The organism is Thiomonas delicata (assembly GCF_900088825.1).
GTDB classification, from domain to species: domain Bacteria; phylum Pseudomonadota; class Gammaproteobacteria; order Burkholderiales; family Burkholderiaceae_C; genus Thiomonas_A; species Thiomonas_A delicata.
Genome location: NZ_LT592171.1, coordinates 395,922 through 452,190, shown reverse-complemented (window position 1 = coordinate 452,190; position 56,269 = coordinate 395,922). Strand labels below are relative to the sequence as shown.

At 65.8% G+C, this 56,269-nt stretch carries 54 protein-coding genes, 1 tRNA gene and 2 pseudogenes (2 of these 57 only partly in view); 27 read left to right on the top strand and 30 right to left on the bottom strand.

Annotation, left to right across the window (positions count from 1 at the left end; all coding sequences use genetic code 11):
• The 3 genes in view from THIARS_RS11660 to THIARS_RS11650 are tightly spaced (each overlapping or abutting the next) and all read left to right on the top strand, a layout consistent with a single transcriptional unit that may run on beyond the window.
• Positions 1–306, top strand: the 3' end of a protein-coding gene (locus tag THIARS_RS11660) for a cysteine hydrolase family protein (protein ID WP_094161084.1). 366 nt of this gene lie to the left of the window's left edge; only the last 306 of its 672 coding nucleotides appear in the window; the start codon falls outside the window, past its left edge; the stop codon is at positions 304–306.
• A complete protein-coding gene (locus THIARS_RS11655; RefSeq protein ID WP_094161083.1) occupies positions 303–1,085 on the top strand; it encodes an N-acyl homoserine lactonase family protein in 783 nt (260 codons plus the stop codon). Before THIARS_RS11660 ends, THIARS_RS11655 begins: the two co-directional genes overlap by 4 nt.
• Positions 1,085–1,774: a hypothetical protein gene (locus THIARS_RS11650; protein ID WP_094161082.1), complete on the top strand. Its 690-nt coding sequence runs from the start codon at positions 1,085–1,087 to the stop codon at positions 1,772–1,774. The genes THIARS_RS11655 and THIARS_RS11650 overlap by 1 nt, the downstream gene beginning before the upstream one ends.
• A gap of 335 nt (positions 1,775–2,109) precedes the next feature.
• Here THIARS_RS11650 and THIARS_RS11640 read toward each other — a convergent pair whose 3' ends face one another.
• Both THIARS_RS11640 and THIARS_RS11635 read right to left on the bottom strand, forming a co-directional pair.
• On the bottom strand, positions 2,110–3,252 hold the full coding sequence (locus THIARS_RS11640) for a DUF4124 domain-containing protein (RefSeq protein WP_094161080.1): 1,143 nt from the start codon (positions 3,250–3,252) through the stop codon (positions 2,110–2,112).
• Between the two features lie 368 nt (positions 3,253–3,620).
• A pseudogene (locus tag THIARS_RS11635) lies at positions 3,621–3,824 on the bottom strand (WecB/TagA/CpsF family glycosyltransferase); the annotation flags it as partial.
• 327 nt (positions 3,825–4,151) lie between these two features.
• Between THIARS_RS11635 and THIARS_RS11630 the strand changes: the two are divergent.
• Together THIARS_RS11630 and THIARS_RS11625 are read left to right on the top strand one after the other, a co-directional pair.
• The gene (locus THIARS_RS11630; protein ID WP_186436668.1) at positions 4,152–4,919 is read left to right on the top strand and encodes a phytanoyl-CoA dioxygenase family protein; all 768 of its coding nucleotides are present in this window, start codon (positions 4,152–4,154) and stop codon (positions 4,917–4,919) included.
• Between the two features lie 356 nt (positions 4,920–5,275).
• Positions 5,276–5,599: a CzcE family metal-binding protein gene (locus tag THIARS_RS11625; RefSeq protein ID WP_094161077.1), complete on the top strand. Its 324-nt coding sequence runs from the start codon at positions 5,276–5,278 to the stop codon at positions 5,597–5,599.
• 500 nt (positions 5,600–6,099) lie between these two features.
• On the opposite strand, the pseudogene THIARS_RS11620 reads toward THIARS_RS11625, so the two are convergent.
• Positions 6,100–6,267, bottom strand: a pseudogene (locus tag THIARS_RS11620) (helix-turn-helix transcriptional regulator); the annotation flags it as partial.
• 102 nt (positions 6,268–6,369) lie between these two features.
• Here THIARS_RS11620 and THIARS_RS11615 point away from each other — a divergent pair.
• From THIARS_RS11615 to ftsB, 9 genes are all read left to right on the top strand, one after another.
• Positions 6,370–6,597 carry a DUF4224 domain-containing protein gene (locus THIARS_RS11615; protein WP_094161076.1) on the top strand — a complete coding sequence of 76 codons (228 nt, stop codon included), beginning with the start codon at positions 6,370–6,372 and terminating at the stop codon, positions 6,595–6,597.
• 795 nt (positions 6,598–7,392) lie between these two features.
• Positions 7,393–7,629 carry a site-specific integrase gene (locus THIARS_RS19285; RefSeq protein ID WP_222423069.1) on the top strand — a complete coding sequence of 79 codons (237 nt, stop codon included), beginning with the start codon at positions 7,393–7,395 and terminating at the stop codon, positions 7,627–7,629.
• Positions 7,622–10,231: a DNA mismatch repair protein MutS gene (gene mutS, locus THIARS_RS11605; protein WP_245845899.1), complete on the top strand. Its 2,610-nt coding sequence runs from the start codon at positions 7,622–7,624 to the stop codon at positions 10,229–10,231. Before THIARS_RS19285 ends, mutS begins: the two co-directional genes overlap by 8 nt.
• A 22-nt stretch (positions 10,232–10,253) precedes the next feature.
• Positions 10,254–11,117, top strand: coding sequence for an alpha/beta fold hydrolase (locus tag THIARS_RS11600; RefSeq protein WP_094161074.1), 864 nt, complete (start codon positions 10,254–10,256; stop codon positions 11,115–11,117).
• 80 nt (positions 11,118–11,197) lie between these two features.
• Positions 11,198–12,880, top strand: coding sequence for a CTP synthase (locus THIARS_RS11595; protein WP_094161073.1), 1,683 nt, complete (start codon positions 11,198–11,200; stop codon positions 12,878–12,880).
• A 9-nt stretch (positions 12,881–12,889) separates the two neighbouring features.
• Positions 12,890–13,726, top strand: a complete 837-nt coding sequence (gene kdsA / locus THIARS_RS11590; protein WP_094161072.1) for a 3-deoxy-8-phosphooctulonate synthase — start codon at positions 12,890–12,892, stop codon at positions 13,724–13,726.
• Between the two features lie 13 nt (positions 13,727–13,739).
• Positions 13,740–14,027 carry a DUF1330 domain-containing protein gene (locus THIARS_RS11585; protein ID WP_094161071.1) on the top strand — a complete coding sequence of 96 codons (288 nt, stop codon included), beginning with the start codon at positions 13,740–13,742 and terminating at the stop codon, positions 14,025–14,027.
• 39 nt (positions 14,028–14,066) lie between these two features.
• Positions 14,067–15,350 carry a phosphopyruvate hydratase gene (eno, locus tag THIARS_RS11580; protein WP_094161070.1) on the top strand — a complete coding sequence of 428 codons (1,284 nt, stop codon included), beginning with the start codon at positions 14,067–14,069 and terminating at the stop codon, positions 15,348–15,350.
• 44 nt (positions 15,351–15,394) lie between these two features.
• Positions 15,395–15,742, top strand: a complete 348-nt coding sequence (gene ftsB, locus THIARS_RS11575; RefSeq protein ID WP_094161069.1) for a cell division protein FtsB — start codon at positions 15,395–15,397, stop codon at positions 15,740–15,742.
• 18 nt (positions 15,743–15,760) lie between these two features.
• Here the strand turns inward: ftsB and hslO are convergent, their stop codons facing one another.
• From hslO to THIARS_RS11560, 3 genes are read right to left on the bottom strand one after another with little or no spacing between them, the layout of a single operon-like run.
• Positions 15,761–16,699, bottom strand: a complete 939-nt coding sequence (gene hslO / locus THIARS_RS11570) for an Hsp33 family molecular chaperone HslO (protein WP_094161068.1) — start codon at positions 16,697–16,699, stop codon at positions 15,761–15,763.
• Entirely contained in the window at positions 16,696–17,091 is a 396-nt protein-coding gene (locus THIARS_RS11565) for a hypothetical protein (RefSeq protein WP_141202395.1), read from the bottom strand. The genes hslO and THIARS_RS11565 overlap by 4 nt, the downstream gene beginning before the upstream one ends.
• Positions 17,088–17,615, bottom strand: a complete 528-nt coding sequence (locus THIARS_RS11560) for a gamma carbonic anhydrase family protein (protein WP_094161066.1) — start codon at positions 17,613–17,615, stop codon at positions 17,088–17,090. Before THIARS_RS11560 ends, THIARS_RS11565 begins: the two co-directional genes overlap by 4 nt.
• Before the next feature lie 137 nt (positions 17,616–17,752).
• On the opposite strand from THIARS_RS11560, the gene aat reads away from it, so the two are divergent.
• Genes aat through pagP form a run of 3 tightly spaced genes read left to right on the top strand, consistent with a single transcriptional unit; the run spans position 17,753 to position 19,842 of the window.
• Positions 17,753–18,499 carry a leucyl/phenylalanyl-tRNA--protein transferase gene (gene aat, locus THIARS_RS11555; RefSeq protein ID WP_094161065.1) on the top strand — a complete coding sequence of 249 codons (747 nt, stop codon included), beginning with the start codon at positions 17,753–17,755 and terminating at the stop codon, positions 18,497–18,499.
• The gene (locus tag THIARS_RS11550) at positions 18,496–19,248 is read left to right on the top strand and encodes an arginyltransferase (protein WP_094162103.1); all 753 of its coding nucleotides are present in this window, start codon (positions 18,496–18,498) and stop codon (positions 19,246–19,248) included. Before aat ends, THIARS_RS11550 begins: the two co-directional genes overlap by 4 nt.
• Positions 19,249–19,272: 24 nt before the next feature.
• Positions 19,273–19,842, top strand: coding sequence for a lipid IV(A) palmitoyltransferase PagP (gene pagP, locus THIARS_RS11545; RefSeq protein ID WP_094161064.1), 570 nt, complete (start codon positions 19,273–19,275; stop codon positions 19,840–19,842).
• 34 nt (positions 19,843–19,876) lie between these two features.
• Here the strand turns inward: pagP and THIARS_RS11540 are convergent, their stop codons facing one another.
• Positions 19,877–21,286 (bottom strand): LutB/LldF family L-lactate oxidation iron-sulfur protein, encoded by a 1,410-nt coding sequence (locus THIARS_RS11540; protein ID WP_094161063.1) that lies wholly within the window; start codon positions 21,284–21,286, stop codon positions 19,877–19,879.
• Positions 21,286–22,029 carry a (Fe-S)-binding protein gene (locus THIARS_RS11535; protein ID WP_094162102.1) on the bottom strand — a complete coding sequence of 248 codons (744 nt, stop codon included), beginning with the start codon at positions 22,027–22,029 and terminating at the stop codon, positions 21,286–21,288. Before THIARS_RS11535 ends, THIARS_RS11540 begins: the two co-directional genes overlap by 1 nt.
• 120 nt (positions 22,030–22,149) lie before the next feature.
• On the opposite strand from THIARS_RS11535, the gene THIARS_RS11530 reads away from it, so the two are divergent.
• A complete protein-coding gene (locus THIARS_RS11530; protein ID WP_094161062.1) occupies positions 22,150–22,956 on the top strand; it encodes an IclR family transcriptional regulator in 807 nt (268 codons plus the stop codon).
• Positions 22,957–23,069: 113 nt separating this feature from the next.
• Here THIARS_RS11530 and pbpG read toward each other — a convergent pair whose 3' ends face one another.
• From pbpG to THIARS_RS11505, 5 genes are all read right to left on the bottom strand, one after another.
• Positions 23,070–24,182, bottom strand: a complete 1,113-nt coding sequence (gene pbpG / locus THIARS_RS11525) for a D-alanyl-D-alanine endopeptidase (RefSeq protein ID WP_094161061.1) — start codon at positions 24,180–24,182, stop codon at positions 23,070–23,072.
• 278 nt (positions 24,183–24,460) lie between these two features.
• Positions 24,461–24,535 (bottom strand) — tRNA-Val (locus tag THIARS_RS11520).
• Between the two features lie 64 nt (positions 24,536–24,599).
• Positions 24,600–25,310, bottom strand: a complete 711-nt coding sequence (gene dnaQ, locus THIARS_RS11515) for a DNA polymerase III subunit epsilon (RefSeq protein ID WP_094161060.1) — start codon at positions 25,308–25,310, stop codon at positions 24,600–24,602.
• A gap of 42 nt (positions 25,311–25,352) precedes the next feature.
• Positions 25,353–25,811 (bottom strand): ribonuclease HI, encoded by a 459-nt coding sequence (rnhA, locus tag THIARS_RS11510; protein ID WP_186436667.1) that lies wholly within the window; start codon positions 25,809–25,811, stop codon positions 25,353–25,355.
• Between the two features lie 28 nt (positions 25,812–25,839).
• Positions 25,840–26,721, bottom strand: a complete 882-nt coding sequence (locus THIARS_RS11505) for a class I SAM-dependent methyltransferase (RefSeq protein WP_094162100.1) — start codon at positions 26,719–26,721, stop codon at positions 25,840–25,842.
• Positions 26,722–26,745: 24 nt separating this feature from the next.
• Between THIARS_RS11505 and gloB the strand changes: the two genes are divergently transcribed.
• Both gloB and THIARS_RS11495 read left to right on the top strand, forming a co-directional pair.
• Positions 26,746–27,522, top strand: coding sequence for a hydroxyacylglutathione hydrolase (gloB, locus tag THIARS_RS11500; protein WP_094161059.1), 777 nt, complete (start codon positions 26,746–26,748; stop codon positions 27,520–27,522).
• A gap of 10 nt (positions 27,523–27,532) precedes the next feature.
• Positions 27,533–29,149: a transglycosylase SLT domain-containing protein gene (locus tag THIARS_RS11495; RefSeq protein ID WP_245845898.1), complete on the top strand. Its 1,617-nt coding sequence runs from the start codon at positions 27,533–27,535 to the stop codon at positions 29,147–29,149.
• Positions 29,150–29,192: 43 nt separating this feature from the next.
• On the opposite strand, the gene THIARS_RS11490 is transcribed toward THIARS_RS11495, so the two are convergent.
• Positions 29,193–32,834, bottom strand: a complete 3,642-nt coding sequence (locus THIARS_RS11490) for a hydantoinase B/oxoprolinase family protein (protein ID WP_094162098.1) — start codon at positions 32,832–32,834, stop codon at positions 29,193–29,195.
• A 495-nt stretch (positions 32,835–33,329) separates the two neighbouring features.
• Between THIARS_RS11490 and hemF the strand changes: the two genes are divergently transcribed.
• Genes hemF through rlmH form a run of 4 tightly spaced genes read left to right on the top strand, consistent with a single transcriptional unit; the run spans position 33,330 to position 36,119 of the window.
• Complete coding sequence (gene hemF, locus THIARS_RS11485) at positions 33,330–34,244, top strand: oxygen-dependent coproporphyrinogen oxidase (RefSeq protein WP_094162097.1); 915 nt, start codon at positions 33,330–33,332, stop codon at positions 34,242–34,244.
• Positions 34,241–34,885, top strand: coding sequence for a nicotinate-nucleotide adenylyltransferase (gene nadD, locus THIARS_RS11480; protein ID WP_245845897.1), 645 nt, complete (start codon positions 34,241–34,243; stop codon positions 34,883–34,885). Before hemF ends, nadD begins: the two co-directional genes overlap by 4 nt.
• Positions 34,872–35,588: a ribosome silencing factor gene (rsfS, locus tag THIARS_RS11475; protein ID WP_094161057.1), complete on the top strand. Its 717-nt coding sequence runs from the start codon at positions 34,872–34,874 to the stop codon at positions 35,586–35,588. The genes nadD and rsfS overlap by 14 nt, the downstream gene beginning before the upstream one ends.
• A 60-nt stretch (positions 35,589–35,648) precedes the next feature.
• Entirely contained in the window at positions 35,649–36,119 is a 471-nt protein-coding gene (gene rlmH, locus THIARS_RS11470) for a 23S rRNA (pseudouridine(1915)-N(3))-methyltransferase RlmH (RefSeq protein WP_094161056.1), read from the top strand.
• A gap of 45 nt (positions 36,120–36,164) precedes the next feature.
• Here the strand turns inward: rlmH and THIARS_RS11465 are convergent, their stop codons facing one another.
• Together THIARS_RS11465 and THIARS_RS11460 are read right to left on the bottom strand one after the other, a co-directional pair.
• Entirely contained in the window at positions 36,165–36,605 is a 441-nt protein-coding gene (locus THIARS_RS11465; protein ID WP_094161055.1) for a PGDYG domain-containing protein, read from the bottom strand.
• A gap of 49 nt (positions 36,606–36,654) precedes the next feature.
• Complete coding sequence (locus THIARS_RS11460; RefSeq protein ID WP_094161054.1) at positions 36,655–38,568, bottom strand: ATP-binding cassette domain-containing protein; 1,914 nt, start codon at positions 38,566–38,568, stop codon at positions 36,655–36,657.
• A 105-nt stretch (positions 38,569–38,673) separates the two neighbouring features.
• Between THIARS_RS11460 and THIARS_RS11455 the strand changes: the two genes are divergently transcribed.
• Both THIARS_RS11455 and rng read left to right on the top strand, forming a co-directional pair.
• A complete protein-coding gene (locus THIARS_RS11455) occupies positions 38,674–39,294 on the top strand; it encodes a Maf family protein (protein ID WP_094161053.1) in 621 nt (206 codons plus the stop codon).
• 11 nt (positions 39,295–39,305) lie between these two features.
• Entirely contained in the window at positions 39,306–40,787 is a 1,482-nt protein-coding gene (rng, locus tag THIARS_RS11450) for a ribonuclease G (RefSeq protein ID WP_094162096.1), read from the top strand.
• Between the two features lie 15 nt (positions 40,788–40,802).
• Here the strand turns inward: rng and THIARS_RS11445 are convergent, their stop codons facing one another.
• The 4 genes from THIARS_RS11445 to THIARS_RS11430 form a co-directional block, all read right to left on the bottom strand.
• A complete protein-coding gene (locus THIARS_RS11445) occupies positions 40,803–41,384 on the bottom strand; it encodes a peroxidase-related enzyme (RefSeq protein WP_094161052.1) in 582 nt (193 codons plus the stop codon).
• A 147-nt stretch (positions 41,385–41,531) separates the two neighbouring features.
• Positions 41,532–41,945 carry an ArsR/SmtB family transcription factor gene (locus tag THIARS_RS11440; protein WP_094161051.1) on the bottom strand — a complete coding sequence of 138 codons (414 nt, stop codon included), beginning with the start codon at positions 41,943–41,945 and terminating at the stop codon, positions 41,532–41,534.
• A gap of 709 nt (positions 41,946–42,654) precedes the next feature.
• A complete protein-coding gene (locus THIARS_RS11435) occupies positions 42,655–43,065 on the bottom strand; it encodes a DoxX family protein (protein ID WP_094161050.1) in 411 nt (136 codons plus the stop codon).
• A 49-nt stretch (positions 43,066–43,114) separates the two neighbouring features.
• Complete coding sequence (locus THIARS_RS11430) at positions 43,115–43,738, bottom strand: NADPH-dependent F420 reductase (protein WP_094162095.1); 624 nt, start codon at positions 43,736–43,738, stop codon at positions 43,115–43,117.
• A gap of 159 nt (positions 43,739–43,897) precedes the next feature.
• Between THIARS_RS11430 and THIARS_RS11425 the strand changes: the two genes are divergently transcribed.
• Positions 43,898–44,803 (top strand): LysR family transcriptional regulator, encoded by a 906-nt coding sequence (locus THIARS_RS11425; RefSeq protein ID WP_222423068.1) that lies wholly within the window; start codon positions 43,898–43,900, stop codon positions 44,801–44,803.
• A gap of 141 nt (positions 44,804–44,944) precedes the next feature.
• Here THIARS_RS11425 and THIARS_RS11420 read toward each other — a convergent pair whose 3' ends face one another.
• The 10 genes from THIARS_RS11420 to rlmD form a co-directional block, all read right to left on the bottom strand.
• Positions 44,945–45,508, bottom strand: a complete 564-nt coding sequence (locus tag THIARS_RS11420; protein ID WP_094161049.1) for an SCP2 sterol-binding domain-containing protein — start codon at positions 45,506–45,508, stop codon at positions 44,945–44,947.
• 85 nt (positions 45,509–45,593) lie between these two features.
• A complete protein-coding gene (locus tag THIARS_RS11415; protein ID WP_141202394.1) occupies positions 45,594–46,172 on the bottom strand; it encodes a hypothetical protein in 579 nt (192 codons plus the stop codon).
• Between the two features lie 29 nt (positions 46,173–46,201).
• On the bottom strand, positions 46,202–46,504 hold the full coding sequence (locus THIARS_RS11410; protein ID WP_094161047.1) for a hypothetical protein: 303 nt from the start codon (positions 46,502–46,504) through the stop codon (positions 46,202–46,204).
• 181 nt (positions 46,505–46,685) lie between these two features.
• Positions 46,686–48,329 carry a glycerol-3-phosphate dehydrogenase gene (gene glpD, locus THIARS_RS11405; protein WP_094161046.1) on the bottom strand — a complete coding sequence of 548 codons (1,644 nt, stop codon included), beginning with the start codon at positions 48,327–48,329 and terminating at the stop codon, positions 46,686–46,688.
• A 190-nt stretch (positions 48,330–48,519) separates the two neighbouring features.
• Positions 48,520–49,440: an RNA polymerase sigma factor RpoH gene (gene rpoH / locus THIARS_RS11400; RefSeq protein ID WP_094162093.1), complete on the bottom strand. Its 921-nt coding sequence runs from the start codon at positions 49,438–49,440 to the stop codon at positions 48,520–48,522.
• A 261-nt stretch (positions 49,441–49,701) separates the two neighbouring features.
• Positions 49,702–50,370, bottom strand: coding sequence for a molecular chaperone TorD family protein (locus tag THIARS_RS11395; protein ID WP_094161045.1), 669 nt, complete (start codon positions 50,368–50,370; stop codon positions 49,702–49,704).
• Positions 50,363–53,437, bottom strand: a complete 3,075-nt coding sequence (locus THIARS_RS11390; protein ID WP_094161044.1) for a molybdopterin dinucleotide binding domain-containing protein — start codon at positions 53,435–53,437, stop codon at positions 50,363–50,365. The genes THIARS_RS11395 and THIARS_RS11390 overlap by 8 nt, the downstream gene beginning before the upstream one ends.
• Positions 53,438–53,441: 4 nt before the next feature.
• A complete protein-coding gene (locus THIARS_RS11385) occupies positions 53,442–54,620 on the bottom strand; it encodes a polysulfide reductase NrfD family protein (RefSeq protein WP_141202393.1) in 1,179 nt (392 codons plus the stop codon).
• Positions 54,613–55,539, bottom strand: a complete 927-nt coding sequence (locus THIARS_RS11380) for a 4Fe-4S dicluster domain-containing protein (protein ID WP_222423067.1) — start codon at positions 55,537–55,539, stop codon at positions 54,613–54,615. Before THIARS_RS11380 ends, THIARS_RS11385 begins: the two co-directional genes overlap by 8 nt.
• Before the next feature lie 134 nt (positions 55,540–55,673).
• Positions 55,674–56,269: the 3' end of a 23S rRNA (uracil(1939)-C(5))-methyltransferase RlmD gene (gene rlmD, locus THIARS_RS11375; protein WP_094161042.1), read on the bottom strand. Its footprint extends 742 nt past the window's final position; 596 of the gene's 1,338 nt are visible here — the last part of the coding sequence; its start codon lies beyond the right edge, outside the window; it ends in the stop codon at positions 55,674–55,676.

Here is a 56,269-nt window from a genome sequence, read left to right as displayed (position 1 = left end):
GTGGACAAACCCGGTTACAGCGCGTTTCACCAAACCGATCTGCAGCAGATCCTCGCCGCGCAGGGAATCCACGAACTGGTGCTGTGCGGCGTGACCACCGAGGTTTGCGTGCACTCGACGTTGCGCGCCGCGACGGACCTCGGCTACCGCTGCCGCCTCGCCGGCGACGCCTGCGCCTCGGCTTTCCCCGCCTTGCACCAGGCCGCGCTGGACATGGTGACGGTGGAAGGCGGCATCTTCGGCAGCGTGCATACCAGCGCGGAGCTCGCCGGGGCCATCGACACCCTGCCCCAGGAATCCCCATGACCCAGGTTTTGCGCATGTGGCCGCTGCTCACCGCCACGCACCGCTACGACAAGTCCATCTCCACCCGCCATCGCGGGCAAGGCGAAATCATCGAAGCCCCCATCCTGGCCTACCTCATCGAGACCACGCAGGGACGCATCCTCTACGACGTCGGCTGCGACTACGGCAAGATCGTCGACCCCACGCAGCGCGCGCGCCACTACGACCCGCAGACCTTCGCCTTCGGCGCCCCCGACATGCGCGAGGACCAGCGCCTGCCCAGCCATCTGGCGCGCCTCGGTCTGAGCCCGGCGGACATCGACGTGGTCTTCCTCGGCCATCTGCACTTCGACCACGCCGGCGGCCTGTGCGAGGTGTGCGGCGCCGAGGTGCACGTGCAGCACGACGAAATGCAAGCCGCGCGCAGCGGGCTGGACCCCGCCTATTTCGCCGACGACTTCGCCGGTGATCACCGCTGGAAAACCATGCGCGGCGAATACGATCTTCTTCCCGGCGTGCGCGCCATCTCCAGCCCGGGGCACACCGCCGGCCATATGTCGCTATGGGTCGAACTGCCACGCGGCGCCCCCGTGATCCTCTGCGGCGACGCCGCCGATCTGGAGGAAAACCTGCGCGACGAAGTCGCCCCCGGCATCTGCTGGCAGGACCGCGAGGACCAGGCCATCGCCAGCATCCGCAAACTCAAGGCCCTGGCCGCACGCGAGCAGGCCATGCTGTGGCCCAATCACGATCTGGCGTTCTGGAAAAGCCTGCGCCACTTCCCCGAATTCCACGACTGATGTCGTACACCGTCCCTCCGCACTACCAGGGCCTGTGGCGCCGCACCCTGCTGACCGCGCCGGGTCTGCGCGACGACACCACCCTCGTGCTGTGGATGCAGACCGCGCAGTGGCACGCCGACCTGCGCATTCCGGCCGATCGGCCGCCATGCGAGGGACGTAGATCCGTGCACGATTGCAGCCACGACGAACTGCTCGGCCTGCTGCGCCAGGAGGGCTTCGCCGGCATTACCCAGGTGCAGGGGGACACGTGCGAATGGCTGCGCCAACTCGACTACCATCCCAGCGGCCGGCGCGACCTGGGCTGCATGGCCTTCGCGTCCACCTTGGACGCCATCGACGAATACGGCGTCGAGGCGGATTACGCCGAGCGCTGGGAACGCGAGCCGGCCAGCGATCAGACGGGTTGGGTTGCCCGAAGTCGCAGTGCGGAAGGCCCAGTACTCTGGCTGCGCTCAGGCAGGCGTTTCATGCTGATCCGACCTCGCGCAATGGACGCCACGCAAAGCCGGGAGCTCTGGGCGAGTCTGGCCACTGGCCGGGCAACCGTTGAGGAATTGAGGCGGCTCGCCGACTTCGAGATCTCCTATGGAGTGATCGCAGAGGACGACGGCCGCATCCTGCATAGCACCCTGCCGTGGCGCGAGAGGCAAACCATCGCGCTGCCCGAAGCGTGGGCTTTCGACTAAACGCGCTTGCTGCCCCTGGTCGACGAACGCCTCGCAGCAGGTCAGCACATGCGTGTCTCCTAACGGTTCGTGGACGGTGGTCGCGCAATCTTCAAGCATCCTCCGTAGGCTGCAGCAATTGCAGGAGGATGCAAACCCCATCCCATGCAAGCAATCTTGGTCAGCGCCACAAGGACCATATCTGCGGCGAGCAAGCCCCCCAGAGCAGAGCTGAGCCGCCAGGCGCTCGGACTGATCCAGGCCAGGATGACCAAGGCAAGCGGCAACAGCACGGCGCTGTCGCCCAGATTGGTCGCCGGAACCCAAAGGCGCTCACCGGCCATGGGGCAAGGCGCTCAGGGTTTGGCGTAATTGTTGGGCATCACCTGCAGCTTGTTCCAGGGAAAATTCTGCAGAACCTGATAGGACGGCAGGCCGCCGAACAACGCAGGATAGGGGTCGGTCATTCCAGCGGGCTTGTAGCTGGCAGGGTTGACCATACGCAGTGATAGTGCGCCGGCCTTGTCCCAGACCACGAAGCCGTAGGTCTGCGCCGCCTTGGCGATCATGCGGCCGACCGGAGTGAGGTTCAGCGCGTCAACGTTCACACTCGGGTCCAGCCGCAAACGCGTGCCTTCGGGAATCAGGTTCGGTACGTTGGTCGGGTTATGGCCATCCGAGCGGGTGGCTGGCCAAGAGAAAATGTTCCAGTTCTCCACGTTGACGAGCGAGATGCCCATGGCGTGGTTGATCGACCCACCGGCCAGATCCTCGGCCGAGATCTCGCCGCCGATGAAGGGCAGCCCGGTTGCGGTGGTCCCGTAAGGGTTGGGGAAGGCCCCGATGTTCTGATCCGTGTTCTGCAGCCGCCCGCCCCAGCAGGCCTGCCACTGACCGTTGACCTGGCGTGTAACCCAGAATTCCCACAGCGTGTGCGTGCTGAGGTCGTAGATGGACATTTCGCTGTCGGTTCCTCCCGCAGGCGTCGCACCCGCCGGAATCGGTACCCCTTGCCACTGCGCCACCAGGTTCGGATCGGTCCAACCCTTATTCTGGCAATCCCAGAATCCGACGTTCACCCGTTTGCTGACCGGATAGACAGGCGTGCCATTGACCCAAGTCACCGAGGACGAGCCACCGACGGTCTGGACGAAGTAGATCGGGCTGGCGTAATTGGTGGTGTTGAGGTTGACGTTGCCGTAGTAGGTCTGGACCTGACTCACCAGGTTCTGGACGTAGGCTGCCGAATTGGGATTCAGTGGCGCATTGGCCGGAATGGGTTGATACCAAAAACTCTGCGGTGAGAACACACGGTAGAGTGATGACGCCGGAGCTGCCGCTGCTGGAGTTCCGCTGCCAGCGCTCGCCGCGCTCGTTACGGTGGCGGCGTAAGCATCGTTGCCGCTTAGGGCAGCGGCAGTCGTGTTGGTGCCACCCCCGCCACAAGAACTCGTAGCTGATACCAGAAAAAAAACAGAAACACGCAAGAAATGGCGCATGAGAAATCCTTGGAGACGCGCACTGAATAGCTGTCTCGCCAAATCGGTCAACGCGATCATCGACCTAAGTGCGTCAACAGGGCGAGTTGGAACAGAAACTCAGAAGTATCGAATCGTACGAGTAGGAATGATCATGCTTGGGTAGGTAGATGATGGATTTCTTCTAGGAAATTTCCTACATCATTTGGCAAATATCCAGGAAATTTCTCGACAATTACACAAATTCGACATGTCTGGCGTAGACGTCCCCCAACGAATCGCCCGGACGTACCGCACGATCAGCCCGAGAGTGGACCTTGGGTCAAGGCCATGCGACTCCGCATGCGTCGCCACATGACACGGGCGAGGAATTGTGGGTTACCCAGTACCTACCGCCTGAACAGGCGGCGCGGCTCCATCATCAGACCGTAAGCTCCCCCAGCCTGCGCACAAGCCATGGCGCCCGCAGCATCGAGCCGGAAAAAATCGAACAAGGCTCCGACGCCAGGGCGCACCGTGGCGCCCAATTCATCGCCATGCTTGTGGATGAACTGCTCCTGCCGGGGCACGCCCATGGCCACGAAAACCAATCGCGCCTGCGACTGCGCTCATGCCGCAAGACAGCGTCCGTCTGTGCGGCAGAGAAGTATCCGTCCTGAACATAGGTCACACCTTCAGACCTGTGTGCGCAGCGATCATGTCGCGCGCGCAGTCCTGCACAACGCCTGGCTTGCGCCGATGAACGCCAGCGCTGCTTCGCACAATACCCGTGCTGACCGCACCAAGTTTGATACGCTAAGACAGCGAACCAGACACGAAGATCTTCTAAACCCCACATGAAAAGGCCGCCGCTTGGTCCAGTTATTGCGACGCATCACGCTCGCACCCCGAGACGCAAAGCCGACCCAAACAGAAATCTCATGAGGATTACCGTGCCTACGTCATTACCTCTACCGACCAGCGATGACCGAACGGCCTGGAAGCAGCTTGGCTATCTCGCCGTGCCTGGTCTTTTTCGCCGGGAGGCGATCGCGGAAGTTGAGCGTCTTCTTGATGCGTTATTGATGGAAAAAATCGCGTCAGGCCCCGACGATTGGACTCAGCTGCGGGACGATGATCGTGCGACGTCGGTCGAAATCCTCGGAACCGCGCAGCTTGAACCTCGCCTCATGGCAAGCGAAGTCTTCCAGCTGTGTGAGATTTATGCCGCCAATCTCCTTGGCATGCCGATGGAATTCGTTTTCGACCACGTCATTCGCAAGACTGCAGGCATCGGCGCGGGCACGCGCTGGCACCAGGACACCTATTACGAAAAGGGAGAGCCCTACCGCAACACCCACCGCGTCCATTTCTGGATTCCAATGGCTGACGTGCCACTCATGGGTGGCGCCATGCGTTACATCCCGGGGACCCATGGCGGCAAGAATTTCGAGCACCAGATCATTCCTGGCAAGGCCGACACCCACTACGTCATGGCTACCGGCTTCGATGAATCGGCCGCGATGGACGTGCCCATCGCCTGCGGTGGTGCCATCCTCCACCATCCGCGGCTTCTGCATGGCAGCGGTCCGAACACCTCCGATCAGCAACGCACCGCATGGATCCTGCAATTTGCCACACCACGAACTTTGACGCAAAAGCTGCGCTACAGGTCGAAAGGTTGGATCAAAGCGATATCACGTGCTTGAGCGTCGAGTCAGCTTGAGCCGCTTCGGTCTGTAGATCAGCCGTGTTGACACGCCTCCTCGCCTGGTAGCGCGCTCTTGACGGTTCTGCGCATGACGATGAACTGCGCATGCTGGTCATCCGGTTAGCTCCCGACACCGCGCTGACGCGCAATGCGTCGCGCCCCCACAAAATCAAGGGGCGTAGCGCGTTTTGCAGCCTTCGGCAAACCATTGCATGCATACCCATGACAGCATCCGGCGCAATACTCCCCTAAGTTTGATTTAAGGCACCAGGCGAACACTGCATTCGTCCGCGATGCTTTCGATACCGCGGTGTTCAGCAACCGGGGCCTGGCCCCACTTTCCTGGAGTTGATCATGAACAAATTCTCAGCCCTTCTCGCCATTGCCGGCTTCGCCACTGCCGTGAGCGCGCAAGCCGCCATACCCGCTCGGCTACTTGGCACCCCGGTGCCCGATTCCGTCGCCAGCCGCGTCGTCACGATCACCCCGAACACCGACTCCATCAACGCGAAATGGGGTCACAGCATCGAGTTCAAGGATCACGGCAAAAGCTTCGCCTACGAGTTCGACGGCCCGCATGCCGATGACGCCCGCGTCAATCTCGAGCGCCTAGCCCCTGCCGGCATGATCAACCATCCCGTGTATGCCTACGTGGCAGGTTCCCCGGTCAATGGGTAAGTCATTGAGTCTCTGCACCGAGCGATGGCCGGCCACGACCATCGCCATGCTGACCGGATCCGCTAAGGTGCCATTCCAGCCGCCCAGTGTGGGAAGCCGTCGGGTATCGGGCCGGCATACACCCCAAGTTTGGCCCACTGCATTCTGATACAACCAAGTCGGTAAGTAGGGTAAGTAGCGCTCACAGTCAACCCGCCGCCACCCTTCATCAGCAAGTTGGCAGCGCCGTGCCCGGCGCCGCGCGATGCGAACTTCCCGACGGAAAACTCCACGCGGCACGACCTGGGATTACCAAATGCATACTTCCGTGACCCACTTGCCTAACACAATGACTCAGGTTCGGAGTTTCGAGACAGGTCCTTCGCTCCATCTCATTTGGGACCCGACCACCAGGGTCACTTCCATTCATCCAAACCAGAGTTGGCAGGATCGCGCTGCCTTGTCGGCCATGACGACGTGCCCGTAGGCGTCTCGACCTCGGCATCAACCACCCAATGCCCGCTGCTGGCCAGCGCTGCAGCCGCGGCACGGGTTTCCACACCAAGCTTTTTGAATACATGCTCAAGGTGCTTATTCACAGTGCGCGGGCTCATGCCAAGGATGTCGCCGATATCGCGGTTAGTCTTCCCCTTGGAAAGCCAGGACAGCACCTCCGTTTCCCGTGGCGTCGTAAGTGGGCATCGGGCAGGCTGGGGGCTTTGAAAGTAGGGGGCTGACTGTGGTGTAGGTCGCACCCGCGGTGGTGCTCCCTTTCGACACGTTTCAGCAGCATGTCAACCCTACCGCTACTGTCGCGCGAAGACCTGTGCGCCCTCACAGGGCTGAAGCGCCCGGACGCCATCGCGCGCTGGCTGAAGTCGCAGGGCATCCCGCACATCGTCGCGCGTGACGCGTGGCCTCGCGTGCACGCCGTTGTCATCGAGTCGCTGCTTGGCGCCAACGGCGCGGCCGTGGCCAAGGCGCTCCGGCCCAAGAAAGAACCGACTCTCCACCTATGATGCGAGCTATGGCAAAACCCCGAAAAAAGCAGTCGATGCTGCCCCCGTGCATGTATCTCAAGCATGGGGCGTACTGGTACGTGAAAGGCAACAAGTGGACACGCCTTAGCGACGACCTGCACAAAGCCCTCGTGATGCACGCCGACCTGGTCGCCTCCAGGACAAAAACGAGCGGATCTGGGAGGATGATCGAGCTCATCAATGCGGCGATGCCTCACGCATCCTGCACGGCAAGTCTGCGAACACGGTCGAGCAGTACACGATCGTCAAGAACAAGCTGCTCGAGGTGTTCCGCGATGCGGACCCTCGCGACATCACGCCCGCGCACATCAAGCAGGCTCAGATCGCTTGGGCGAAAACCCCCAATATGTGTAACCGCAGAATCGCGGTGCTTTGCCAGATTTTCGAATACGGACTACCTCATGGCTACGTCGACTCGAACCCTTGCGTGGGCATTCCCCGGCTGGCCGAGGCGAGGCGTGGCAGGTACGTGTCGGACGCAGAGTACCGAGCGATCTGGGAGTGCGGTAGCCCCGATCTGCGGGTCATGCTCGACCTGATGTATCTCACCGGCCAGCGCATCGAGGACGTGCTGTCGATGACGCACGCAGACGTGTCCGATGAAGGTGTGTTCGTGCAGCAAGACAAGACCGACAAGAAGGTCCTGATCGCGATGACTCCCGACCTTCGCGAGGCGCTGGACGCGGCTGCAGCGCTGCCTCGAAAGATACGTGGGGAGACGATCCTGTGCACCGTGCGCGGGGGAAAAAGTACGCCTACAAGACGGCGTACGACATGTACAAGCTGGCGGCTGAAAAAGCCGGAGTCAATGACACGACGCCGCACGACATCCGCGCCAAATGCCTCACGGACGCCAAGAAGCAGGGGCTGGACCCACAGGCGCTCGGCGGCCACAGCACGATGGCGATGACCCTGCGGTACCTGCGACAGTTCGAGACTACAGTGGCCCAGCCGCCTCAGCGTATTAGACAAACTCCGAAAATATTAGACAATTTATCATCAAATGCCTGAAAACCCAAGCACTTTCGAACACACTCCCATGATGCAGCAGTACCTGCGCATCAAGGCCGAGCACCCGGACGTGCTGGTGCTCTACCGCATGGGCGATTTCTACGAGTTGTTCTACGCCGACGCCGAGAAGGCGGCGCGGCTGCTCGACCTCACGCTCACGCGGCGCGGCCAGTCGGCCGGGCAGCCCATCGTCATGGCGGGAGTGCCGGTGCAGGCGCTGGACACTTATCTGGCCAAGCTGGTGCGCCTGGGCGAGTCGGTGGCGATTTGCGAGCAAGTCGGGGACCCGGCCACCAGCAAGGGGCCGGTGGAACGGCGGGTGGAGCGCATCGTCACCCCCGGCACGCGCCTCGACGACGGGCTGCTCGACGACAAGACCGATTGCGCCCTGCTGGCCATCGCACCGCCAGCATCCAAACGCGAGCCCAGGCTCGGACTCGCGTGGCTGGTGCTGGCCAGCGGCGCGCTGCGCGTGGCCGAATGCACGCCGGACGCGTTGGACACCTGGATCGCGCGCATCCAGCCCGCCGAGGTGCTGTGGCCGCAAGACCAGGCCGTGCCCGATGGATTGCAGGGCCTGCCGCTGTGTCCACGCGCGCCCTGGCAGTTCGACCCAGCCGCGGGCAGCGACAAGCTGTGCCGCCAATTGGGCGTGCAGGCGCTCGATGCCTTCGGCGCCCAGGGCTTGGCGCGCGCCCATGCCGCCGCTGGCGCGCTGCTGAGCTACGCCGAGCAGACGCAGGGACGCCTGCTCGGCCATGTCACCCAATTGCAGGTGGAGCAGTCCGACGACACGCTGCTGCTCGACGCGGCGGCGCGGCGCAACCTGGAACTCACGCAGACCCTGCGCGGCGAGCCGGCGCCCACGCTCATCTCGCTGCTCGACGTGTGCCAGGGCGCGGCCGGCAGCCGCCTGCTGCGCCAATGGCTGGCCGCGCCGCCGCGCGCCCAGGCCGTGGCGCGCCAGCGCCATGCGGCCATTGCCGCGTTGCTGCGTGGCCCCTGGCAAGCGCTGCGCGACGCGCTGCGCGGCCTGGCGGACCTGGAGCGCATCGCCTCGCGTCTGGCGCTGCAGCAGGTGCGCCCGCGCGAGTTGGCCGCGGCGCGCGACACGCTGCGCAAGCTGCCGGAGATCATCGCCCAGGCCGGCGCCTTCGACGACCCGCTGCTGGCCGCGCAGCGCGCGTTGCTGGAGCTTCCCTCCGCGCCGCTCGATCTGCTGCAGGCGGCGCTGGCGGACCCGCCCGCGCTGAATATCCGCGACGGCGGGGTGATCGCCACCGGCTTCGACGCCGAGCTCGACGAGCTGCGCGCCATCGGCCAGGACTGCAGCGCTTTCCTGCTCGAGATGGAGGCGCGCGAGCGCGCGCGCACCGGCATCGCCAACCTGCGCGTGCTCTACAACCGGGTGCACGGCTTCGCCATCGAGGTCACCCATGGACAGGCCGACAAGGTGCCGGCAGACTACCGCCGCCGCCAGACCCTGAAGGGCTCGGAGCGCTACATCACCCCGGAACTGAAGGCCTTCGAGGACAAGGCGCTGTCGGCGCAGGATCGCGGCCTGGCGCGCGAGCGCGTCCTGTATGCCCAGTTGATCGCGGATCTGCAGCCGGCCGTGGCGCACTGGCAGCGCGCCGCGCGGGCATTGGCCACGCTGGACGTGCTGACCGCGTTGGCCGAGCGGGCGCAGACCTGGAACTGGGTCTGCCCGGAGCTCTCGCCGCTGCCAGGCATCGACATCCGCGCCGGGCGCCACCCGGTGGTGCAGGCCCAGGTGGAACGCTTCGTGCCCAACGACTGCGTGCTGTTGCCGTCCTCGCGCACGCAGATCATCACCGGCCCGAATATGGGCGGCAAGTCCACCTATATGCGGCAGACGGCCATCATCGCGCTGCTGGCGTACATGGGCAGCTTCGTGCCGGCGCGGTTGGCGCGCATCGGCCCGCTCGACGCCATCCACACCCGCATCGGCGCAGCCGACGACGTGGCCGGCGGACGCTCCACCTTCATGGTGGAAATGACCGAGGCCGCCGCCATCCTGCGCGGCGCCACGGCGCAAAGCCTGGTGCTGATGGACGAGGTCGGCCGCGGCACCTCGACCTTCGACGGCCTGGCGCTGGCGCTGGCGATTGCCGCGCACCTGCACGAGCGCTGCCGCGCCTACACGCTGTTCGCCACGCATTACTTCGAGCTCACCGACTTTCCCGCGCACCACGCCGACAGCGTGAACCTGCACGTCAGCGCGGCCGAGCACGGCGACGGCATCGTGTTCCTGCACGAGGTCCAGTCGGGCCCGGCCAGCCGCAGCTACGGCGTGCAGGTGGCGCAGCTGGCCGGCATGCCGCAGGCCGTGATCCGCGACGCGCGCAAGCGCCTAGAGACTTTGCAGCAAGCACAGGCCGCGCAGTTGTCCCAGCTCGACCTGTTCGCGCTGGCCGCCGACTCCGGCCCCGCGGCGAACGGCCATGCCGCGGAGTCCATCGCGCCCGACCCGCTGCGCGAACGGCTCGCCGACATCGATCCCGACGCCCTCAGTCCGCGCCAGGCGCTGGACCTGCTCTACGAACTGCGGCGTTCGGCGCGCGGCGAGCTGGACGGCTGACAGCCTCCCATCCGGACCTTCGATGCAGGCTGACACGACGCCCTCGCCTGAAGCGCAGAGTCAGACCCTCGGGCATGACGCCCCAGGCAAGCCCCTGCTCGTCTTCGCCCATGCCAACGGTTTTCCCGCCGGCAGCTACCGCAAGCTGTTCGAACTGCTCGGCGCCGCGTTCGAGGTCGCCGCGCCCGAGCGCTTCGGCCATGATCCCCAGCATCCGGTGGGAGACGGCTGGCTCGCGCTGCGGCGCGAGCTGCTGCAGTTCGTGCAGGAACGCGGCCAAGGCCGGCCCGTCATCCTGGTGGGGCATTCCCTCGGTGGCTACCTCGGCCTGATGGTGGCCCGTCACGCGCCCCGTGCCATACGCTGCGTGATCCTGCTCGATTCCCCCGTGGTGGCCGGCTGGCGGGCCACGGTACTGTGGCTGGGCAAGCGCAGCGGACTGGCCAGCCGCCTGCCGCCCGCCGCCCCGGCCTGGCGGCGCCGCACCACATGGGACGACGTGGAAGCCGTGCGCGCGCATTTCGCGGCGAAAGCGCCTTTCGCCCGCTGGGACCCGGACATGCTCGCCGATTACGCCCGCTGCGGCACGCGCGAGCAAGGCGGCAAGCGCGTGCTCGCCTTCGACCGCGAGGTCGAAGCGCGCATCTACCAGACGCTGCCGCACCGCATGGGCCGCATCGCCCGCCCGCCCTTTCCGGTGCCGGTGGGGTTCATCGGCGGCACCGAATCGCGGGAAATCCGCCAGGCCGGCATGGCCGCCACGCACAGGCTGGTCGGCCCGCACCTGCAGTGGATCCAGGGAGGCAGCCACCTCTACCCCTTCGAGCAGCCGCAAGCCACGGCAGCGGCCATCGGCGCCATGGTGCGCGGGCTTGTCCCGGGCTGAAATCGCCAGGCCCGGCGCCGGACGTTCGGGCGTCACGATCGGATTCCTATAATGCGCGTTTACCGGCCTTACATGGCGTCATGACCCAATACGTTTTCGTCACCGGCGGTGTGGTGTCCAGCCTCGGCAAGGGCATCGCAGCCGCATCCCTGGCCGCGATTCTCGAGTCGCGCGGCATCAACGTCACCCTCATCAAGCTCGACCCCTACATCAACGTCGACCCCGGCACCATGTCGCCGTTCCAGCACGGCGAGGTGTTCGTCACCGACGACGGCGCCGAGACCGACCTCGACCTCGGCCACTACGAGCGCTTCATCCGGCGCTCGATGCACCGGACCAACAACTTCACCACCGGCCAGATCTACGACAGCGTCATCCGCAAGGAGCGCCGCGGCGAATACCTCGGCAAGACGGTGCAGGTCATTCCGCACATCACCAACGAAATCCAGGAATACATCCGGCGCGGCGCGGGCGAAGGCTCGCCCGACGAGGCCGACGTGGCCATCGTCGAGATCGGCGGCACCGTGGGCGACATCGAGTCCCTGCCCTTCCTCGAGGCCGTGCGGCAGATGAGCCTGCGCATGCCGCGCCACCACAGCGCCTTCGTACACCTCACCCTGGTGCCCTTCATTCCCGCCGCCGGCGAGCTCAAGACCAAGCCCACCCAGCACAGCGTGCAGAAGCTGCGCGAGATCGGCATCACCGCCGACGCCCTGCTGTGCCGCGCCGACCGCCCGATTCCGGACGACGAGCGCGAGAAGATCTCCCTGTTCGCCAACCTGCCGCAAGACGCCGTGATCTCGGTCTGGGACGCCGACAGCATCTACAAGATCCCGCGCATGCTGCACGAACAGGGGCTGGACACGCTGATCTGCGACAAACTCAAGCTCGTGGGCGGCCCGGCCGACCTGTCGGCCTGGGACGCGCTGGTGGCCTCCGAGGCGCACCCGCGCCACACGCTGCGCATCGCGATGGTGGGCAAGTACACCGATCTGTCGGACTCCTACAAATCGCTCAACGAGGCGCTGCGCCACGCCGGCATCAAGAATGCCGCCAAGGTGCGCATCACCTACCTCGATTCCGAAACCCTGGAGCCGGGCAACATCGACCAGCTCGGCGCCTTCGACGCCATCCTGGTGCCCGGCGGCTTCGGCAAGCGCGGCGTGGAAGGCAAGATCCTCGCCGCGCAGTACGCCCGCGAGCAGCGCATTCCTTACCTGGGCATCTGCCTGGGCATGCAGGTGGCGACGATCGAGTACGCGCGTCACAAGGCCGGGCTGGCAGGAGCCAACAGCACCGAGTTCGAGCCGACCACGCCGCATCCGGTCATCGCGCTGATCACCGAATGGCAGGGCCGCGACGGCGCCGTGCACCAGCGCACCGACCAGTCCGACCTCGGCGGCACCATGCGCCTGGGCGCGCAGGAAGCGCGGGTGCAGCCCGGCACGCTGGCCCATGCCATTTATGGCGACACGGTCAACGAACGCCACCGCCACCGCTACGAAGCCAACGTGCAGTATCTCGAGGCGCTGCAAAAGGCCGGCCTGGTGATTTCCGCCACGACCACGCGCGAACAGCTGACCGAAATCGTCGAGCTGCCGCAAGCGGTGCACCCCTGGTTCATGGGCGTGCAGTTCCACCCCGAATTCAAGTCCACCCCGCGCGACGGACACCCCCTGTTCACAGCCTTCGTGCAGGCCGCGCTGGCGCAGCAGCGCGCCGGGGGTGTGCCGACGGGCAGCGCCGCTGCGGTCAACGCCTGAGGCATGGCCATGCAACTGTGCGGATTCGAAGTCGGCCCCGACAAGCCGCTGTTCCTCATCGCCGGCCCCTGCGTCATCGAAAGCGAGCAGCTCGCCATCGACACCGCGGGGGAGCTCAAGGCCATCTGCCAGGATCTGGGCATTCCATTCATCTTCAAGTCGTCCTTCGACAAGGCCAACCGCTCGTCGGCCCAGTCCTTCCGCGGGCTGGGCATGGATGAGGGCCTGCGCATCCTGTCGGAGGTGAAGCGGCAGCTCGGCGTACCCGTCATCACCGACGTGCACGAGGACACGCCGCTGGCCGAGGTGGCTGCGGTGGTGGACGTGCTGCAGACCCCGGCCTTCCTCTGCCGGCAGACCAATTTCATCCAGAACGTGGCCCGTATGGGCCTGCCGGTCAACATCAAGAAAGGCCAGTTCCTCGCGCCCTGGGACATGAAGAACGTGGTCGACAAGGCGCGCGCGGTGGGCAACCAGCGCATCATGGCCTGCGAACGCGGCGTGAGCTTCGGCTACAACACCCTGGTGTCGGACATGCGCGCCCTGGCCATCATGCGCGACACCGGCTGCCCCGTGGTGTTCGACGCCACCCACTCGGTGCAGCAACCCGGCGGCATGGGCGACAAGTCCGGCGGGCAGCGCGAATTCGTCCCGGTCCTGGCGCGCGCGGCGGTGGCCGCTGGCATCGCCGGGCTGTTCGCCGAGACCCATCCGGACCCGGAGAAAGCTCTGTCCGACGGGCCCAATGCCATGCCGCTGCGGCATATGCGCGCCATGCTGGAGGATCTGAAGGACATCGATGCGGTGGTCAAGCGCCGTGGCTATCTCGAAAACCTGCTGCACTGATTCAAACCCGCTCATGGCCGCCTACATCATCGCCGACGTCGACGTCACCGACCCAATCCAATACGCGCAGTACCGCACCCTGTCGTCCATCGCCATGCAGGCCTATGGCGCCAAACCCATCGTGCGCGGCGGTGCGGTCGAGACCCTGGAAGGTCCTTGGCAACCCGGACGCGTGGTGGTGCTCGAATTTCCCGACCTGGACACGGCGCGCCGCTTTTACGATTCCCCCGAATACGGCGCAGCGCGCCAGGCCCGCGAAGGCGCCGCGCTGATGCGCATGATCCTGGTGCAAGGCGCCTGAACCCTTTTCCCTGAAAACCGCACAACCCCTGGAGAATCCATGAGTGCAATCGTCGATCTCAACGCGCGCGAAATCCTCGACAGCCGCGGCAACCCAACGGTGGAATGCGACGTGGTGCTGGAAACAGGCTTTCTGGGCCGCGCCGCGGTTCCTTCGGGCGCCTCCACTGGCACCCGCGAGGCCGTGGAACTGCGCGACGGCAACGCCCAGCGCTACGGCGGCAAGGGGGTGCTGCGCGCGGTCGAGCATGTCAACACCGAAATCACCGAGGCCGTGATGGGCCTGGACGCCTCCGAGCAGGCTTTTCTCGACCGTACGCTCATCGAACTGGACGGCAGCCCGAACAAGTCGCGCCTGGGCGCCAACGCGCTGCTGGCCGTGAGCATGGCCGTGGCCAAGGCCGCGGCCGAAGAGGCCGGCGTTCCGCTGTACCAGTATCTGGGCGGATTCGCCGCCTGCGAGCTGCCGGTGCCGATGATGAACGTCATCAACGGCGGCGCGCATGCCAACAACAGCCTGGACATGCAGGAATTCATGATCATGCCGGTGGGCGCGGGCAACTTCCGCGAGGCGCTGCGCTACGGCGCCGAGGTGTTCCACGCGCTCAAGGGCATTCTGCACGACCGCGGCATGCCCACCACAGTCGGCGACGAGGGAGGTTTCGCGCCCAACGTGGCCAGCCACGAGGCGGCGCTGCAACTCATCAGTGAGGCCATCGAGAAAGCCGGCTACAGGCCCGGCGAGCAGATCGCCATCGCCCTGGACCCGGCTTCCAGCGAGTTCTACAAGGACGGCAAGTACCACCTCGCCGGGGAGGGCCTGGTGCTTGGCTCGGAAGAACTGGTGGCGCTTTACGAGAGCTGGATCGGCAAGTACCCCATCGTCTCCATCGAGGATGGCCTGGCCGAGCAGGACTGGGACGGCTGGAAACACCTCACCACCACACTGGGCAAGAAGGTGCAGCTGGTCGGCGACGACATCTTCGTCACCAACGCCGAAATCCTCAAGCGCGGCATCGAACAGGGCATCGCCAACTCCATCCTGATCAAGGTCAACCAGATCGGGACCCTGACCGAGACCTTCGCCGCCATCGAAATGGCCAAACGCGCAGGCTACACCGCCGTGGTGTCGCATCGTTCGGGGGAAACCGAGGACACCACCATCGCCGATATCGCCGTGGCCACCAACGCCGGCCAGATCAAGACCGGCTCGCTGTCGCGCTCGGACCGCATCGCCAAGTACAACCAGCTGCTGCGCATCGAGGAGAACCTCGGCGACGTGGCACGGTTTGCCGGCCGCGCCACGTTCTACAACCTGCGCTGAACGCGGCATCGACCGTCGTGCCTGTGCTCTCGCAAGCTTGGGCGATGCGCTGGGTCACTCTGGTTCTCCTGGCCGTGCTGCTGCTGCTGCAGTGGCCGCTCTGGTTTGGCGAACGCAGCTGGCCGCAGGTGCGCCAGCTGCGCGCCAACCTGGACGCCCAATACCAGGCCAACGAACAGGCGCGGGAACAGAACCAACGGCTGGAAGACGAAGCCCGCGACCTGCGCCACGGCATGCAGGCGGTGCAGGACCGCGCACGGCGCGAGATGGGGATGGTCAAACCCGACGAGATCTTCGTGCAGATCCTGCCGGCATCGAGTCCGATGCCGCCGCCGGCGCCGATCGCATCCCAACCCATGCCTGGCGCCGCCAAGCCCGCCCCACGGCGTTGACGCCGCGGGGACGGCGAACTACTGCCGCTGGGTCGGCACGGGCGGCTGGTTGATCTCCGGACGGAACAGCTGGGCCGCATCCACGAGATCGAAACCATAGCGTGCGCCGCAGAACTCACAGGTCACGTCCACCTCGCCCTGCTCCTTGAGCACGGACTCGACTTCATCGCGCCCCAGCATGCGCAGCATGTCGGCCACGCGCAGCTTGGAACAGGTGCAGTGGAAATGCGGCGACTGCGGATTGAAAATGCGCGGCTCTTCCTGCCAGAACAATTTGCGCAGCAGGTCCTCGGGGCTGTCGCGCAGCAGTTCCTCGCGCCCCAGGGTCGAGGCCAGATGCATGGCGCGCGAGAAATCCTCGTCCGCCTCGGCCTGGTTGGCGGCGGCGCCAGCGCTTCCGCCCGTATCCGGCATGCGCTGCAGAAGCAAGCCGCACGATGCCTGCTCGTCCGACGCGAGCATGAGCCAGGAGGGAATCTGCTCGGATCGGGCCAGGTACTGCTCCAGCACTTGGGTCAGGCTGTCGAGCCCCCGGCCTTCGGCATCGGCCAGCGACACGATGCCCTGATAGGGCTGCTGACCGGGGAGTTGCTTGCGCGGATCGAGCGTGATGACGCAGCGCCCCATGCCGTGCGCGTTCGCCAGTTCCCGCAAGCTCGCCTCCTGCTCGATCAGGCCCTCGATTTTCATCGTTGCGCGCAGGCCGAAATCGGGCTGGCATTCCGCCACCGCAAGCCGCAGCGGGCCGTCGCCCTGGATTTGAAGAATCAGGGTGCCATCGAATTTCAGGCTGCCGGCGAGCAGCGCGGAGGCCGCCGTCAACTCCCCGAGCAGGCCCTGCACCACGGCGGCATGCCGGCGTCGTCTGCGCATCTCTGCCCAGCTGGACTGCAGGCGCACGATCACGCCGCGCACATGACCCGCGCCGAGCATGAACTTGAGCAAGGTATCGTTCATCTGGAGAGCACCCCCGCGCTGCGCGCGACCCCGCCAAGCGGGGCTGCGCCCATCTTCGGGCGGCCGGGCGATGGGCTCATGGAGAGCACCCCTGCGCTGCGCGCGACCCCGCCAAGCGGGGCTGCGCCCATCTTCGGGCGGCCGGGCGATGGGCTCATGGAGAGCACCCCCGCGCTGCGCGCGACCCCGCCAAGCGGGGCTGCGCCCATCTTCGGGCGGCCGGGCGATGGACTCATGGAGAGCACCCCCGCGCTGCGCGCGACCCCGCCAAGCGGGGCTTCGCCCATCTTCGGGCGGCCGGGCGATGGGCTCATGGAGAGCACCCCCGCGCTGCGCGCGACCCCGCCAAGCGGGGCTTTGCCCATCTTCGGGCGGCATGGCGATGGGCTCATGGGCGCACCGGCTCCAATTCGGCACGGTAGCGGGCCGCCTTGTTCACATAGGACAGCGCGTTGCGATGCATCTGTTCAATCTGTTCCGGCGTGAGTTCGCGCACGACGCGCGCGGGTGAACCGATGATGAGCGAACCATCGGGGAAAGTCTTGCCCTCGGTGACCAGGGCGCCGGCCCCAACAAGGCAGTTGCGGCCGATGCGCGCGCCATTCAGGATCACGGCATGGATACCGATCAGGCTGCCATCGCCCACCGTGCAACCATGCAGCATGGCCTGGTGGCCGATCGAAACCCCCGCGCCGACCGTCAGCGGGAAACCAGGGTCGGTATGGAGCACCGCCGCGTCCTGGACATTGCTGTTTTCGCCGATGTCGATGGGTTCATTGTCCCCACGCAAGACGGCGCTGAACCACACGCTCGCCCCGGCCGCCAGGCGCACGCGGCCGACGACACACGCGGAATCGGCGACGAACACGCCAGAGGCGACCTCGGGGCCGAGCGCGCCAAGTTGGAAAAGAGACATGCGAACTTTCGTCTGGGGTCAAATTGAAGCGGGCAACCCTTGTGCTGCCCTGCCAAGGCGAGAATACCGCATGACCGGCGACTCAATACCGGTCCCCGCAATTCGTCCGCCTTCACGTCGAGGCCTTCACCACCACCATGACTTGGACCCTTGCCCGCCTGCGTCCCGGGGATCGCTTTCCGCCGCCCGAGCAGGCGCTTCCGAACGATGCTCCTTACCCGGGCCTGCTCGCCGTGGGCGGGCGGGTGGATGCGAAAACCCTGCAGGCCGCATATGCCCAGGGCGTTTTCCCCTGGTTCGGCGCCGACGAGCCCCCGCTATGGTGGACGCCGGACCCGCGCATGGTGCTGGTGCCGGCCGAACTCAAGGTGCGCCGCTCGTTACGGCAGTCGGCGCGGCGGCATTTGCGCGAGGCGCGCCTGGCATTGCGCACGGACAGCGACTTTCGCGCCGTCATGCAGGCCTGCGCCGCGCCCAGGCGCGACACCGAGCAGACCTGGATCGTGCCGGCCATCGTCGACGCCTACTGCACCCTGCACACCCAGGGCCTGGCCCACAGCTTCGAACTGTGGCGCGACGACGAACTGGTCGCCGGCCTGTATTGCGTCTCGCTTGGCGGCATGGTGTTCGGCGAGTCGATGTTCACGCGGGTGGACGACGGCTCCAAGCTCCTGCTGATGGCGCTCTGCGGCTTTTGCCTGCGGCACGGCATCGGCCCCATCGACTGCCAGCAACAAACCGCCCACCTCGCCAACATGGGTGCGCGCCCCTGGCCGCGGGATGCGTTCATGCGCGCGCTGGAGCAGTCCAGCCAGGCGCAAGGCCCTGCCTCGTGGCGGTATGATTGGTCGCAGTTTCAACGCGATTGCGCTCCCTGGCTGTGACCCATCCGAAAGAACTCCCGTTCACCGCGCTGCAGTTCTATTCGACTGCCGGTTACCCCTGCAGCTACTTGCCCGGGCGTCAGGCGCGCTCCCAGGTGGCCACGCCCAGCCACCTCATCCATGCCGAGGTCTACACCAGCCTGGTGCAAGCGGGTTTCCGCCGCAGCGGACTGTTCACCTACCGGCCGCAATGCGACGACTGCAAAGCCTGCATCCCCCTACGTGTGCTGGCCCTGCGCTTCGCCCCCAACCGCGCACAGCGCCGGGCCTGGGTACGGCACGCCGATCTGCAGGCCAGCGTGCTCAAGCTGGGTTTCGTACCCGAGCATTACCAGCTCTACCTGCGCTACCAGGCCCGCCGGCACGCGGGCGGCGGCATGGACCAGGACAGCATCGACCAATACACCCAGTTCCTGCTGCAAAGCCGGGTCAATACCCGGCTGGTGGAGTTCCGGGCCCCACCCGACAGAGACGGCGAACGCGGCCCGCTCAAAATGGTGTCGATCGTCGACCTGCTGTCCGACGGCCTGTCGGCCGTCTACACCTTCTACGAACCCGATGACGCGGGTGCCAGCTACGGCACTTACAGCGTGTTGTGGCAGATCATGCAAGCCCGCGCCATGCAGCTGCCTCATGCCTATCTGGGCTACTGGATCGCCGCGAGCGAGAAAATGGCCTACAAGTCGCGCTTCCGTCCGAACCAGATTTTTAGCCATGGGCAGTGGATAGAATCCGCCACCTCACAATAAATAAGCTTCGCCGCACCGACTCCCATGCGCTCCACGCTTCTCGCCGTTTTACTCGCAGCCATCTCGATGCTGGCCCCCGTCAGCCAGGCGTCCGTCCTGGGGTCCGCGCAGAACTGGGCGGACGGCGTCGGCCAGAACCTCACCAACATCTACGACCACGGCAACTCCGACCTGTTCGTCTCCGGCTACACCTGGCACGACCCCAGCACCTACACCGCCGCCAAGCGCGCCACCCTCAACAGCCATGCCTGGGGCCTGGGCTGGGGCAAGCACCTGGTGGACGCCAACGGCAACGACCAAATGGTCTACGCCATGGTCTTCTCGGACTCGCACCGCAACGCCGAACCGGTGGTGGGGTACACCAAGCAGTGGTTGTGGAACCCCGTGGGCAAGCTCAAGTTCGGCGCCGGCTACACCGCCGGCATCACCTCGCGCGCCGACATCTTCAACAACATCCCCTTCCCGATCGCCCTACCCCTGCTGTCGGTAAGCTACGGCCGCTTCACGCTCTACGGAACCTTCCTGCCCAAGGTCAGCAACACCCTGAACAACGGCAACGTGGCCTTCTTTTTCGCCCGCTACGCCTTCCACTGAACATTGCCGAGGCGGCCGTCGCGACGCGACGGGGTCAACGAGGCCCGCGCCGCGCGAATTGACTGCGGAACAAGCCTCCCGGGGGTGCCGGCATGTCACGGTAGCGGCTCCAGCCCGAAGCCATCGGCACATGCTCGATGCGCCCGCCCGAACCACCCAGGCGCGCCAGCAACCACGCGATGGTTGCGCTCGCGGGCCGATAGAGCCGCGGATGCAGCGCGGCATAAGCCCAGGCACGCAGCATCAGCCGCTCGGCCCAGGGCCGCAGGTTCCGCTCGAACTGCTTCTCGCGCAACTTGCGCAACAAGTCCGGCAGCGGAATGCTCATCGGGCACACCACCTGGCACTGGCCGCACAAGGTCGCGGCATGCGGAAGATCCAGCGCGTTCTCCAGGCCGACATAATTGGGGGTGAGCACCGACCCCATCGGCCCCGGGTACACCCAGCCATAGGCATGGCCGCCAACCTTCTGGTAGACCGGGCAATGGTTCATGCAGGCGCCGCAACGGATGCAACGCAGCATGTCCTGAAATTCCCCGCCCAACAATTCGCTGCGGCCGCCGTCGAGCAGGACGAAGTACATATGCTCGGGACCATCCGGCTCGGTCGCGCCACGCACCCCTGTGAGTAGCGAAACGTAGTTGCTGATGGCCTGGCCTGTCGCCGAGCGCGGCAGCAGGCGCAGCACGGCGGCGAAGTCCTCCAGCGTGGGCAGGACCTTCTCGATCCCGGTGATGGCCACATGCACGCGCGGCAGAATGGTGCACATGCCCTCGTTGCCTTCGTTCGTGACAACCGCCACCGAACCCGTCTCGGCAATGAGAAAATTACCGCCGCTCATCCCCATGTCGGCCTGCATGAATTTTTCGCGCAGCACTTCGCGCGCCTCGCGGGTCATGTCCGGGATTTCCGTTTTTCTCGGCTTGTGATGCACGCGCTCGAACAAATCGGCGATCTGCTCCTTGTCCTTGTGCACCACAGGGGCGATGATGTGAGATGGCGGCTCGTTGTCGTTGATCTGCAGGATGTACTCCCCCAGATCGGTTTCCGTGACGGCCACGCCAGCCTGATGCAGGGCGGCGTTCAACCCCATCTCCTCGGTCACCATGGACTTCGATTTGATGGCCGATTTGCAGCCGTGCCTGCGCGCGATGTCCACCACGAGTTGCGCAGCCTCGGCAGGGGTCTGGGCCCAGAGCACGGTGGCGCCGCGGCGCCTGGCCTCGGCTTCGAACCGCTCCAGCCAGACGTCCAGTTCGGCCAGCGCATGATTGCGCCGGGCCACGGCCGCCGCACGAATGTCGTCGAACTCGGGCAAGGCAGCCACCGCAGCGGCGCGCCCGGAAACGAATTTGGTCGAAAGCTTCTTCAGATTTTGCTGCAGGCGTTGGTCGGCCAGCTTCTCGCCGGCCCTGGCCTTGAAATGCATGCTCTGTACTTGCATCAGACATCCTCCTCGGATGTGCCGGCGAGCACTTCGGCGATATGCAGAACGCGGGTGTGCAAGTCGCCTGTGCGGCGCAGCCTGCCCTCGATATGCAGCATGCAGCCCAGATCGCCCATGACGACGGCCTCCGCCCCGCTGGCGTGGATATGCGCGCACTTCTCATCGGCGATGGCCGCCGAGATATTGCCGTATTTCACCGCGAAGGTTCCGCCGAAACCGCAACATTGCTGGCATTGATCCATCTCCACCAGCTCGACGCCAGGTTGCAGCGCCAGCAGGGCGCGCGGCTGTTGCTGGACGCCGAGTTCGCGCAAGCCGGCGCAGCTGTCGTGATAGGTCATGCGGCCCTTGCTGCTACCGGGCAGATTGCGCAATCGTGCGACATTGACGAGGAAATCGGTGAGCTCGTACAGGCGCGGCTGCAAGCGCTCGTAGCGGCGCAACAAGTCGGCGTGCCCGTTGAACAAGTCGGCGTCATGCGTCTTGAGCGTGCCCATGCAGGAGCCCGATGGGGCGACGACGTAATCGAAGCCCTCGAACTCGTCGAGGAATTTCTGCGCCAGCAGCCTGGCGTTGCGCGCGTCCCCCGCGTTGTAGGCCGGTTGCCCGCAACAGGTTTGCGCCATCGGCACCTCGACGTCGTAACCCGCATGTTCCAGCAGCCGTACCGCAGCCCAGGGAATCGAGGGCCGCATGCTGTCAGCCAGGCAGGTGATGAACAAGCCCACTTTTGGTTTCATCGAAGCATTATCGGCGCGCGCTTTGCTGCAGGGCAAGACTTGGCCTTGAATCGAGGTTCGCGCACCCATGGCGAGATTCCGGATGACAGCCCTGGTTTTCGCCATCTAAAATGCAGCACCATGAGCGCCGTTCAGAAAACAACTCGCGATCAACCCGCCATCCAGGTGATCGAGCGCATGTTTGCCATTCTCGATGTACTGGCCGCCCATTCGGAGCCCATGCCGCTGAAGACCATCGCCGAGCGCACCGGCCTGCATCCATCCACCGCGCACCGCATTCTGAACGACCTGGCCACCGGGCGGCTGATCGACCGCTGCGAGCCGGGCATCTACCAACTCGGCATGCGTCTGCTGGAATTGGGCAACCTGGTGAAAGCGCGCCTGAATGTCCGCGATGTGGCACTGGGCCCGATGCGCGAATTGCACAGGCTCACGCACCAGCCGGTCAATCTCAGCATGCGCCAGGGCGACGAGATCGTCTATATCGAACGGACCTACAGCGAACGATCGGGCATGCAGGTGGTGCGCACCGTCGGCGGTCACGCCCCGCTCCATCTCACCTCGGTGGGCAAGCTGTTTCTCGCCGCAGAAGACCCGCAGCGCGTGAAAGCCTATGCCATGCGCACCGGACTGGTCGGCCATACGCGCAACAGCATCACCAATGCGGCGCAGCTCGAAGCCGAACTGGCACGCGTGCGGCAAATGGGCTACGCGCGCGACAACGAGGAACTCGAACTCGGCGTGCGCTGCATGGCCGCCGGGATCTATGACGACTCCGGGCAGTTGGTGGCCGGATTGTCGCTGTCCGCGCCGGCGGATCGCCTGCAGGAGGACTGGCTCGGCAAGGTTATCGACACTGCGGTCACGATCTCGGCTGCCCTGGGTTACCGCCCGAGAAACAGCGCATCCGTTTCGCGGCGGCTGTAATCCGTTCCTTGTCGGCAGGACAGTGCAGACCGGGGCGCGTGGGCTATCCGCGTGTCCGCGGGCTGCGCTTCGGCCCTGGTTTGCGTGCGCCGGGCCTGGGCTCGCAGCCCGCCTTATTCGCTGACCGAGCTATGCACCAGGCGCGCCGGGGAATCGGCATCGACCGAGCTTGATTCGGTGCGGGTGAGCACCGTACGCCCCGACCGCTCGATCCAGCTTCGAATGCGCTCCGCATCGCCGAAGTGCGAGTACTTGCCCCAGGCGTCAAGCAAGACCACGATCACCTTGCGGCCCTGAACCACGGTATTGAGCACGAGGCAATGGCCGGCTTCGTTGATATAGCCCGTCTTCTGCAACAGGATGTCCCAGCCGCTGTTGAAGATCAGGTGATCGGTGTTGCGGTATTTCAACTCGCGATTGCCGACATCCACGGTGCTCTTCGGGTGCGTCGAGAATTCGCGGATCAGCGGGTAGGCATAGACCGCCTTCACCAGGATGGCCAGATCATGCGCGGTCGACTCGTTCTGCGGCGACAGCCCCGTTGGATCGAGGTAGTGCGTGTGCGTCATGCCCAATTCGGCGGCCTTGCGATTCATCGCCTGCATGAACGCGTCCATGCCGCCGGGGTAGGTGCGCGCCAGGGCGTGCGCGGCCCGGTTCTCTGAGGACATCAGGGCCAGTTTGAGCAGCTCCTCGCGGCTGAGCTTCATGCCGGGGCGCAACCTTGAACTGCTCCACTTGAGTGTGTCGATGTCGTCGTCCGTGATCTCGATGATCTGATCCATCGGCAAATGCGCATCGAGAATGACCGCCGCCGTCATCAGTTTCGTGAGCGACGCAATCGGCCTGACATCGTCAGCGTTCTTGCTCAACAAGACCTGGTTGCTCTGCTCGTCCACCACCAGTGCGGAACCGGAGCGAAGCGCGATCGGGTCCATCGACATATTGCCTTCTCGCGCAACCCGTTGAGTTTCCGGCAAGCGGGCGGCCTTGACAGGCAGATGCCGCGACGTGCGCCGCGACACCGAGGCCACGCGCACCTTGTGCCGCCTCGTCACAATCTTTGGGTGGGGCGCCGCACGCCTTTTCAAGACATGCTTCCTCACGACGACCCGCTTCGCGGAGTCGTGGCGCAGCGTGGCGCCGGAATCCGTCGCGGACTGCTCGCGGCTTGCCGCGAGCGCTTCACACGCGCCGAGCAAGAACAGGGCACAGGCCACCATCATGGTCAAAAGCCCCTTTTGCGGCCAACTGGATCGTGAAGTCTGGGGCATGATGGTGTTCTTGCAGAATGGCTCACAGCCTAACAAAGGCTAAAAATACACGCAAGATCAAAAATTTGCGCACCCAAGTTCATGTCGCTTCAGAATCAAAACCGTCGCGGGGTCAAACAAGGATGTGTGAAGGTTTGACGACCCAATTCCCGAGATCTTGATAGGCGAGCCGCAAAAGAAAACGGCCTCGCTGCGAGGCCGTTTTCTTGCAACGTTTTTCTGGGATCGTCTGGTGGGTGGTACAGGGATCGAACCTGTGGCCCCTGCCGTGTGAAGGCAGTGCTCTACCGCTGAGCTAACCACCCAAACCGCTAATTATGCCATAGGCAAAAAAATCTGAGCCTCAAAACCCGAAGCGGGATTCGTGCATTACAAGTCCGAAATGCCGGCTCTCCAGACTGCGCCTTTGCTGCAGGCCTTGTCCAGCGCCGAGAGAATCGCGTCATGGGCGGCCAACTCCTGCGCATTTGCCGCGAGGACGGGCAGATCGAGACCAGACAGGTCCATCGGCTGGGCGTCCAACTCCCGTTCGGCGTCATCGAGATCAATGACCAGGCTGTCCTGTCCACGGGTCAGCCAGACATAGACCTCGGCCAGCAGTTCTGCGTCCAGAAGCGCGCCGTGCAGGGTGCGACGGGTATTGTCCACGCCGAACCGTTTGCAAAGCGCATCAAGGCTGTTGAATTTGCCGGGAAACTGTGCGCGCGCCAAGGCCAGCGAGTCGGTGATTCCGGCGCAATGTCCCGAGAAAGGCGGCAGCCCCAGGCGGTCCAGTTCGGCATCGAGAAACGCGATATCGAAGGCCGCGTTGTGGATGATGACCTCGGCGTCGCGCACGAACTCGAGCAGGTCCCCGACAATCTGGCCGAACAAGGGCTTATCGGACAAGAATTCTTCGGTCAGGCCATGCACGCGCAAGGCGTCCGGATGGCTGGGACGTTGCGGGTTGACGTAGCGTTGGAAATGCGCGCCCGTGGGCCTGCGCTTGACCAATTCGACGGCGGCCACTTCGATGATGCGATCGCCGGCAGCGGGGTTGAGACCCGTGGTTTCGGTGTCGAGAATGATCTGGCGTGTCATGGGATGGCAGGCGGCTGGGTTTGTCGGAGAAGGGCGCGCGGCTCAAGCGGCGCTGAGCACGCTGTCCACGCCGCGGTTGGCCAGCGCGTCCGCGGCTTCGTTGCCGGGGTCGCCATTGTGGCCGCGCACCCACACCCATGTCACCTTGTGCCGCGCAAGGGCCTTTTCCAGGCGCATCCAGAGATCGACATTCTTCACCGGCTTGCGATCCGCCGTTTTCCAGCCGCGCGCCTTCCAGCCGGGCAGCCACTCGGTCATGCCCTTGAGCACATACTGGGAATCGGTAAACAACTGCACGTCACAAGGTTTGCGCAGGGCTTCGAGCGCCATGATGGCCGCCGTCAGTTCCATGCGGTTGTTGGTGGTTTGCGCTTCACCGCCGAAAAGCTCCTTGCGCGAACTTCCGGCTTGCAACAGGACGCCCCAGCCCCCCGGCCCCGGGTTGCCCTTGCAGGCGCCATCCGTGTAGGCATGCACATGGCTGATGGTGTGGGAATTCATGACGGTGGGTGGGTGATGAAAAGAAATATCAGGGCAGACGACGGCTGTGGGCCACCGGCCGCGCGACGCTGGCCTTCTTGTGCTGGCCCTGCCACAGCTTGCCGACCAAGCGCATGGAGCGCACCCGCTTGGTCGCCACCAGCACATACGCCGCGCCCAGCATGGGCCACCAACGGTCACCGGCCTTTTCCATGAAACGCCAGCGATCCAGCCAGACCTGGGTGCAGGCGGCGGGCCGGTAGCAGCCGTAGCGCCCCGCGGTGACCTCGAAGCTCAGCAGACGCAACCAGTCCCGTACGCGACGGGGCGAGATGAACTCGCCGCGCTGCGGCAGAAACAACGGCCCGCCCAAACGTCCCAGGGCCTGCCTTGCACCCCATAGGCTGACGACATTGAACCCCGCGATGACGACCTGCCCTCCCGCGACGAGCACGCGATCGACCTCGCGCAGGCAGGCATGCGGATCGGAAACCTCCTCGAGCGTGTGCGGAAGCACGACGAGATCCAGACTCTGGGTGGCGAACGGCAAATCCGTGAAATCGCAGACCAGCGCCTCGGTCTCGCCGCCCACGGCTCCATGCCCTTGCACCTCGCCGGACGATGCGGCGCCCTCGTCGCGCGTGGCCGCCGCGGTGAGAATTTGCGGATCGCTATAAATCGGCGAGGGCTCGGACGGTGCGATGGGCTGGCACAGCAGGCGCCGGCCATGGCCGGCGTCGGACTGCATCGGCGCTCCCTGCGCCAGCCAGCGATGCGGCATGCGATTGTGGGCGAGGGCAGACAGCGGCGCCAGCCCGAGTTGGACGGCATGAAAGCCGAAAATGTCCGCCACGATGCGGTCCATCTGCGCCTGCTCCCAGTTCAGCACATAGCGCCCGCTCGGGGTTTTCAGCCAATGGTCGAGACTTATACTCGCGCTGACTTCGGGACTCACATGCATATCGTCGCGCTGCACGCCTTTCGGGATAACTACATCTGGATGATCCACAACGCGCATCACGCGCTGGTGGTGGACCCGGGTGACGCCGGCCCGGTGCTCGCGGCCTGCCAGGCGCAAGGGCTGGAACTCGCAGGCATTCTAGTCACGCACCATCATGCCGATCACACCGGCGGCATCGTCGAACTTCTGGCCGACGCGCGCGTCCCGGTCTGGGGTCCGGCCAGCGAGGCGATTCCCGGCATATCCCATCCGCTGCGCGACGGCGATCGCGTCGCCGTGCCGGAACTCGGACTCGACTTCGAAGTCCTGCACGTCCCCGGCCACACCTTGGGGCATATCGCCTACTACGCCGGAGGCGGGCCGGGCGAGCCCTTGCTGTTCTGCGGCGATACGCTGTTCTCCGCCGGCTGCGGCCGCCTGTTCGAAGGCACGCCCGCGCAAATGCTGGCCTCGCTCGACCGCTTGAGCCGCCTGCCGGCCGCTACCCGGGTGTACTGCACGCATGAGTACACCCTCGGCAACCTACAATTCGCGCGGCGGGTGGAACCCGGCAACCCGTCCGTGCAGGCCTATGCGCAATGGTGCTCGCGCCAGCGTGCCGAGCAGTTGCCGACCCTGCCGAGCACCTTGGGTCAGGAACTGCGCGTAAATCCCTTCCTGCGCGTGGGCGAGCCCGAGGTTCTCGCCAGTCTTGCCGCGCACGCGGGACATGCGCCGGCAGACCGGGTCGAGGCGTTCACCTTGCTGCGCCAGTGGAAAAACGATTTTTGAGGACGACAGGATGCATCGATTGCGACGTTTGAAACTCTTCCTGCTGGTTGCCGCGGTCATGTCCGCAGCCGGTTGTGCCGCAGTCCCTCCATCCTCTCCCAGCGCCTCGGTCGCATCCCCCGCCGTCAACCCTGTCGCGACGGCGGCGCAAGAATCCGCCGCGGCGCAAGCCCCCGTCGCCACCCCACCGAGTCCCGAGCAAATCGCCCGCGACGACGCAATGGAAATGCAGGCCGCGCAACAGGCGGCCGACCATGCCGAAGTCCTCTATGCCAACATCTGGCAGCGCATCCGCGCAGGCTTTGCCATCCCCAATATGGATGGCCCGGCCATGCAGCCCTATGTGCAGCAGGCCGTGCAGTGGTACACAACGCGGCCTGACTACGTGGCCCGCATGACCGAGCGCTCGCGCAAATACCTGTACTACATCGTGCAGGAAGTGCAGCGGCGGCATCTGCCCACCGAGCTGGCGTTGCTGCCGTTCGTGGAAAGCGCGTTCAACCCCGACGCGCTGTCGTCGGCCAGGGCCTCGGGCATGTGGCAGTTCATTCCGTCCACCGGCAAGCACTTCAACCTGCAGCAGAACATGTTCCAGGACGACCGGCGCGACATCATGGCCTCCACCAAGGCCGCGCTGGATTACCTGACCAAGCTGCACGACATGTTCGGCGACTGGAGGCTGGCGCTGGCCGCCTACAACTGGGGCGAAGGCGGCGTGCAACGCGCCATCGCCGCCAACCAGGCCAGGGCCCTGCCCATCAGCTACGGCGCCTTGAACATGCCGGCCGAAACGCGCAACTACTACCCCAAGCTGCAGGCGATCAAGGACATCATCGCCGACCCGGCGAAATACGGCATCACCCTGCCCGACGTGCCGGATCACCCCTATTTCAAGCCGGTGACCATCACCCAGGACATCGACGTCGCGCTCGCGGCCAAGCTCGCGGGGATCACGGTCAAGGAGTTCCGCTCGCTCAACCCGGCGTACAAGAAGCCCGTGATTCTGGCCGCCACGAAGCCCAGGATCCTGCTGCCCTACGACAACGCCAATGCTTTCGAGCAGGCCGTGGCCGACTACACCGGCCAGCTCTCGACGTGGACCACCTATGTCGTGCATGCCACGTCGACGCCCTACCAAATCGCCCGCAGGCTTCACCTGACCGAAGCCACGCTGCGCGACGTGAACGACATCCCGCCGCGCAAACTGGTTCGTGCGGGCTCCACACTGCTCATTCCCCGACCGCCGCAAGACGACCGCGACGTCAGCAAGCACACGGTCGAGAACGCCGTGCTGGCCCTCGCGCCCGACATCCCGCCGGGCCGGCGACAGCGCCTCATCGCCGGCGCGTACGACACGCCGCGCACCGTCGCGCGCCGCTACGGGCTGAGTGCGCTGGAAGTCGCGCGCTGGAACCACATTGCGGAAGACGGACGTTTCCGCCCACGTTCGGTCATCGTCGTCTATTCAAGACGCCCTGTGTTCAAGCAGCATGAGCAGCTTGTCGCCGAGCGCGACAGGCGACGCAAGCCCGGTGTCGCCAAACGGCGGATCGACAAGCGCCCGCTGCACTACGCCGCCAGAAACTCCTACAGGCGCGACGTGAAGGTCGCCCAGGCCCAGCGCTGAACCCACCAGCAGCCGGCTCGGATTGCCCCGGGGCCTGCTGGGTTCAGTTGCCGGGATCGCCGAATCCGCCTCCCCCCGGGGTCTCGATGACCAACACATCGCCCGGCTGCATCGCGACGCTGGCAATCGGGCCCAGCATCTCGACCTCACCGCCGACGCGCTCGACGCGATTGATCCCCAGGGCGCCGGGCTGTCCGCCGGCCATGCCGAAGGCCGGCACCCGGCGTCCGTTGGACAGGATGGACGCCGTCATGGCCTCGAGAAAACGCATGCGCCGCACGCCGCCGTCGCCGCCCTTCCAGCGCCCTGCGCCGCCCGATCCGGCGCGGATGGCGTAGCTCTCCAGCCGCACCGGATAGCGGAACTCCAGCACCTCCGGATCGGTCAGGCGCGAGTTGGTCATATGCGTCTGCACCACGGAGGTTCCGTCGAAGCCCTCCGTGACGCGCCCTTGCGCGTCCAGCGCGACCCCGGCCCCCGATCCGCCCGCGATGGTTTCGTAGTACTGGTGACGTTCGTTGCCGAAGGTGAAGTTGTTCATGGTGCACTGACTGGCGGCCTGCATGCCCAGGGCGCCGAACAGGGCATTGGTGATGCACATCGAGGTTTCCACATTGCCGGCCACCACCGAAGCCGGAGGCGCGGGATCCAGCATCGAGCCGGGCGGCACGATGACCCGCAGCGGCTTGAGGCAGCCTGCGTTGAGCGGGATGTCGTCGCCCACCAGGCTGCGGAACACATAGAGCACGGCCGCCATCGTGACCGCCTTGGGCGCGTTGAAGTTGTTGCGCTGCTGCGGCGACGTGCCGCTGAAATCGATCACGGCGCTGCCGGCCTCGCGGTCCACGCGCAAAGCCACCCGGATACGCGCGCCGTTGTCGAGCTCGAGCGTGTAGGCGCCGTCGCGCAAGGCGCCGATGACCCGGCGCACCGAGCGCTCGGCGTTGTCCTGCACGTGGCCCATATAAGCCTGCACCACCGCCAAACCATGCTCGGCCACCAGCTGCCGCAGCTCCTGGGCGCCCTTGGCGTTGGCCGCGATCTGGGCTTTGAGGTCAGCCAGATTCTGCTGCGGATTGCGCGCCGGCCAAGGCCCGCTGCGCAGCAGGGCCAGGGTTTCGTCCTCGCGCAGGCGTCCGCCCTCGACGAGCTTGAAGTTGTCGATCACCACGCCTTCCTCGTCGATGCGGGTCGAGAACGGCGGCATCGAACCCGGCGTGACGCCGCCGATGTCAGCATGATGCCCGCGCGAGGCGACGAAGAACAGCAGCCGCTCGCCCGCATCGTCGAAGACGGGGGTGACCACGGTGACGTCGGGAAGGTGGGTGCCGCCGTGGTAGGGGTCGTTGAGCATGTACACGTCGCCGGCACGCAAGCGGCCGGCGTTTTCCCGGATCACGGTGTGGATGCTCTCGCCCATCGACCCCAGGTGCACCGGCATGTGCGGCGCATTGGCGATGAGCTGGCCCTGCGCGTCGAACAGCGCGCAGGAAAAGTCCAGGCGCTCCTTGATGTTGACGGAGACGGCCGTGTTCTGCAGTTGCGCCCCCATCTGCTCGGCGATGTTCATGAACAGGTTGTTGAACACCTCGAGCATCACCGGATCGGCCTCGGTGGCCAGGCGCCGCGCGCCGGTGCGTGGTGCCTGGCGCCGCATCTCGATGTGGTTTGCCGCCGTGATGCGGGCACACCAGCCGGGCTCGACCACGATGGTGGTGTTGGCCTCGGCGAGGATGGCCGGGCCGTCCACATGCTGGCCGGGCCGGCAGGCATCGCGCAGGACCAGTGCGCCATCGTGCCAGACCCCGCCGCCGTAAAGGCGAACGCGGCGGTGTATCGGGGCCGGGCCCGGCGTTTCGTCCGCGGGCGCGAGTGCGCCCACCACATCGCCCCTTCCAGCGACTTCCACCGAAACCGCCTCGATCACCAGCGGTCGTTGCGGCATTCGATGGGCGAAGCGCCGGAGGTAGGCCTGCTCGAACGCCGCACGCATGGCGGCGGCCGTGGAGGCCTCGACCTGCAAGGCCGAGTCCGTGCCTTCGTAGCGCAGATGCACGCGCTCGACCACGGCGATGCGCTCGGGCGCCACCCCCTGATCCGTCAATTGCGCACGAGCCGACGCCGCCAATTCGGCCAGCAGCGGCCAGATGCGCTGGACCGCCTCCGCATCGAGCACCGCCTCCACGCTGCGCTCCAGCATCACGGTCTGGTCGGCCAGCCCCATGCCGTAGGCCGACAGCACGCCGGCCAGCGGATGGATCAACACGCTCTGCATGCCGAGGGCGTCGGCCACGCGGCAGGCGTGCTGGGCGCCGGCGCCGCCGAAGCACTGCAGGGTGTAGCGCGTGACGTCGTAGCCGCGCGCCACCGAGATGCGCTTGATGGCGCCAGCCATGGCCTGCACCGCGATGTCCACATAGCCTTCGGCCACGCCCTCGGGCGTTTGCGGCCTGCCGCTCTCGTGGGTGATGCGCGCGGCCAGTGCGGCGAATCGCACACGCACCACTTCCTCGTCGATCGGCTGGTCGGCGTGAGGGCCGAACACCGCCGGGAAGTACTTGGCGCGGATGGTGCCCAGCATCACGTTGGCGTCGGTCACGGTCAAGGGACCGCCGCGCCGGTAGCAGGCCGGCCCCGGGTTGGCGCCGGCCGAATCCGGCCCCACGCGCATGCGCGCCCCGTCGAAATGCAGGATCGAGCCGCCGCCTGCCGCCACGGTGTGAATGCTCATCATCGGCGCGCGCACGCGCACGCCGGCCACTTGGGTCTCGAACGCGCGCTCGTAGTCGCCGGCGTAGTGCGACACGTCGGTCGAGGTTCCCCCCATGTCGAAGCCGATGACCCGGCCATGCCCGGCCTGCTCCGCGGTGCGCGCCATGCCGACGATGCCCCCTGCGGGCCCGGACAGAATGGCGTCCTTGCCGCGAAACGCATGCGCTTCGGCCAGCCCGCCGCTGGACTGCATGAACAGCAGCCGCACCCCGGGCATCTCGGCGGCGACCTGGTCGACGTAGCGCCGCAGGATGGGCGAGAGATAGGCGTCCACCACCGTGGTGTCGCCGCGCGAGACGAATTTCATCAGCGGACTGGTTTCGTGCGAGGCGCTCACCTGGGTGAAGCCGATGTCGCGCGCGATGCGCGCCGCCGTCCGCTCGTGCGCCGTGTAGCGCCAGCCGTGCATGAACACAATGGCCACGGCGCGCAGGCCGGCGTCGAACGCCGCCTGGAGTTGCCGGCGCAAGGCCGCCTCGTCCAGCGCCCGCACCACCTCGCCGTACGCGCCGACGCGCTCGTCGGCCTCGATCACCTCGGCGTACAACAGCTCGGGCAGGACGATCTGGCGGTCGAACAGCCGCGGCCTGTTCTGGTAAGCGATGCGTAGCGCGTCGCGGAATCCGGTGGTGGTCACCAGCAGCACCGGCTCGCCCTTGCGTTCGAGCAGGGCGTTCGTCGCCACCGTGGTGCCCATCTTCACGCACTCGACCAAGGCCGGCGAGATCCGCTCTCCGGGCCACAACCCGAGCAGTTGGCGGATGCCAGCCACCGCGGCATCGCGGTACTGCTCCGGGTTCTCCGACAACAGCTTGTGCGTCAGTAACGAGCCATCCGGACGCTTGGCGACGATGTCGGTGAAAGTGCCTCCGCGGTCGATCCAGAATTGCCAGCGTTGATCGGTGGTCGTCATGCTCTTGAAAGAAAAATTCCCCATGCGTGGGGAGGGTTGGGACGGGGAAGGGTTCGGACTGCCCCGAATTGGCGAAACATCAATCATCAATCGGCCGGTGAAAGGACGCAGACGAGGCAGCAAGGAGAGACCCGGGCTGGCCGATTCTCGCGTGCGTGCCAGCGTGTGTTGCGCAAAAGTAGCACGGTCATCACAACCGGGAAGGACGCTGAAGCCAATGGCCCCTTGATCGCACTCCTGTACTCGAGGCGCGATGGAGTCGATGTTGCCGTCATTCCCGCCCGGTTCGTCAACGCGCAACGCAATGCGCAGGACGGCGCCGTTCGCCGATGGCGCCGTGGCATCCGAGGCCGGCGTTTCCATGCGTCATCCGCCCGTTCCGCTGCCTGCGGTGACGGCGCGGCCGATGACAACCGCAAATCGTGCCTGACGGCGATGACGCATGCCGGCTCCCGTCTGTTGGACAATTCGGTTTTCACCCCCGAACGGCTCACCATGCACGACGACGTCCGAAGCTATCTGCTCGATCTGCAAACCCGCATTCTCGGCGCGCTGGAAACCGCCGACGGCAAACCCTTCCTGCGCGACGCCTGGACCCGCCCGGCCGGCGGGCCGCTGGAGGGCGACGGCGCGACCAGTCTGATCGAGGAAGGCCGGTTGTTCGAGCGCGGCGGCTGCAATTTCTCGCACGTGCGGGGCAAGAAGCTCCCTCCTTCGGCCACCCAGCACCGGCCCGAACTGGCGGGAGCCCCCTTCGAGGCCATGGGGGTGTCGCTCGTGCTGCACCCGCGCAACCCCTATGTCCCCACCGTGCACATGAATGTGCGCATGCTGGTGGCCAAGCCCGCAGGCAAACCCGAAGCGGCCTGGTTCGGCGGCGGCATGGACCTCACGCCCTACTACGGTTTCGAGGACGACGCCGCGCATTTCCACCGCACCTGCAAGGCCGCGCTCGACCCTCTCGACCCCGGCTACTACCCCCGCTTCAAGACCTGGTGCGACGACTATTTCTTTCTCAAGCACCGGAGCGAGCCGCGCGGCATCGGCGGCGTGTTCTTCGACGACTTCGCCGAAGGCGGCTTCGAGCGGGGCTTCGCGCTGATGCGCGCCACCGGCGACGCTTTTTTGCACGCCTACCTGCCCATCGTCGAACGCCGCCGCGCGCTGCCCTACGGCGAGACCGAACGCGATTTTCAGGCCTACCGGCGCGGCCGCTACGTCGAGTTCAACCTGGTGTGGGACCGCGGCACCCTGTTCGGCCTGCAGTCGGGTGGGCGCACCGAGTCCATCCTCATGTCCATGCCGCCCATCGTCAAATGGCGCTACGACTGGCACCCGGCGCCCGGCACGCCCGAGGCCAGGCTGTACGAGGTCTTTCTCAAGCCCCGCGACTGGGCCGCCGCAGCGTGAACCGGCAAGCCAAGGCGCATCGGGCACGCATCGGCCTGCTCGGCGGCAGCTTCGACCCCATCCACTGCGCCCACCTCGAGCTGGCGCACAGCGCGCGCCAGGAACTGGGGCTCGACGCCGTGTGGCTGATTCCGGCCGGCGAACCCTGGCAACGCGACCCACTGGCGGCCTCGCCGGCGCAGCGCAAAGCCATGGTGCAACTGGCGATCGAAGGCCGGGCCGGGCTGCTCGCCTGCGACCTCGAACTCCGGCGCCAGGGCCCGAGCTATACCATCGACACCCTGCACGAACTGCAGGCCACGCATCCGGACACCGATTTCGTCTTCATTCTCGGCGCCGACCAGCTCTCCAATCTCATCACCTGGAACGGCTGGGAAGACATTGCCGCGCGGGTCGACATCGCCGTGGCGCGACGCCCCGGCCACGCCGACGACGCCCCCCCCGCCCTGCTCGACGCGCTGGCGCGCGACGGGCACCGGCTGCATCGCCTGCGGATGGACGCCATCGACCTTTCCGCCACCCGCGTGCGCGAACGCATCGCCCAAGGCAAACCATTGGCAGGCCTCGTGCCCGGCGATGTGGCGCGCTATATTGAAGACCACCACCTCTATTCCAACCCCACCCCGCATGGACATTCGTAAGCTGCAACGCACCATCGTCGACGCCCTGGAAGACGTCAAGGCCCAGGACATCCAGGTGTTCAACACCGAGGCTCTCACCAGCCTGTTCGACCGCGTCATCGTCGCCAGCGGCACCTCCAACCGCCAGACCCGCTCCCTCGCCGCCAGCGTGCGCGACCGCGTGCGCGCCGCCGGCGGCACGGTGAAAAACCCCGAGGGCGAAGGCAGCGGCGAGTGGGTGCTGGTGGACTGTGGCGATGCGGTCGTGCACATCATGCAGCCCGTCATCCGCGCCTATTACAAGCTCGAAGACATCTGGGGCGGCAAGAGCGTCCACCTCAAGGCGCGACAAGACGCCGTGGCTGCGGCCGCGGCGGTCGCCGCACGTAGCGCCGGCGCGGAACCCGCGGCGAAAAAGGTCGCCAAGAAGGCGCCAGCGGCCAAGCCACGTGCCACGACGTCACGCACCGGCAAGACCGGCGCCGCCCCCGCCGCACGCAAGACGCCCGCCAAGCGCAGTGCCTGGCCGGGCACCACGTCCACGACAAGCGCGGGCGACGCCAGCGTCTCAGCATCCCGCTCCCGCGCCAAGCCGCGCACCACGGCGAGCGCCTCGGCCAGCCCGGCCCCCGCCGCGCGCAAGCGCAACACCGGCAGCGGCTCCGCCGCGGGCGGCAAGACCACGGCCGTGCGGCGCGCCCCGGCGAAGAAGTCGGCATCCTGACGCCTGGCGCATGCCGCGCGGGCCACATCCATACCAGTCCGCGGGCAACACCCTGACGGGATGAAACTCTGGCTGCTCGCCGTGGGACAGCGCATGCCGCGCTGGGTGGACGAGGCTTATGCCGATTACGCCAAGCGCCTCCCGCCCGAGACCCCGCTCGTGCTCAAGGAAATCCGCGCCGAAGCACGCGGCTCCAACACGAATGCCGACACCGTGATGGAGCGCGAGGCCCAGCGCATCGAGGCCGCGCTGCCGCAAGGCTGCCGCCTCGTGGCGCTGGACGAACGCGGCCAGCGCCACACCACCGCCACCCTGGCCGCCGAACTGCAGCGCTGGCGGCAGGACGGACGCGACGTGGCCCTGCTCATCGGCGGCGCCGACGGGCTGGCGCCGCGCATCAAGCAGCGCGCCGAGAACCTGCTGCGCCTGTCCGACCTCACCCTGCCGCACGGCCTCGCCCGCGTGCTGCTGGCCGAGCAGCTGTACCGCGCGCACAGCCTGCTGGCCGGGCATCCGTATCACCGCGCCTGAACGCGCGCACGGCACGCGGACCGCCCCGGCAACCGCAAGGACGTGTCAGACCGGAGCGTCGCAGGGTCGATAGACCTTGGCGAAACGTTCTTGCTCGACCACGCCGTAATCCCCCGGCGCATACTGCAGCACCCAGTCGCCTGCCTTGCCGCGCAGCACGTCGCCGCCGGCGCTGCGGGCCATGGTGAACGGCGCGGTCATGCGCCGCGCCAGCACCGGGATCGGCCGGTTGAGGTAAAGCCCGTCGCGCCCCTCCATGCCCGGCTCGGCGGGCGTGTAGCGGGCGTCGAAGCGCGCGCGCGAAACGCTCCACGAATCGCCGGTGGAACCGGTGACGAGCGCGTCGCCGCAACGGTAGCGGTTGGGGCCTTCGCGGCTGGCGAGTTCGCCGTCCTGCGTCGCGAAGCGAACCTGCACGCGCTCGTGCTTGACGTACCAGCGGGCGGCGATGTCGGTGCGCAGATCGATGTCGCGAAGTTCTTGCATGGTGGAGTTGCGGCCTGGCATGGCGTGTGGGCGTCGAGGACCGCCGCGCTCAGGCGGCTTCCAGCGCCTCCCAGCGCGCGAGGAGTTCCAGCATCTCCTCCTCGATCGCGGCATAACGGGCTTGCAGTTCGCCCGCGCGCTGCGGCGCGGTCTTGTAGAAATCGGGGTCGGCGAGTTGCGCGCCCAGAGCCTTCTGCTCGGCCTCGAGGGCGGCGATGCGCTGGGGCAGTTCCTGCAACTCGCGCTGCTCTTTGTAGCTCAGCTTGCGCTTGGCCTTGGCGGGTGCCGCCGCCACGGCCGGTGCTGCCGCTTGCAAAGCTTCGGCCCGCGCGGCCTCGCCACGCTTGCCGCCACCGCCCGCCTGTGCCGCGGCCAGGCTGCGCGCGCGCTGGGCCTGCACCAGCCAGTCCTGCACGCCGCCTTCGTATTCGCGCCAGCGGCCGGGGTGTTCGGGCGTGGACTCGGACACGATGGTGCTGGTCACCACGTTGTCGAGAAAACGCCGGTCGTGGCTGACCAGGAACACCGTGCCGTCGAAACTTTGCAGCAGTTGCTCCAGCAGTTCCAGAGTGTCGATGTCGAGGTCGTTGGTCGGCTCGTCCAGCACCAGCACGTTGGCGGGCCGGGCGAACAGGCGGGCCAGCAGCAGGCGATTGCGCTCGCCGCCGGAGAGCGACTTCACCGGGGAATTCGCCCGCGCCGGAGCGAACAGGAAGTCGCCCAGATAGCTCATGACGTGCTTGCGCGTGCCGCCGATCTCGATCCACTCGCTACCCGGGCTGATGGTGTCGGCCAGCGTGGCGTCGGGGTCGAGCGCGGTGCGCATCTGGTCGAAATACGCCACCGTCAGGCGGGTGCCACGGCGCACCACGCCGCCGTCCGGCTCCAATTCCCCGAGGATGAGCTTGAGCAGGGTGGTCTTGCCCGCGCCGTTGGGGCCGATGATGCCCACCTTGTCGCCACGCAAAATGGTGGCGGAGAAGTCCTGCACCACGATGCGGTCGCCGAAGCGCTTGCTCACGCCCTCCAGGGCGGCCACGATGCGTCCGCTGGACTGCCCGCCGTCCACCTCCAGCTTCACGCGGCCGAGCGCTTCGCGCCGCGCCGCGCGCTGCGCGCGCAAGGCCTCCAGCCGGTTGATGCGGCTGCTGCTGCGGGTACGCCGCGCTTCCACGCCCTTGCGGATCCACACCTCCTCCTGGGCCAGCAGCTTGTCGGCGCGCGCCGCGGCCACCGCCTCGCCGGCCAGCTCCTGTTCCTTGCGGGCCTCGTAGGCGCTGAAATTGCCGGGGTAGCTGCGCAGCTGACCGCGGTCCAGTTCCACGATGCGCGTGGCCACCGTGTCGAGAAAGGCGCGGTCGTGGGTGATGAGCATGACGCTGCCGCGAAACCCGGTGAGCAGGCCTTCCAGCCAGGTGATGGCGTCGAGGTCCAGATGGTTGGTCGGCTCGTCCAGCAGCAGCACGTCGGGCGCCGCCACCAGGGCGCGCGCCAGCGCCACGCGCTTTTGCATCCCGCCCGACAAGCTGCCGATGCGCGCCTCGCCCTGCAACTGCAGGCGCTGCAGGGTCTGCTCTACCCGCTGCTCCCAGTTCCAGCCGTCCAGCAGCTCGATACGGGTTTGCAGCGCGTCCAGGTCTTCCCCTGCAGCGTGCGCCTCGTAGCGGGCGCGCAGTTCGCGCGCCTCGGCCACGCCCTCGCCGACCACGTCGAACACGGTGGATTCGGCGGCAAACTGCGCCTCCTGCGGCACATAGATCAGGCGCAGGCCTTGCTGGGTCTGCACCAGGCCGTCGTCGGGCCGCTCCAGTCCGGCGAGGATTTTCAGCAGCGAGGACTTGCCGGTGCCATTGCGCCCGATCAGGCCGACGCGCTCGCCCGCCTCCAGCGCCATGGCGGCATGGTCGAGCAGGGGCAGGTGGCCGTAGGCCAGGCTGAGATCGGAAACGCTGAGAACGGCCATGGGGGCAAGGGTCTGTGGGGAGGTGGAGGGCGCGGGCATTGTGCCACCGCCGCATGCCGGGGCGCTTGCCCGGTATGATCGATTGTCCCCCACCGCCAAGCCCACATGCACGCACGCCCTCGTGTCGACCTCGCTTCCGCCAGCCCCCGGCGCCAGGAACTCCTGCGCCAAATCGGCGTGGATTTCGCCCTGCTCGCCCCCGGCAGCGACGAGGATGCCGAAGCGCTGGAACAGGTGCTGCGCGGCGAATCCGCCGCGGCCTATGTGACGCGGGTCACGCGCCTCAAGCTGGACGCCGCCGTGGCGCGCCAGATCCGCCGCGGCCTGCCGGACGCGCCCATCCTGTGCGCCGACACCACGGTGGCGCTGGGCCGCAGCATTCTGGGCAAACCAGGCGATGCCGACGAAGCCCGCGCCATGCTGGCCCGGCTCAGCGGCCGCGCCCACCGCGTGCTCACCGCCGTGGCGCTGCGCTGGGCCCGCACCGGGCGCCTGCACACGGCCGAAGTCCTGAGCACGAGCCAGGTTCGCTTCGCCGCGCTGACCCCGACGCAAATCGACGACTACGTGGCCAGCGGCGAGCCCTTCGGCAAGGCCGGCGCCTACGCCGTGCAGGGGCGCGCGGCCTGTTACATCCAACATCTGCGCGGCAGCTACTCCGGCATCATGGGGCTGCCGCTGTTCGAAACCGCGCAACTGCTGCGACAAGCTGGAATCCCCGTATGAACAACACCGGTCTGCAGGAAGACTTGCTGATCAACATCACGCCGCAGGAAACCCGCGTGGCCCTCATCGCCCACGCCGCGGTGCAGGAAATCCACATCGAGCGCACCCTGGAGCGCGGCCTGGCCGGCAATGTCTACCTGGGGCGCGTGGTGCGCGTGCTGCCGGGCATGCAGTCGGCCTTCGTCGACATCGGCCTGGAACGCGCGGCCTTCCTGCACGTGGCCGACCTGTGGCAACGCATGCTGGGCAATGCCGAGGCCAAGGCCGGCGCCCAGCCGGTCGCCATCGAGAAACTGGTGTTCGAGGGCCAGTCGCTGCTGGTGCAGGTGATCAAGGACCCCATCGGCGCCAAGGGCGCGCGTCTGTCGACGCAGATCAGCCTGGCCGGGCGCCTGCTGGTGCATCTGCCGCAGGACAGCCATATCGGCATTTCGCAAAAGATCGACGACCCCGCCCTGCGCGAGACCCTGCGCCAGCGCCTGACCACCCTCGCCCAGCAACACGACGCGCAGGCCAGCATGGGCTTCATCGTGCGCACCAATGCCGAGGACGCGGCGGACGCCGAGTTGCTCGACGACATCGCCTACCTGCGCAAAACCTGGGCCACGATCGACGCCCGCGTGCGCCAGAGCCAGGCCCCCGCCCTGCTCTACCAGGAACTCAGCCTGGCCCAGCGCGTGCTGCGCGACCTCGTCACCGACGCCACGCGCAGCATCCAGATCGACTCGCGCGAGAACTTCGAGCACCTGCAGGCCTTCGCCGCCGAATACATGCCGCGCGTCAGCGCCCGGCTGCAGCTCTACCGCGGCGAGCGCCCGCTGTTCGAGCAGTACAACGTGGACGAGGAAATCGAAAAGGCCCTGGGCCGGCGCGTGGATCTGAAATCGGGCGGTTACCTGATCGTCGACCAGACCGAGGCCATGACCACGGTGGACGTGAACACCGGCGGCTTCGTCGGCGCGCGCAATTTCGACGACACCATCTTCAAGACCAATCTGGAGGCGGCCCATGCCATCGCCCGCCAGCTGCGCCTGCGCAATCTCGGCGGCATCATCCTCATCGACTTCATCGACATGGCAAGCAGCCAGCATCGTGCCGCCGTGCTCGACGAGTTGAAAAAATCCCTCGCGCGCGACCGCGTGAAGGTCACCGTCAACGGCTTCTCCCAGCTCGGCCTGGTGGAAATGACGCGCAAGCGCACCCGCGAATCCCTCGCCCACCAGCTGTGCGAGCCCTGCCCGACCTGCGGCGGCCAGGGCCAGGTGAAGACCGCGCGCACCGCCTGCTACGACATCCTGCGCGAGATCCTGCGCGAGGCCAAGCAGTTCAGCCCGCGCGAGTTCCGCATCGTCGCCTCCAACGCCGTGGTCGATCTGTTCCTGGAGGAGGAAAGCACCCACCTGGCCGAACTGTCGGACTTCATCGGCAAGCCCATTGCCCTGCAGGTGGAACCCGCCTACGTGCAGCACCAGTTCGACATCGTGCTGCTGTAGGCGCGCGTCCGGGGTTCAGCCTGCCTTCGGCAGCCGTCCCAGCATGTAGAACTCGGGGTTGGGCATCATGCGCAGCAAACCGGCCATGCGGTTGGACAAGGCGAAAAACGCCGCAATGGCGCCAATGTCCCACGCATCCTCGTGGCTGAACCCCACGGCATACAACGCGGCGAAATCGGCATCGTCCACCGCGTGCGCCTGCTGCGCAACCTTGCACGCGAACGCCAGCATCGCCCGCTGCCGCCGGCTCAACCCGGCCTTGCTCCAGTCCGTGGCGATCTGGTCCGCGACCTGCGGATTCTTCTCGTGAATGCGCAAAATCGCCCCATGCGCCACCACGCAATACAGGCAGTGGTTGGCCGCGCTCGTGGCCACGACGATCATTTCCTTCTCCCCCTTGGTCAGCCCCGAAGGCTTGAGCATCAGCGCATCGTGATAGGCGAAGAAGGCGCGAAACTCATCCGGCCGGTGCGCCAGCGCGAGAAACACATTCGGCACGAAACCGCTGCGCTCCTGCACTTCCAGGATGCGATGACGGATGTCATCGGGCAAGTCGGCGAGTTCGGGAACGGGGAAGCGGCTGATGCGTTCGGTCATGGGAATGAGGCTCCGGGGGTCGCGCGGACCCCATTGGAGCGGCCGCGGCGATGACGCGCAAGCCTACGCGGTCCGCAATGGCTCGCTTGCCTTGGCCGGCAAGCCTGTCGGAAACACCGCCGAGGCCGACGCAGGCCTCTCGCCGGCTCAAAATTGACTGGGCAATTTGATGGGCCCGGCCCATTGCGTCGAACGGCCCGATGGTTTGGGCGCATCCAGTTCGGTTTCGATCTTCGTGTAAGCGGCGCGGCATAACTGAAGCACATCCTCGCTTCGCACGCGGTAAACCATCTGATTGCCGACCCGGCGCTTCGCCACGATCCCGGCCGAATACAACATTTTGAGATGTTGTGAAACGTTGGGCTGTGTCGAGTCGACCGCCTCGACAATGGCATTGACGCTTTTTCCCTGGTTGCAAATGGCGCTCAGGATACGCAGGCGCAAAGGCGTGGCCAGGGCGCTGAACAATTCCGCGGTTCGGATGAACACCCGATCCGTGGCTTCATCTTCAGCGGCGTGCTGAGTGCTCAGCATCCGCAAGGAAATCGATTGCGCTGACATGGCGAACCTCTGATGCAAAGACAGGTGTTGGTGGCCGGGACCGATCGATGCACGGGCTGTCCAATCGAAGCTGTGCTCGGACCCAGCCGCGAGGCAACGATAAGGAACCACCAGGGCCAGCGCGCAAAGGCGGCGAAGACTTGGTGGGCCGAGACCCCGGGGAGGCGCGGACCCGGCCTGGGCGAAACCGGCACGGTGGAGAACCGCAGTTGGTCAAGCCGGCCGCCCATGCATGCAAACTTGCAGACCATCGTGGACACGCCCATGGCGAAGTCATCTTCCGGGAATCGCAAAATCCGAAGCCATTCTCCGCGCAAAAATCGCCGTCAATCTTGATGGACATCAACCGGATACGCCTTGCCGTGGCCACGGCAGCCATCCATCCCGGCCCCATGGTGCTGAAGATTCGGCCTGGCCGAGGCCGCACGCGGCAGACACGCGCTCGGGACTCGTACCGGGGCCTGGGATCAAGGCCAGAACTACGATCTCGACCGCTCGGGTAAACTGCGGAGACTCCCCGGCCTCGTGCTTGCGGCTTCGCATCTTGGCGACGGAAGGCGCAGGTCAAGGGGCACTGCCCGAACTCGAAGCTTGTCCGTTCGGCTTCCCCCAACGGGCCCGGAGAGGTTGCGGTTCCTTCCGCCTATATGGAAGGAGTGGTGGTTGGGACAGGTTCGGACTGGCGCGGATGCGGGAAACCTCGATCGATTCAGCGCACCTTCGTCCGTGCCGGCAGCAAGGCCAGCGCCCCGTCACCCAGCAGACTCAGCGCGACGAGGCTGACCGCCCAGAAAGCCGGGTACTCCCAGCCGCCGCCCTTGTTGGTGAAGAGCCAGCCGTTGGCGCCATGCACCATGACGATGGTGCCGAGCATTTCCAGAGCCAGAGGCAACGCGACCCAAGGCGCATAGATGCCGAGGATCAGGGCCAAGCCTCCGGCAAATTCCAGCGCCATCACGCCATACGCGAACAAAGCCGGCAGGCCGAGCGAGGAGAGGTAAGCGACGAAGCCGGGGATCGTGAACACGAAAATCTTCAGCCCGACATGGGCGAGAAAGAGAACCCCGAGGCTCACGCGCAACAAGGTAACGCCGTAGGGTGTGGTGGATGTCTTGATCATGACGGTCTCCAGTGATGTGGGCGGTGTCGAATCCGGATGCGCAGACAGCTCAAGCCTTGCGCAACCACGTTGGGGCGATCGCGGTGCCAAGACCGGCGCCATAGCCGAGATAGATATTCAGTCCGGCCAGCGGTTCGAGGTATCGGGCGTTGCGCAGGCCGCCGGCGTCGATGACCTCAAAGCCGATCGAGCGCGCCAGCGCGCCCACCTTCTCCTTTGCCTGCAAGTCGTCCCCGGCGACGAACGTCGGGACTCTCTGCCCATGACCAAAATCTGCGCCATCGGCCAGAACCTGCGCAAATACGGTGTTGAAAGCCTTGACCACTCGCTGCTCGGGCAGCGCCGCGGCGATCTGCTCCGCGGCCGACGTCTCGTGACCGAGGGTCAGTCCCATGTAGTCGGCGGTCAGCGGGTTCGTGATGTCGATGACGATCTGCCCTGCGCGCAAGCCCGCGGCACGCAGCGCGGCGACTGCCTCTGCGTAGGCGGTCGCGACGATGACGATGTCGCTGTCGACCGTTGTTTGCGGTCTCGACGCCGCCGCGTACTGCGCCGCGAGAGCCTGTGCCTTGGCTGCGTCGCGGCCAAGCACGTTGACTCGATGGCCAGCCTGCGTGAGTTGCTTGGCGAACGCTGAACCCATATTGCCCGAGCCGACGATTGTGATGTTCATGATGTGTCCTTTGTATTGGGAATGCGGTTGCATGGAATCCATGGGTTCCACTGTAGATTTGATGAAATCGAAAAAAAAGACTGAAATATGGAATTGATATTTCCGAAAATCGAAATAAAAAATGAGGCCTCCATGGACATCACTTACGCAATGAAGGTGTTGCTGCAGATCGTCGATTCCGGCGGTTTTGCGCGTGCGGCGGCCGCGCTCGACACGTCGAATGCGGCCGTAACGCGCCAGGTCAGCGCGCTCGAAGCGCATCTGGGCGCGCGTTTGCTGAATCGCACGACGCGCCGACTCTCGCTGACCGACGCCGGCGCCGAGTTCTGTGCCCGCGCCCGCGGCATCCTGGAGCAGATCGCCGAGGCGGAAACCATTGCCGCCCAAGGGGCAGCACAACCGGTCGGACTACTGCGGGTGTCAGCGCCGTTATCGTTCGGCGTGATGCGCTTGGCGGCATTGCTGCCTGGATTTCGCGCCCGGTATCCGCAGTTGCGGCTGGACATCGACCTGTCCGACCGCGTCGTCGACTTGGCCAACGAAGGTGTCGATGTCGCGCTGCGCATCGCCGGCCGGCTCGATCCGAACCTGATCGCGCGCCGCATCGCGCCCGTCAGCATGGTGGTCTGCGCAGCGCCTGGGTATCTGAATCGCCACGGGACACCGTCCGAGCCCGCCGAATTGGCGCAACACGAAACCTTGAGCTTCAGCTACCTGTGGGCTGGTGACGACTGGCCGTTCACCGATGGCGACGGCAAGGTGACTCGCGTGCGGGTCCATCCTGCCGTCCACGCCACCAGCGGTGATCTGCTACGCGAACTTGCCGTGGCCGGCGGGGGCATCATCATGCAACCGACTTTCCTGGTAGCGAAGGAACTACGGCGTGGAACCCTCGTGCCGATCCTGAGCGATTACAAGACCCTGGTGCTGAACCTGTACGCCATCTACCTCAGTCACCGGCATCTGCCGAGCAAGGTTCGGGTTTTCATCGACTATCTCGTGCAGGCCATCGGCAGCGAGCCCGCCTGGGAGACGCAGCAAGAACACGTGACGTCTCGAACCTGACGGCCAGGGCGAAATCGCGGCACGGTGCGGACCTTCAACTGCATTCAGCAAGTTCGGCTGGATGGACAATCGTCCATCAAAAAGCCCGCAGCATGCGGGCTTCGGAAAGTCCGGGCGCTTGCGCCCGGGCATGGCCGGTTCTTACTTTGCAGCGCTGGTCTGGGTGCTGGCCGCCGGGCAGGTGCCGGCGTCGCCGGGAACCTTGCCGACCATGAGCAGGAAGCTCTCGAAAGGCTTGATGGCGCGCATGGCCACCAGCTTGGGGCCCTGGAATTCGAGCTTGCCGCTCATCATCGCCCACATTGGACCGGGGTCGCCCTTGCCCATGGACTCCCAGTTCTTGGTGCTGGCGTGCATGAGGAAGTCCACATCGAAATTGGCCGGGGTGTTGGGCGCGCCGCCGTAGGTGCAGTAGGCCTTGCCGTCCTTGGGCACGATCTTGAGTTCGACCATGGAACCTTTGCCGCAGTCGGTGCGGTACATCTCGACGATCTTGTAGCCGCGGCCCTTGTCGTCATGCAGCCATTCGCCGGCGAGGCCCTCGGTGAGTTGGGGCGTCTGGTTCCAGGCCTGGCAGAAGCTGGCGGTCCACTGCGGCGACATCAGCACCGGCGCAGCCTGGGCGGTCACGGCGGTGGTGGCGAACAGGGCCGTGAGCGCGGCGCGAACCAGGTGCTTGCGCGAGATGGGGTTGAATGCTTGCATGGGTTGTGTCTCCTCGGGTTGAAAGCCGGCCAGGCACGGCCGGGGCAAAAGCGGGTTGGTTTGGGTCTGGCCAGGGCGAGCGGGCTCAGGCGGTTCCGGGCCAGTCGTCGATCAAGTCTTGCGCGCGGCGCCGGAACGGTTCGGCCTTCTTTTCGTCGATGAACAGGCGGATGTACTTGACGCAGCTGTCCACCGCGGCGCGCTGGCCGGCCTGCGTGTTGTCGGCGGCGCGCAGCTTTTGCACGAGCTTGTCGGCCTGCTTGCCGAAACCCCGTGTGGCCAGCGCGCAAAGCAGGGAGCACAGGTCCCTTTCACCCGTCTCCCCGGCATCGGCCAGTTCGGACGACGCAAACAAGGACGCGGGAAATTGGGTGGTTGTCGCCGCCTTCGTGTCGGGGAAGCGGGTAGTCGACGTCACGCCTTGCGTTGCGGCGTCGACTCCTTCCACCGGTCGCACGAACCCTTGCCCCAGGAGCATGGAAATGGCTTCCTGCCAGCGTGCGCGGTCGCTGGCGCAGGCCAGCAGATCCGCGACGCGGCGCTGGCCGTTCACCAGCACGAGCACGCCGCGCACCATGGGCGTGAGGCGATGCGCGTTGGTGGCGAGTTCGTCGCGCCCGAGGGGGGTTTTTTCGAGGATCGAATCGAGCGAATCAAGTTGCATGGTCAGCTCCACTCAAGGATGCGGACCGCTCAGGCCAGTTCATCGATGATGCGGTGCACGAGCCGAATCGTGACCACCACATAGATGGCGCCGAACAGGAAGATGAGCGCAAAGACCATGCGCACCGAATCGGCCGGCAGGAGACCGAAAAACGGCGTGCCCAGATACCCCACGGTGAATAGAACGACCAAGCCCGTCAGCACCCGCCAGGCCTTGCCCACGGCCCCTCCCGGGATTTTGCTGCGCAGACCGAGGACCATGAACAGGCCCGCGATCATGACGGCGATGGCTGCCGCGTTGATGAAAAACGGTAAATCGAATGCAACTCCCATGCTTGCTCCTCCAGGTTTTTTTAATTTGGGGGGAGTATGCAACCCGCCGGACGTCTTGCCACTGGGGATTTTCCAGAATACGAATATGTCGTGCGGACCGTCCCGTGGCGCGGGTCCAGCACCCGTCGCCCGACCCTCGATGCGCCTCGACAAGCGGCCCGTCGTTCCAGGCCCGCTGACGTCAAGCCTTGGGTTGCTGCCGGTCGAACCATGCCGCCACGGCGGCGCGCTGTGCGGGTGTGAGGTGCAGGCCGAGCTTGCTGCGACGCCACAGGACGTCGTCGGCGCAGCAGGCCCATTCCACCTGCTGCAAATAACGCAACTCGGCCTCGTACAGGCCTGGGGCGACCTCTTCCCCGAGGTCGCGCAAGGCGCCGGCTTGGCTTGCGTCGGCGGCTCGCAGAATCTGGTCGATGCGCGAACCGTAGGCGCGGGCGTATCGCTGGGCGAGCGCGCCGGGCAGCCATGGGACGCGCCGGGCGACGGCCTCGACGAAACGCGCGAAGTCCTCGTCCGGGCGCCGCAGCGGGCCAATCCACGCCCCCAGGTCGCCGCCCGGCAGCGCGGCGGTCGCCGTCCACGCCGGGCGCGGCTCGCCGAGCGCGGCGCAAAGCCGGTCGGCCGCCTGTTCGGCGAGCTTGCGGAAGGTGGTGATCTTGCCGCCCCAGACGGTGAGCAGCGGCGCGCCGGAAACGTCGAACTCCAGCCGGTAGTCGCGCGTGGCGGCCGCCGGGTCGCCGGCGTGATCTTCGAGCAGCGGGCGCACGCCGGCATAGCTCCACACCACCTGCGCCGGCTCGACGGCGGCGCGGAAATAGCGGTTGACCTGGGCACACAGATAGGCGATTTCAGCCTCGCTGACATGCGCACCGGCGGCGGGGTCGTCCACCTCGACGTCGGTGGTGCCGATGAGGGTGAAGTCGTGCTCGTAGGGAATGGCGAACACGATGCGGCGGTCGTCCGCCTGCAGGATGTAGGCGTCGTCGTGGTCGAACAGCCGCGGCACCACGATATGGCTGCCGCGCACCAGGCGCAAGGCGCCGCGCTCGCGCGGGGCGGCGCCGTCGGCCTCGTGCAGCGCGGTCTTGAGAAAGCGCTCGGCCCACGGCCCCGCGGCGTTCACCAGGGCGCGTGCCCTGAGCTGCGTCGGCGGGCCGCCCTCGCCCTGCAGCGTGGCGGTCCAGGCGTCGGCGGCGCGTTCGGCGCGCAGGCAGGCGGTATGGGTGAGCACGCACGCCCCGCGCTCGGCGGCGTCCACCGCGCACAGCGCGACCAGCCGGGCGTCGTCCACCCAGCCGTCGGAATAGACGAAGCCGCGCGCATAGTCGGCCCGCAGCGGTGCCCCGGCCGGATGGCGGCGCAGGTCCAGCCCCCCGGAAGCGGGCAGCCAGGCGCGGCGCGCCAGGTGGTCGTACAGGAACAGGCCCAGGCGGATCAGCCACGCCGGGCGCATATGCGGCGCGTGCGGCATGACGAAGCGCAGCGCGGCCGTGATGTGCGGCGCCGCGCGCAGCAGCAGTTCGCGTTCCTGCAGCGCCTTGCGCACGAGACCGAATTCGCGGTATTCGAGGTAGCGCAGCCCGCCGTGGATCAGCTTGGTGGACGACGACGAGGTGTGCGCGGCGAGATCGTCGCGCTCGCACAGCACGACGCGCAGCCCACGCCCGGCGAGGTCGCGCGCGATGCCAACGCCGTTGATGCCGCCGCCGACGACGAGCACGTCGGTCTGCGGCGGCGCGTCCTGCCGCGGAGTCCTGCCCTGTTCGGATCCGGTTGCATGATCGGCCCGGCCTGTCGTCGCAGCATGATGATGTCGCAGGATCATGGGGTATTCGCTCGCTGTCCGGTGCGCCAAGGTTGGCGGTCCGACCCCGTCCCCGGCATTCTGCATTGCGTCCAAGGCCTGGCCCGTGCGCCCTCTGGCCGGGTGACGCAACGCCGCGGTCGTCCCAACGAACGAGGGCGCCGCCGGATACCGACGGCGCCCTCGCGCCAAGCAATTCAGAAGGGGCCCATCAAGCGTAGCTTGCCAGCGCCTGGCGCATCTTTTTCATCGCCTGTACCTCGATCTGCCGAATACGCTCGGCCGATACGCCGTACTCGGCTGCCAGGTCGTGCAGGGTCTTGCCGCCGGAGCCGTCGTCGTTCACCGCCAGCCAGCGCGACTCGACAATGCGCCGGCTGCGCGCATCCAGCGACTCCAGCGCTTCCTCCAGCCCATGCACCTGCAGATGCTCGCGGCTGCGCGCCTCCAGCACCGCGTCCGGCTCGTGGCTGCGGTCCGAAAGGTAGGCCATGGGACCGTAAACTTCCTCGCCATCGTCGCCGAGGGGTTGCAGCGACACGTCGCCACCGCCCATGCGCTGCTCCATTTCCACCACGTCCGCGCGCTTGACGTTCAGCGCCGCAGCCACCGATTCGATCTCGGCCTCGTGGAAATTGTCGAACCCCTGCTTCATCGACCGCAGATTGAAAAACAGCTTGCGCTGCGCCTTGGTCGTGGCTACTTTCACCAGCCGCCAGTTGCGCAGGATGTACTCGTGGATTTCGGCCTTGATCCAGTGCAGCGCATAACTCACCAGGCGCACACCCTGCGCCGGATCGAAGCGGCGCACCGCCTTCATCAGGCCGATGTTCCCCTCCTGGATCAGGTCGGCATGCGGCAGGCCGTAGCCCAGGTAATGCCGGGCCACCGAAACCACCACCCGCAGATGCGAAAGCACCAGCTTCCCGGCGGCGTCGCGGTCTTCCTTTTCCCGCCAGGCCAGCGCCAGCTTGCGCTCTTCCTCGGCGCTGAGCATGGGCATGCGGTGAACAGCGGAAATGTACGACTCCAGGTTCCCAAGGCTGGGCACCTGGGCCGGAAAGCCGAGCGCGAACGAAGCGGCACCCGCAGCGGGTTGCAATGTGAGGGTGCTGGATTGGACTTGGGCCATATTCATACTCCTCTGTCTCGATCTGGAAGGCGATTTTAGCACTCGCGGGGTGAGACTGCTAAGCGGCTTTGGAGTTCCCCGGAACACAGCCGCCGCCTGGAAACCGTCCGCGGCTGCAGACGACGCAGGCCGGGCAGCAAGGCCGATGTCCAAGTTCGGCTTTCTTGTCAAACCGCCCGAAACCAGCGATCACTGACGGACGTTCTGGACGCGCCTGCAGGCTGCGCCAACTGGCAGCGATCGGCACAAAACCGCCCTCGATCACTGCGCGCTGGATGGGAATGCGACAGAACCTTCGACCTGTGCGGGTTGAATCGGAATGCGTTTGTGCGCCAAGGAACGCTGGGGCGGGGTCAAGGGCGGGTAATCCTCGCGCACGGCATCGAGCAGATCTTGCAGCGCTGTGCCGAGCAAGGCGATGTAGGGGCTCTCGGCTTGGCAAAGCAAGTTCGCGAAAGTGTCGGCCCAGGGCTGGACGTGCTCGCCGAGAAATTCCCCCAGTACCACGCGATCCGTTTCGCTGTCCTGGGCGGCATCGAGCAGCAACGCAAGAAAGGCCAGCAGGACCCCCACGTGATCCAACGGACGATTGGCGGCGGCCAGGATGGGGTCAGCCGGCAGTGCCGCTGTGTCAAACCCCGCAGCGTCAAACCAGGGCCGCAGGGCATCGCCGCCGTCGTATTTCGGTGTGGGAAAGTGCCAATACTCGGCCGTCTCCTGCGCCTGGCTCAGGACATGGGAGAAGGGGGGCAGGAAACAGCCCGACTGCGGGATACACAGAAAATCGTAGAAATCCTGGCGGGCGCGGTCGAGATCGAGCACCCTGCCGCCAGCGACGTCCAGGGCCGCCAGCGTCCGCGCATCCGGGGCATTGAGCAGCAGATACGACGCGGCGCTGGCCAAGCGCCCCAGTTCGGCGGTGTCAGACATGGGCAACCTCTTTCTCCAGGCGCGCCTTGGTGTTGTAGAACACCACACTGCCCCCGGTGAGATCCATGAGCGACATCTGCCACACGTCGGGATCGCGCCGCATGATGGGGTTGAGGTGAATCCCGGCGCGGCGTACCGCATCGCCCATCACGCGCTTGCCGCCGACCTGGTAGTTGCTCGCCCCATACCCCCAGTGTCCATAACCGACCTCGAACAGGATGACGCCCGGGCGAATGCCCTCGAGCACGACGGCACGGCCCCGGCGCTTGCCTTCGGGGGTCACCACCCAGATCCAGTCGCCGTCCTCGATGCCTAGCCGCTTGGCGTCAGCGGCGGCCATGTGCACGCCATTGCCAGGGTTGATTTCGCGCAGTGTGTAGTTCGACACCAGGCGTGAATGCGATTGCAGCGCGCCTTTCATGGTGATGATGGTCATCGGCCAGTCCTTCGGATCGTCGAGCTGATCCAGAGGCTTGCCCATTGCCGTGGCGGGCTCCACCCAGCGGGTGGTGCCATGGAAATAGGCGCCGCTCATGCTGTTGCGTGTCGTGCCTGTTTTCTCGGCATAAAAGTGCAAGGGCTTGGTGTACTGGTAAGCCAGTTGATCGCCCTTGCGCGAGCCGGTATGGGGCTGGAAGCGGCCACCGCGCACCAAGCAACCCATCACCACGGGCCACTCCTCGGGCTTGAGCGTGCCGGCGAATTTCTGGTGATAGTCGCCCAGCGCCGTGATCGCGATTTCCTGCGCCGTCGCCGCCGGCACTTCGTCACCCTCCACGCCCTTGGCGGCGACCAGATTCGCCACGGCCTTGAGGTAAAAGTCTTCGCGGCGGTTGAGAGGCCAGTATTTGCCGTCCGCGTCGGGAATGCCCTTGGTGCCGTAACCGGGCATGCCGATGCGCTTGGCCACGTCGATCAGGAATTCCTCCATGCACACATGCCGCCCATCGGGAGTCTTCGACGTCAGGCTGACCGCCGGCCAGCGCACGCCCGTGCCCTTGGTCAGCGTGGTGGGAAAGGTGTCGACCAAGTCGTAACTCTCCAGGTGCGACACGTCGGGCACGATGTAATCCGCATACATGCTGGAGTCCCCGACCACGATTTCCGAGGCGATGATGAGAGGGATGTTCTTTGGGTTCTTCATCGCCTCGATGAAGGCCGGGTTGCCTTGGCCCGGCACGCTGTACAACGGGGTGGCCTTCTGCCACATGAGGATGTCCACGCCATAGGGATAGCGCTGGATGGCCGAGGGCAGAGTCTCGGTGTACATCGCGAAACTGAGGGGGAACCATGGCCGCTTGGGCGGATAGGGGTTCTGGCCCGCGGCGACCTTAGCCTTGTATTCGCTGGTGTCTTCGTAGTGGAACTTCTCGCGGTTGATGATCACCCCCTTGGCCAGGCCCTCGGCCTCCGGCACGCCGACGATGTCGTAGCGACCTTTATTGACGGGATAACCGCCGCCTCCTGCGGTCAAGCCGCCGGTCCAGTTCATATTGCCCACCAGCAGATTGAGCAACAGCACCGCCACGCCGTTGTAATAGCCGTTGGGGTGCTTGACCACCCCGCGATACATCGTGCTGGCAACCTTGCGGCCGTGGCTGGTGAACTCGCGCGCCACCTCCATGATCTGCTGCGGCTCGATGCCGCAAATCGCCGCGTACTGCTCGATGGTGTGCTCCTGCGCGGCCTCCTTGAGCAGGCGAAAGGCCGTTTTCACCGCGACGCCGTTGACCTGCCCGCTAAAGTCGAGTTGTCCGGTCTTGGCGCTTGCCGCCTGCGCGGGCTTGCCGCTGGCGGCGTCGATCACCACGCGATCGTCATCCCCCTTGGCCTGGGAAGCCCCCAACCCCGCCACGTCGGCCGTCAGGAAATGCCGTGCCTGGGGATGCCCGGAATCGACGATCACCAGATGCGTCGCGTCAGTGTGCGACAGGTCGCCCGCCGCCTGTGCCGCAGCCAGGGTGGGATAAGACAGGTAGGGCGCGTTATAGCGCTGGTTGTCCATGATCCAGCGAATCATGGCGAGCGCGAGAGCGCCATCCGTGCCGGGTTTGATCGGCAGCCAACTCGCACGATCGCCGACCACGCCGCCGCGACTCAGCTTGGGGTCAACCACCACATACTTCAGGCCATCCGGCTTGGATCGGGCTTCGGCCACGTATTTGCCCTGAGTCTGCATCGGGAAGTTGGCGTCGCCGGGCTGCGTGCCCCAGTAGATGATGAACTTGGCCTCGCGCACGTCGGGCTGGGTCATGTTGATGCCCGAAAACACATGCTGATGGGCGATATGGTGGCTGAGTTCGCACTCGTTGACGTGGTCGAACACGTTCACGCTGCCGAAGGTGCTGCCGAATCGCTGGGCGAACGTCATGCGCGTGCCCACCAGGCGGCCGCCTTGCAGCACAAAGCCGTTGGTGCGCTGGCCGAATTCCGGAGCGTTGGGGTCCATCGGTTCGTTGCGCTTGGCGTACAGGCCGCGAAAACCGAGGACGTCCAGGTCTTGGCTCGCCTGGTCATGGGTATCGGCAAAAATCTTGCCCCCTTCGGTGACTTCAGTGATCAGCGTGTCCCAACGGATCGGCTTCCATTGCCCGCTGCCGCGAGGGCCAACCCGTTTGAGCGGAACCAGGACGCGATAGGGGTCGTAGGTGGACTGGATGCCGGTGTTGCCGCGCGCGCACACGGTGCCGGGCAGGCGCGCGGTATCGATCAGCGGCGTATTGACCGCGGTGTATTCGCTCAGGGTGTTGGGGTGGTAGGGATTGCCGATGATGCGTTGGATGCGCCCGGTCTTGCGGTCGATTTTCACCCGCAGTCCGCATTCGCTGTGGCATTGCAGATCGACCGTGTGGTGCAGGGTCCATTGCGAGTTGGGCACGAGCTTGCCGCTGGCCGCGTCATGCAGCCATTCGGGCGTGTTGGAGTTTCCGTAGATCGGGTGCAGCGCCTTGCGGCCACGATGGGTCAGCGGCACCAGATCGATCAGGCGTTTGGAAAATCCGAGCGTGCCTGCCCCCAGGCCGGCAACGGCACCCAGTGCCAGCAGACCGCGACGTGAGATGTCCATGATGTCAAACCTTTTTGGGTGTGAAGAATGGCGCCGATTGCGCCTCACGCGGCATGGCTGCCAGCAGTGCGGCGAGGGCGCCCAGCAGCAGCAGCACGCTGACCCCCGTGTACCAGAGCTCTGTGAAATTCAATTGAAAGGTGTAGTAGCCAGCCCCGCTCCTGTTGATGGCCTCGCCGCCGATGACAATGCCGATGCGCATCGCATACGAGCCCCAGGTCGCGCCGAGGAAGGCCAGCAACTGTGCCCAGTAACTGCGCCCGGTAGGCAGAAGCAGCAAGGCAAGCGGAATCAGCAGGCCGATGATGGTCAGGTTCAAGGTGATTGGCGCGGCGTAAGGGCCCATGAACAAATTGGCCGCACGCAGCTCCTCGATGGTGCCGAAGCGCCCGAGCCACCACATCCAGCCATACCAGGTCACCAGGCATACACCCAGTGCCACGGCCGCCGTTTGGCGATGGCCGGTTTGTGCCGTGGGGCGCGAGGCCGTCACGGCCCAGGCCAGCGCCGGGACCACCGCCATCTCGGCCAACGCCGCCACCGCGAGTGTGCTGGCGAGGAACAGGATGGGCACCGCGGCTGAATTCCACACCGGTATGCCATGCTCGTTCATGAGGAACACAGCGGAATACAGCGGCGCGAACAAACCGAGAAAGGCCGTGGCGACCAACACCGGTTTGAGCCATTTCGATTCGAACACGCTGTAATGCCGGCTCCACAGACTGAAGATGTCGGCCAGCCGGCGCCAGATGCCAGAAAGTTTCTCGACTTCGGCACCGAGCCGCGCGCGCGGGATGCACTGGAAACTCAGCCACCAGGCTAGCACCAGAAAAACCGGCAGCAGGATGATGCCGTATTTGATGATGGCCGTATCCCAGTTGGACCAGCCAAGGAAGTAGCCAAAAATCAGCCGCCCAGGCTGCTTCACTTCAGCCAGCACGTTGACGAAACCGGCCAGGATCAGAGCGACGATCAGCGGCATGGTGAACCGATGCTCCACCGTGTCGGGACGCCCGCGCCAGGCGTTGATCGCCCAGATCAACGCCAAGCCGCCCGCCACGCCCAGGGCCCAGGAGTAGTTGGCGAACAGGATGGAAAACGGCCGGTCGTGAACGACGTTGTACAACTCGTTGAGATGCCGAAGAGGTGGAACGAATTGCGGCGTGGTGAGAGGGTTAGACATGATCGGCCTCCCTGCGGGTGGAGATGTTCCAATCATGGTCATTGCGATCCATGTCCTGCTGTTCTTTCGACCACAGTGTTGGAACCCCGGGTGGGTTGTTCTGCAACTCGGTTGTCAGGCCGATGTAGAACACGCGCGGTTCGTTGCCGGTGTCCGGCTTGAGCTGCTGGATGACATCGCTCAGGATCTGTTTGGTCATCGGATCGTTTGGATCCATGAGATCGCCGAACTGACGCGCGCCGCCCACACAGGTTTCCACGCAGGCCGGCAACAGGCCCTGGTCGACCCGCTGGGAGCAAAACGTGCACTTGTCGGCCGTCTTGGTGATGGGGTTGATGAAGCGGGCGTCGTAAGGGCAGGCGTTGACACAGGCGCCGCAGCCCCAGCACAGGTCGTAGTCGATCTCGACGATGCCGTCCTTGCGCTGCCAGGTGGCCCCTGCCGGACAGACCTCGATGCACGATGGGCGCTCGCAGTGATTGCACAGGCGCGGCAGGAAGGCGCGCTTGGTGTCGGGATAGGTGCCCAGTTCAACATCCGGCACCCAGGTGCGGAACACACCGGTGGGGATGTTGTTCTCGAATTTGCAGGCAACCGTGCATGCCTGGCAGCCGACGCATTTGCGCAGGTCGATCAGCATGCCCCAGCGCTTGCCCTCGAACCCTTCCCTGGCAAGATTGCCGTCTTTGGCGGTGTAGGCATAGACCGAACGATCATGCCCGAATTCGAAATCCGTACCAGCAGGCGCGAGCGATGCGGGCGGGTCGCCGAAGGCATCGTCACCCGGCTGCTTGGTCTCCTGCGCCACGGCTGCAGGCAGATCCACTGCAGCTGCGGCCGTTGCCCCCAGAGCCTTGCGGAGAAAGCCGCGCCGGTCAGAAACAGAAACCGCAGCCGCAGGCTTTTCGGAATTGTTCATCATGCGCCTCGTTCCATCTTGACTATTGATGAAACAACGGTAGGCGCCCCGTCGTCACCAGCCGTTGACGTGAGTCAATCGCATCGAAATAAAAAGTTTCGCGCTCGTAACAACCTAAAACAATACGCGCGTTTCTAGGCCCGCTCGAACACCGCGATCGACTCGATATGCGAGGTGTGCGGAAACATATTGACCACCCCGGCTGACTTGAGCGCGTAGCCGCCCTGATGTACCAGCATGCCGGCGTCGCGCGCCAGGGTGGCGGGGTTGCACGACACGTAGACGATGCGCGCCGGGGCTTGCAGGCCCGCGGCGCGCGCCTCCACCAGGGCCTTGCACAGGGCCAGGGCGCCTTCGCGCGGAGGGTCGACAAGCCATTTGTCGAATGCGCCGAGTTGCTGCAAGGCGCTGGCGTCCATGTCGAACAGATTGCGGGTTTCAAAACGGGTGTTGCGTTGCAGGCCGTTGGCGGCGGCGTTGTCGCGCGCGCGCTGCACCAGGGCCTCGCTGCCTTCCACGCCCAGCACCTGCGCGGCGCGGGTGGCCAGCGGCAGGGTGAAGTTGCCCAGACCGCAGAACCAGTCGGCCACGCGCTCGTTCGCCTGCGGGGCGAGCAGGCGCAGGGCGCGCGACACCAGGGCCTGGTTGATGCGGTGGTTCACCTGGGTGAAGTCGGTGGGCTTGAAGGGCATGCGCACGCCGAATTCGGGCAGCGCGTAAGCCAGCGGCG

Coding starts and splice junctions, on each gene's coding strand:
- THIARS_RS11385 (WP_141202393.1), bottom strand. CDS start 54,620: ATGTCTAACCCTCTCACCACGCCGCAATTCGTTCCACCTCTTCGGCAT.
- THIARS_RS11640 (WP_094161080.1), bottom strand. CDS start 3,252: ATGCGCCATTTCTTGCGTGTTTCTGTTTTTTTTCTGGTATCAGCTACG.
- THIARS_RS11455 (WP_094161053.1), top strand. CDS start 38,674: ATGCACGCACGCCCTCGTGTCGACCTCGCTTCCGCCAGCCCCCGGCGC.
- THIARS_RS11380 (WP_222423067.1), bottom strand. CDS start 55,539: ATGAACAATTCCGAAAAGCCTGCGGCTGCGGTTTCTGTTTCTGACCGG.
- THIARS_RS11430 (WP_094162095.1), bottom strand. CDS start 43,738: ATGAACATCACAATCGTCGGCTCGGGCAATATGGGTTCAGCGTTCGCC.
- THIARS_RS11460 (WP_094161054.1), bottom strand. CDS start 38,568: ATGGCCGTTCTCAGCGTTTCCGATCTCAGCCTGGCCTACGGCCACCTG.
- THIARS_RS11390 (WP_094161044.1), bottom strand. CDS start 53,437: ATGGACATCTCACGTCGCGGTCTGCTGGCACTGGGTGCCGTTGCCGGC.
- THIARS_RS11630 (WP_186436668.1), top strand. CDS start 4,152: ATGAGGATTACCGTGCCTACGTCATTACCTCTACCGACCAGCGATGAC.
- rsfS (WP_094161057.1), top strand. CDS start 34,872: ATGGACATTCGTAAGCTGCAACGCACCATCGTCGACGCCCTGGAAGAC.
- THIARS_RS11600 (WP_094161074.1), top strand. CDS start 10,254: ATGCAGGCTGACACGACGCCCTCGCCTGAAGCGCAGAGTCAGACCCTC.
- eno (WP_094161070.1), top strand. CDS start 14,067: ATGAGTGCAATCGTCGATCTCAACGCGCGCGAAATCCTCGACAGCCGC.
- THIARS_RS19285 (WP_222423069.1), top strand. CDS start 7,393: ATGTACAAGCTGGCGGCTGAAAAAGCCGGAGTCAATGACACGACGCCG.
- rpoH (WP_094162093.1), bottom strand. CDS start 49,440: ATGGCCCAAGTCCAATCCAGCACCCTCACATTGCAACCCGCTGCGGGT.
- THIARS_RS11495 (WP_245845898.1), top strand. CDS start 27,533: ATGCATCGATTGCGACGTTTGAAACTCTTCCTGCTGGTTGCCGCGGTC.
- THIARS_RS11530 (WP_094161062.1), top strand. CDS start 22,150: ATGAGCGCCGTTCAGAAAACAACTCGCGATCAACCCGCCATCCAGGTG.
- rlmH (WP_094161056.1), top strand. CDS start 35,649: ATGAAACTCTGGCTGCTCGCCGTGGGACAGCGCATGCCGCGCTGGGTG.
- THIARS_RS11445 (WP_094161052.1), bottom strand. CDS start 41,384: ATGACCGAACGCATCAGCCGCTTCCCCGTTCCCGAACTCGCCGACTTG.
- aat (WP_094161065.1), top strand. CDS start 17,753: ATGACTTGGACCCTTGCCCGCCTGCGTCCCGGGGATCGCTTTCCGCCG.
- kdsA (WP_094161072.1), top strand. CDS start 12,890: ATGCAACTGTGCGGATTCGAAGTCGGCCCCGACAAGCCGCTGTTCCTC.
- gloB (WP_094161059.1), top strand. CDS start 26,746: ATGCATATCGTCGCGCTGCACGCCTTTCGGGATAACTACATCTGGATG.
- THIARS_RS11540 (WP_094161063.1), bottom strand. CDS start 21,286: ATGCAAGTACAGAGCATGCATTTCAAGGCCAGGGCCGGCGAGAAGCTG.
- THIARS_RS11465 (WP_094161055.1), bottom strand. CDS start 36,605: ATGCAAGAACTTCGCGACATCGATCTGCGCACCGACATCGCCGCCCGC.
- THIARS_RS11655 (WP_094161083.1), top strand. CDS start 303: ATGACCCAGGTTTTGCGCATGTGGCCGCTGCTCACCGCCACGCACCGC.
- pagP (WP_094161064.1), top strand. CDS start 19,273: ATGCGCTCCACGCTTCTCGCCGTTTTACTCGCAGCCATCTCGATGCTG.
- THIARS_RS11395 (WP_094161045.1), bottom strand. CDS start 50,370: ATGTCTGACACCGCCGAACTGGGGCGCTTGGCCAGCGCCGCGTCGTAT.
- THIARS_RS11560 (WP_094161066.1), bottom strand. CDS start 17,615: ATGTCTCTTTTCCAACTTGGCGCGCTCGGCCCCGAGGTCGCCTCTGGC.
- rnhA (WP_186436667.1), bottom strand. CDS start 25,811: ATGAATTCCCACACCATCAGCCATGTGCATGCCTACACGGATGGCGCC.
- THIARS_RS11650 (WP_094161082.1), top strand. CDS start 1,085: ATGTCGTACACCGTCCCTCCGCACTACCAGGGCCTGTGGCGCCGCACC.
- THIARS_RS11420 (WP_094161049.1), bottom strand. CDS start 45,508: ATGCAAGCATTCAACCCCATCTCGCGCAAGCACCTGGTTCGCGCCGCG.
- THIARS_RS11415 (WP_141202394.1), bottom strand. CDS start 46,172: ATGCAACTTGATTCGCTCGATTCGATCCTCGAAAAAACCCCCCTCGGG.
- mutS (WP_245845899.1), top strand. CDS start 7,622: ATGCCTGAAAACCCAAGCACTTTCGAACACACTCCCATGATGCAGCAG.
- hemF (WP_094162097.1), top strand. CDS start 33,330: ATGCACGACGACGTCCGAAGCTATCTGCTCGATCTGCAAACCCGCATT.
- THIARS_RS11535 (WP_094162102.1), bottom strand. CDS start 22,029: ATGAAACCAAAAGTGGGCTTGTTCATCACCTGCCTGGCTGACAGCATG.
- pbpG (WP_094161061.1), bottom strand. CDS start 24,182: ATGATGGTGGCCTGTGCCCTGTTCTTGCTCGGCGCGTGTGAAGCGCTC.
- glpD (WP_094161046.1), bottom strand. CDS start 48,329: ATGATCCTGCGACATCATCATGCTGCGACGACAGGCCGGGCCGATCAT.
- ftsB (WP_094161069.1), top strand. CDS start 15,395: ATGCGCTGGGTCACTCTGGTTCTCCTGGCCGTGCTGCTGCTGCTGCAG.
- THIARS_RS11440 (WP_094161051.1), bottom strand. CDS start 41,945: ATGTCAGCGCAATCGATTTCCTTGCGGATGCTGAGCACTCAGCACGCC.
- THIARS_RS11565 (WP_141202395.1), bottom strand. CDS start 17,091: ATGAGCCCATCGCCATGCCGCCCGAAGATGGGCAAAGCCCCGCTTGGC.
- THIARS_RS11585 (WP_094161071.1), top strand. CDS start 13,740: ATGGCCGCCTACATCATCGCCGACGTCGACGTCACCGACCCAATCCAA.
- THIARS_RS11410 (WP_094161047.1), bottom strand. CDS start 46,504: ATGGGAGTTGCATTCGATTTACCGTTTTTCATCAACGCGGCAGCCATC.
- THIARS_RS11615 (WP_094161076.1), top strand. CDS start 6,370: ATGTCAACCCTACCGCTACTGTCGCGCGAAGACCTGTGCGCCCTCACA.
- THIARS_RS11625 (WP_094161077.1), top strand. CDS start 5,276: ATGAACAAATTCTCAGCCCTTCTCGCCATTGCCGGCTTCGCCACTGCC.
- hslO (WP_094161068.1), bottom strand. CDS start 16,699: ATGAACGATACCTTGCTCAAGTTCATGCTCGGCGCGGGTCATGTGCGC.
- THIARS_RS11435 (WP_094161050.1), bottom strand. CDS start 43,065: ATGATCAAGACATCCACCACACCCTACGGCGTTACCTTGTTGCGCGTG.
- THIARS_RS11490 (WP_094162098.1), bottom strand. CDS start 32,834: ATGACGACCACCGATCAACGCTGGCAATTCTGGATCGACCGCGGAGGC.
- THIARS_RS11595 (WP_094161073.1), top strand. CDS start 11,198: ATGACCCAATACGTTTTCGTCACCGGCGGTGTGGTGTCCAGCCTCGGC.
- dnaQ (WP_094161060.1), bottom strand. CDS start 25,310: ATGACACGCCAGATCATTCTCGACACCGAAACCACGGGTCTCAACCCC.